A 56333-nucleotide genomic window follows, 5' to 3' on the forward strand; every position below is an offset into this window, starting at 1 on the left:
GAGCTGGAGGATTTCCTCTCGGATAGCGCCGCGGAGGAGACGCTCGATGCGGTGATCAACTGGGGGCGTTACGGCGAGATCTTTTCGTATAACGACCAGTCGGAGATATTCGGACTCGCGGACGTCGAAGCGTAGTCGCGTTCGCGGATACCCCAAACAGGCATGTCCAGCAAAAGCGTATCGTCATCGTCCCGTCTCTCCGGTCTTCTTTTTCTTCTCATCACCGCGGTTGGCTGGGCGATCAATTGGCCCGCGATGAAAGTGCTGCTGCGCGAGTGGCCGCCGCTATTTTCGCGCGGCGTCGCCGGTGTGGCGGCGGCGCTGCTGCTGTTCGCGCTGGTGATCGCGCGCGGCGAATCGATGCGTGTGCCCGTGCGAGCGCTGCCGCGGCTGTTGCTGGCGGCCGGCACCAACGTGCTCGCATGGATGGGGCTGTCGACGCTATCGATGGTGTGGCTGCCGGTCAACCAGGCGGCATTGCTCGTGTACACGATGCCGCTCTGGGCGATGCTGTTCGCGTGGCCGATGCAGGCGCGCCGTCCGTCGGCAGGCGGTTTTTGCGCGCTCGTGCTGGGTCTCGCGGGCGTCGCCGTGCTGCTCGGCGGCCACGGTTTTTCTCTCGATGCGAACCGGCTCGTGGGCATCATCTGTGCGCTGCTCGCCGCGGTCCTGTTCGCTTTCGGCACAGTGGCGAACCGCGAGCCGATGCCGATTGCGCCGCTCGCGCTGGTTGCATGGCAGGTGATGATCGGGTGCGCGCCAATGGTGCTGTTCGGGCTTGCGGTCGAACGCCCGCAGCTCGCCGCGCTTCACGCCGACGGCTGGGCGGTGTTGATCTACATGGCGCTGGTGCCGATGTGCGTGTGTTATCTCGCGTGGTTTGAAACGCTGCGCAGGCTGCCTGCGGAGATCGCATCGATCGGCATGCTGCTGGTGCCGGTGCTTGGCATCGTCGCCGCGGCGCTTTCGATCGGCGAACCGCTAGGTGCGCGCACCGCGCTGGCGATGGTGCTGACCTTGAGCGGCGTCGCGCTGGCGCTGCGGCAGCAACGGTGAAATCCGGCGGATGGACCGGCCGTCGTTGGCACGGCCGGTCCCCGCGCTTACCGTGCGGCCATCGTCGGATAGTCGGTATAGCCGACGTTGGTCCCACCATAAAAGGTCGCGGCAATGGGCTCGTTAAACGGCGCTTTGTGCCTGAACCGCTCGATAAAGTCGGGGTTCGCAAGCGCCCACTTGCCGATCGACACGATATCCGCGAGGCCGGATTCGACGTCGTTGCCGACGGTTTCCAACGTCCGTGGCGAGCGCAGTAGCATCAACGGCCCCGACCACGCGTTGCGAATGTCGTTGAGCAATGCATCGCTCTTTGGCGTGTAGTACACGTGCAGATACGCAAGCTTCAGTTTGTCGAGTTCGCTCGTCAGATAGCGATAAAGATCAAGATTTTCATCGCCTTCCTTCAGACCGCCGACGGGTTCTAGCGGTGAAATTCGCAGGCTGGTGCGTTCCGGACCGATCTCTTGCGCAACCGCCTGCACGACCTCGATCGCAAGGCGCGCCCGATTCTGATACGAGCCGCCGTACTCGTCGGTGCGCAGGTTCGCGTTGGCCGCGAAGAACTGATGCAGCAGATAGCCGTTCGCGCCATGAAGTTCGACGCCGTCGGCGCCCGCCTCGATCGCAAGCGCGGCTGCGCGGCGAATATCCTGCACCGTCGCCTTGACTTCGGCCGTGGTCAGCGCGCGTGGCGTCGGCATCGGCTGCATGCCGTTGGCCGTGTACATCTGCTCGCCGGTCGCGAGCGCGGAGGGTGCGACCGGTTGCCGATGATGCGGCGTATTGTCCGGGTGCGACATCCGGCCCACATGCATCAGCTGGATAAAGATGCGGCCGCCCGCGTCGTGAATCGCGGACGTGACCTTCCGCCAGCCTTTGACCTGCGCGTCGTTGTGAATGCCCGGCGTCGTCAGATAGCCCTGGCCGTCTTCGGAGGGCTGCACGCCTTCGGTGATCAGCAGGCCGAGCGACGCGCGCTGCGCGTAGTACTCGGCCGCGAACGGGCCGGGCGTGCCGTCCGGGTTCGCGCGGCTGCGCGTCATCGGCGCCATCGCAAAGCGGTGGGGAAGCGAAAGGTTGCCGATCTTGATGGGGTCCCACACGGTAGTCATGGTGATCGAATCCTTCAGGTAGGGAGGGCGTTGCTATTGCCGGCGTCGCAGCGCCGATGTCGAAGGTGCCGGTCTTGTGGCGAATGCGAAGGAGCAGCGGCTATCCCGGACCGCGGGGAACGGCCACTGATAGGGGCATCCGGCTTGGAACGATAGAGGAGGAAGGAGGGGCAACGTCGCGTAATGCGAAGCCAGCGCGAGAGAAGCGTAAAAGTTCATCGAACCGTGAGGCGGATGACAGAACGATGACAGATTAAAGTTATTCAGTCTCGTTGCGGCGGGCCGAACCGTCAGTCAGCGTTGAAAACTGGCGGCGTGTCGCGGCTCGCGTATCGGTGGAATGGAAAAAATTAACGTTCCTAAGTATTTTCAATTCGTCAGAATGATCGAATAAATCGGCATCGAGTCAACCAAGATGGCGCTAACCATTTAATCACGCACTCAAAACGCTTGACACGCGGGCGGCAACGCCGCCGTTGCGCAGCAGCGCTTTGTCAGATCGTCCCGAATAGCGCGCGTGCGCCGTCGCGCAAAGTTTGCGCGACCGTTTACAGCGCGCGCCAGTTCTTCGCGCGACGACGCGAGGTCGAGCAGGGGCAGTGGAAGAGCGTCCGGACGATCGGGCGCAGCGGCGTTTGAAGCGGGTTTGACGCCACGCCGGCGCGCCGCGTGACGGCGGATGCTTCAGCGACACGCGTTATTGTCCGAGCGGACGCGCACTGCCGGCCGCCGACATCAGCGCGATGGCGGCCGGATCCGGCATGCCGTTCGCGTCGATCGCCCCGGCGGTTGCCAGCGCATCGAGGTCGCTGTCGACGCCTGCTTGCCCGACGATAAACGGTGTCGTCAAAAATGCGGATACCGACAGCGTCACCGCGTAATGCTGCTGCAGATTCGCGCCGACCGCTGTTTGCGCGGCCAGGACATTGGTCTGGTTTGCGAGCGCCTGCTGAAACGTTGCGTTGGTCGAAAACCCTGTCAGCAGACCGTTCTCGGTCGTGCCGAGTTGCCCGGCGAGGTAGACGAGCATCAGGTCGGTTTCCGGCGTCGTATTGAATGTGCCGCTGGAAAACGCGACGGAATGCAGCGTCGTGGCGCCGGAGGTCACCGTCAGGACGCACGGCAGCGCGGCGTTAAGCGTGATGCTGTAGTTCCCGCCGCCGTCCGAGAGTGCGGTGGCCGCGCCTTGGGCGCAACCGGCACTGACCGTCGCGCTGGCCAGCGCATGGCCGGTCGCGGCGGTGCCGGTTAGCGTGACATTGGGCTGTGTATTGGTGCCGCCGCAACCATCGACGCCGAGGCAGAAGCTGCCGCCGCACGAAGTGAGCGTCGCAGCGCATGCCGCATAAAGTGCGGCGTGCGCCGGCCGAGCGAAACGTAAAGCCTTGGTGTTCATCGCAGCGAATCAGCGATTAAAGCGGCTCAGCGACCGGTGGCCCGCCGCCGATGCTGTCGATGCTTTTCGCGCTCGCGCAGCAATTGCGGCATCAACTCTTCAATGTACTGCTTCGCGTGACCGCGCGTAACGATCTGACGAAAGCGTTGCTGCGCATTCACATGCCCGACCAGCGCGCCATGCGCTTTCTTCAGCACGTGCAGATAGGCCATCAGGCTCGTGCCGTCGAGCACGGGCTCGGCGTCACGCGGGTCGGTGGGGGCGGTCTGCGTCATGTTCCGATCCTTTGCGGGCAGTCGGTCCGGCAGGTGGCGGTGAGAAGCGGCAGCAGGTCGTTCGCGCGGCGGTCGCGCTCGGTGAGCGGCGCAATGTCGAATAGCCGCTCGAGGGTCGCGAGTACCGAACTATGATCGTACACCGTGTGATCGACGACGCCCCTGGCGACCCACGGAGAGACGACAATCGCCGGCACGCGAACGCCGTAGACATCGAACCCGAAGCCTGACGCGTTCAGCTCCGCGGACGCACCGTCGTTCGGTGCAGGCGCGCTGCCCGGCCTGGCCGAGTCGTACAGACCGCCGTGTTCATCGTGCAGAATCACGAGCAGGCTGCTGTTCCAAAGCGGCGACTGGCGGATCGCGTTATAGACGCGCGCGGCGAGCTGATCGCCACGTGCGACACCGTCTTTCGGGTGCTGCGAGCTGCCGTCCTCGTACGTCTGGTGCACGATATCGCCGTAGTTCGGTTCGATAAACGTGTAGCGCGCGCTGTAGCCCTGCGCAAGATCGGCTTCGAAGTGCGACAGGTCATCGACGTCGAAGAAATGGATGTTCCGGATCGATGTGACTTGCGGTATGCGGCCGGACAGCGAGCCCGACTCGTCCTGATAGAAGAGATAATGGCCTTCGCCCAGTGCATCGAAGATCGAACCTTTCGGAAACGTGAAGCCGTCGACGGATTCCCATTCGAGCATTTCGGCATGCGTGGGTGTGTGATCGAGGCCCGCCGACGACGCGCCATGCAGGAAATAGCGATTCGGCCAGGTCGGCCCGGGCATCGACGAGCGCCAGCCGTCGCACAGCACGAATTCGGTCGCGAGCGTGTAGAGCATCGGCGCCTGGGTGCGCGTGTCGATGCCACGCATCACGTCGCCCACGTCCTGCTGGGGCGGCAGCGGCCCCTCGGTGAGCGAGGTCGCGTAGTTTGCGGCGAAACCCGAATTGTCGACCGGTGGAAAAGGCTGACCTTTCTGGAACTGCACGCCCGCGCCACATAGCTGCTCGACGGCGTCGGAGAATTCATGTCCCGGGTCAGTGGGCAGTTGTTCCGGTGCGTCGCCGCCGAATGGGTAAACCGTGTCGCCGTAGGTGTTCGTATTGGCGGGTGTGGCCGCGACGATGCCGGGGATGCCGGATAGCGCAAACAGGTGATCGAAGGACCGGTTCTCGAGCATCAGCACGAATACGTGCTGAATGCTCGCCGGTGCGGATAGGTCCGTTGCGTTGGCACTCATCGAGCGTTCTCCTGTGGTGGGAGCGCGTGCTAGTGTACTGTCCCGCGGATAATCGCGTAAAGCCGGACACACCGGTGGCTTTCAGCGTGGCGGCACATGGAGTGGAAGATGAAAAAACTGCTGATTATCGGCATTGGAGCGGGCGATCCGGAATATGTGACCGTTCAGGCCGTTAATGCGCTCAATCAGGTCGATGTGTTCTTCGTGATGGACAAAGGGCCGGCGAAGGAAAAACTGGTCGCGTTGCGAAAAGAAATCATCGAGCGCTATGTGCGGAATCGTGACTATCGCATCGTCGAGGTGTCGAGCCCGGAACGAAAAGTCGGCGAAGCGGACTACGTCGGAACGGTCGAAGATCTGAATCGCGACAAACAACAGATTGTCGAGCGGCTGATCGCGCAAGAGCTGGGTGACGACGAATGCGGCGCCTTTCTTGTGTGGGGTGATCCGTCGCTGTACGACAGCACGATGCGCATTATCGACGCGATTTCGCAAAGCGGCCGGCACGCATTCGACTATCGCGTGATTCCCGGCATCAGCAGCGTACAGGCGCTCGCGGCACAGCATCGCGTCGCGCTTAACGCGATCGGTCGCCCGTTCGAGGTCACGAACGGGCGCACGCTCGCAGAAGGCTTTCCGCATGGTGTCGACAGCATCGTCGTGATGCTCGATTCCAAAAATACGTTCCGTCAGGTATCGAACGAAGATCTCGACATCTACTGGGGAGCCTATGTCGGTACACCGGACGAAATTCTGATCGCAGGAAAACTTCGCGACGTGATGGACGATATTGAACGCGTACGTGCGCAAGCGCGGCGGCGGCATGGTTGGATCATGGATACGTATCTGCTGAAACGGCGAAGCGGAGGCACAGGCGTTTGAGCCAGGTGGCGTCGCGGATCAGCCGAACGGGCCGCTTGATGTTCGCAATCGCGTGCGTTGACTTGTAGCTCGATTGATTTATACCCACCGCTCGTTATCGCAATTCCGGTAGCGACGGTCTCACGTTGAATAGCCCTGCTTTATCAGGGCGTTTTTATTTTCGAAGTCATTTCACATCAACCGCATCCGGCGGGCATACCTGAAAATACGCGGCTTGACAAAGCCCGGAATCACCATCTATTTTTCCTCTGCCAACATTCATTACTGAATTTTTCACGAACAAATACGCATAAAAAAGATTTTGCATTTGATTATGTGGTTGGCATTCCTTAATTATGCGATTCGTTGTTGATGTATTGCAAACGTCAGGTTGTGGAAAGAATATTGTCGGCTTTATTCACTGTATCGTCAGCCGCTTTTCGCGCCTTTGAATTTGACGCGTGCTTCTGTCTTGCATTCGCGTGAGCGGCGAAGGCGGCCATCGAGTAGCGGTAGCACACTCAACACAGGGGCAGACATGAAACCAGACCGTAGCTCTTGCAGGGGCCGCTCGCGTGGTTTAGCGCGGCTAGCTTTACCGGGCGCATTGATTACCGGCGTCCTGATGCTGGCGGCATGTGGTGGCGGTGACGGCAGCCCTTCATCGGCAGCCGCGAGCGCGATGCAACAGGCGAACGCAAACCAGCAAACCGCTGCGCAGCCACAGGTGGCGAACCAGCCGTACAGCGACCCGATTCCATACTCGACGAATGCCAATGACGGTTTGCCTGCGGCACAGGTCGCCGAAAAGGCGGCGATCATGCATTACCAGTGGACATCCGGTAAAACGACGGTTAACTACACGACGACGACCGGCCACTTGACCGCTTCGGATGCACAAGGCAACCCCGAAGCGACCATGTCCTACGTTGCGTACACCGCGCCCTCGACGAATGGCACGCCGCGTCCCGTCACCTTTGTCTATAACGGCGGACCGGGTTCGTCGTCGATCTGGCTGCGTCTTGGTTCGTTTGCGCCCACGCGCGTCGCCACCCCCGACCCGCTTTTGACCAACTGGCCGAACTTCCCGCTGGTGAACAACACGGAGAGCCTGATCGACACCACCGATATGGTGTTTATCGACCCGCCCGGCACAGGACTTTCCGAGGCGATTCTGCCGAACACGAACAGCGTGTTCTGGGGCTGCGATCCGGATGTCAACGTGATGCGCGACTTTATCATCCGCTATCTGACGGCCAACAATCGCAGCGCTTCGCCGATTTATCTGTACGGCGAATCGTATGGCACGCCGCGCACCGATATGCTTGCGCTGGCGCTCGAATCGGCCGGCGTGCAGCTGACAGGTATCGTGCTGCAATCGTCGATCCTGAACTACTTCGCCGACGCGATCGAGGCGACCGCCATTACCGAGAATACGTTGGGGCTGCAACTCGACACCGATACGCTGGCGGGCTATTTCCCGGGGTATGCGGAGGTGGCCGCGTACTACAAGCAGGCGTCGCCCGCGCCGCTCGACCTGGGGCTGTATGCGTTGCAAACCGAGCTATTCGCCACGAGCCAGTACAACGTCTTCAGGAAATACGCGCAGTCCTGGACACTGAGCCAGCTCGGCATTCCCGATGCGCTTGGCACGCCGGTCTTCCCGTCGCAACTCACATTGCAGTTGTGGCGCTTTCCTTCAAGCCTGACGCTGCAGGCGCTGAATGGTTACTTCAACATAAACCCGTATAACACGTCGCTGATTCCGGGCACGACGATCGGCCGCTACGATGGACGTGTGTCGTTACCCGATTCCGATCCGCGCTTGCAAACCGACTCGGACCCGTCGGATATCCTGATCTCGCAACCGTTCACGACCGCACTCGCCACGCAGTTGCCCGACTATCTCGGCTATACCGCGCCGAATGCGACGTACGTGCCGCTGAACGACAACATCATCGACGTCTGGGACTTCTCGCATGACGGTCAGCCGCTGCCTGACACGTTGCCTGATCTGCTCGGCGCGCTCACGTTGAATCCACAACTGAAGGTGTTGTCCGAAAACGGCTACCACGATCTGGCCACGCCGTTTTTCACCACCGAGAAGCAGCTCGCGCGCCTGCAAACGGTGCCGCACCTGAATCCGAACCTGCAGGTCAACTTCTTCCCCGGCGGGCATATGATCTATCTGGACGATACCGCGCGCCCGAAGATGAAGGCGGATCTGGTCGACTACTATGGCGGCCAACCGATTCCGTCCGCACTGTCGCTTGGGACATTGCCCGCGCCGTGGCGTGACGAGAGCCCGGCAGGTACGCCGACCGCTACCGCGCAGGCGACGACGACGCAGTAACCTTTAAAGCATGCGAGCCCCCGGCCGCGAAACCGGGGGTGTCCTCCCAGCCATCTATTGTGAGGGATTCATGTCTACGATTGCTATGCTGCGGCGCGCTGCGTCGCTGATTGTTCCCGGTGTGATCGGCATGCTGAGCGTGGTGGTTTTCGACGCGCAAGCATGGGCGGCGCAGGCTGTTGCGCCGGTCACGCTGCCCAAAGGCGGCCATGGTGTGGATGGCCCGTTTTTCCCGAGTAATCGTCCGGGACCCATCGCGCCTTCCAGCGGCACGCAATTGCAACAACAGGCGCAGCAGCGTATCGAAGCGCGTCTCGGTGGGACTTCGGCGCTGGCCAACGGTGCCTCGATTACGCAGGCGCAAGCGCAGAGCAGTGGCCTTGGTTTCATTGCGAAACACTTCGCTCAGATCGATACCGCTCATACCGGCCGCGTAACAATGAACGACGTCAGGCAGTATTTGCAGCAACAACAAGGGCAGTGAAAGTAAGGTCCGTGAGTTTAACGGCTTGACGACTGCCGACCTTTGGTGGCGACGCCTGATGTGGCGCACGTGCCAACGGCGGCAGTTTCCGTCAACCGACGCCGAGCGCGGCCTTGGCTTTGTCCCAATACTCGATGCGCGCCTGCATCCCAATCGTCCCGCCATTGATGCGCTTCGTGATCGTCGTGAAATCTTCAGCCAGATCGCGGCCGGGTTTCGGATCGGCGAGTTCGTTGAGTTTGTTACTCCACCAGAACCACGCAGCTGAACGCGCCGCGCCTTCGGGCTCCTGCAACAGGTCCGGTTGCTTGAGCAGGTCCAGCTGCAGCCCTTGCGCGCAGCGTTCATAGTTTTCGCGGCCCGTCAGCTGGATGAGCCCGCGCCCACGGAAGCTCCAGCCATCTCCGCTAGCCTCGTTGCCGTTGCCGAGCCGGTCTGCGTAGATCAGGCTCGCGAGCTTTTCGGGGTTGCCCGCATATTGCTGTGCTTTCTCATCGCTGGGAAAACGCGCAGGCCAAACCTGGCGCAGTCGTTGCGCCGAGTAGTTCAGGTTCTCCGACAGATAGCGGAACTGCCCCGACTCGTGCAGCGTCTGCGCGAGAAATGCCGCCTGACGGTAAGGCGTGTCGATCGACCATTCGGCCATCGCGTGGTTGAGGGGATTAAGCCATTGCTGCGCATGCGCGTCCGGGTCGGGCACAGTGAGCAGGCGCTTCAATTGATCGAGCGTGATATCTGACATGGTAGGAATCCTGATGAACATGGCGTCCGGTTGGGACGCCATGATGAGCCGTGGGCGGGAATCAAAACGGTGCTGAGGCCACCGTCATCGATGGGTAGTCGATCCCGCCGCGGTTATGGGTTGGGGTTATTCGGGTCGGCCGGGTTGTTTGGGTTCGCCGGGTTCGCTGGGTTATTCGGATTCGCCGGATTCGCCGGGTTAGCCGGATTATTCGCCGGTGCGTTCGGCGTCGTGCCGATCGTCTTTGGCTGGATCGCGGTCTGCAAAATGTCCAGCACGCGAGCGAGCCCTTCTGGCATGCCCGAATCTTCGGCTAGCACCTGAACGTGGTATTTCGCCGAGTTGTCGGACGAACGGGTGTTTTCCTTGTGCGACGCGACGGACCCTTCGATGTGCACCGTCGCGCTAATGGGACCCCAGCCGATCTTCGCGTCCGCCGACAATTTGGCGGATGCATCGGTCGACTCCTTCGACGCAAACGACGACTTCACTTCCATGTCGAAGGTAATGTCCACTTTCGTGATCCCTAGCGCGGGGACTTTGACGATGGCGAGCAGCGGCACATCGAGTGTGACGTTCTCGTCAATGGTTTTGCTGGCGTCGGTCGGGTCCGCAATGGGACGTCTGAACGCGAAGTGGGCGATACGGGTATCACCGACGCCGTTGGGGTCGTTGGCGGGCGGCGGCAGAAACCCGACGTACTTGATGAAATCGGCGGTCGCGTTGGCGAGTTTGATCTGTGCATCGCAAGCTGCGGTCAGCGGACTGCCGATCAGGTCTGACATCGGCAAACCCTTGAATTGGGATGCCATTTCGATAAGTTCGGGCATGGAGGTTCCTTTAAGAGTGCGGTCCTGGGAATCGATGCCTTCACGTGATCGACATCCGGCATCGCGGGCGCGGTGGGGCGCCTGTCACGATATTAGGATCACTAAGAAAGACGGTTCGTGACAGTTCCTGTTGGCCCTATAGCGTATCTTTAGCGAGCGTCGCGCACATCGGACTCGGGCTTGCGACGCAGCCATCGGGTGATGCGGCGCAGGAACGCACGACCGGTCGATGCGGACGGCGCCTCGGATGGGACGTCGGGGGACAGGGCCAAAATCAGCTTCTGGTTCTGCGTCAAAAGTAAGGTCCAGCGCTTGCCGCGCGGAGCCAGCGCCGTGCGTTCGATCGGGGTGAAGCGCAAGGTGGTTGCGTCTGGACGCACATCGATATGCAGCCGTCGGTACACGGGGGAGTGGCCGATGCGCTTCCACCAGGCGGGCGGACGCAGCGCGAGTACAGTTTGCCGCGCGTTGCCGATACGACGCGTGACCGCGCAACAAGGCAAGCTGAAGGTTAACTCGCCGAGCCGGTAGTGGTACGTGCACTGCAACGCGTATTTCATTGCGCAGTCGAAATCCGGGGACGCGAGCGGATCGCGCGCGAGCGACGCGTTGACTTCGCGGAGCATGTCAGCGAGCGCCTGACACAATGCGTCGACAGTAAGCACCCGGTTGGTCACGGTAGTCAGGTCAGAAAAACGGGCTTGCGAACAAAGCCGATGTGATAGACCACATATTGAAGAACGACCTGGTGTTCACCGATGTTGTACAGCCCGAAGCTCTTCTCGAAGCCGAGAAGATAGCCGCGCGGCGTACCGCTCAGGCAGCGGTTAACCAGATCCATCGCTTCCTGCACTTCCGCTTCGGTGCGGATGTTCTGTGGGTTGTCGTTGCCAACGACGATGCGCTTGACGAAGCGCATCTCGCTCAGGTGGAAGCGCTCGGTCGTCACGTCCCGGGCTCCTCGGCCGACGGCTGGACCAGGTCGGTCATGCCCTGACCCTTGATGACGTCGTCGATCAGCCGCGCGAGCCCTTCCGTCTTTTCCGCAGCCAGCAGCTTGAGCTTGATATGCGCGATGCTGCGGCTCGCGCTTTTGGTTGCGCTGCTGGCGCTCACCATGAGCGTTGCTCTCTTTTTTGCGGGCGCGGCCTTGCCGGTTTGGGTCAGGATCGCGTCATTGTCGCTATCGCTTGCGCGATCCACTTCTTCGAAATCGCCGAGTTCCAGGTCCAGATCGACCTCTGCCTCACCGATCACAAGCGAACTGTGCGGCACGAGTGCCAGCAGCGGCAGCCGGTAATGCACCATATCGTCCGGCTTTGCAGTGCTGTGCGTGGCAGGCAGCTGGATGTCGATGGTGGTCGGCTGGCGGTCGTCGGTAAAGAACGTGGCGAAATTGGAAACCTGCTCTTTCTCGACCATATGCTGCGCCTGCATGATCGATTGCGCGATCGCTCGCACAATGTCTTCGAGACTGCTTGAAGTGGCCATAGCCGCTCCTCCTGGCGAGAGCACATGTCGGAAATGCGTCGGATCGTCCGCTTGAGGTCACCACGATAGCGGGCGTCGGATTGCCGATCCTGATCGTTTATGACGTGCATTCAGCATGCATCGCCTCTGCCATCCAGCCGCGCCGGCCGGCGTCATTGCCGACCTCTGCCGCAAACCCCATTTCCCGAATATGTAATTTGATTAATTGCTCCCGGTATCTCCGGCCAGGCAAATTGTATTTATCCGGAAAGGATATTGAACGTGAAATTAAGGATATCGAATGCTAATTTGAGGATATCAAACATTCACTTCAAAGGGAGGTGGGCAGTTTCGCAATCTAATTCGCCTATCGGTGGATGTCATAAATTGTCATGTTGCCGGTTTTACCGTCCGCGAACATAAGTGCGTGTGCCAACACAATCGGGGTAAATATGATGGCGTTGCTTTTGCTCGATGACGATGCGCGCAAGCGGAGCGAAGTCTTCGATTTATTCAGTAACGCGGGATACCAGGTTAGCTATGGTCACGCAGCCGATGCGTTGCGCGTGGATTCCGGCGGCGGCGCGCTGTGCAAGTCCGTCACTATCTGGGAGGTCGACGAGTCGCATCCGTTTCCGCTTTATATCGCGAGTCTGGCGCGCGGTGTCAATCCGCCGTGGCGCCTGTCATTGCATCAACATACGCTGGTGGCGCCGAATAGCAGTTGTACGAAGCTTACGAGCCTTGAGTTCTCACTGATCAAAGTATTTGCGTTGTCAGAGAAGGGCGAGGTCGTTACGAGAAAAAGAATTATCGATGAATTCGGTGAGCATTATCTGAGCTACGACCAGAACCGGCTCGATACGACGGTCATGCGCTTGCGCAAGAAAGTGCGTGACAGGCTCGGCCTCGCATTGCCGTTGAATACGGTGAGAGTGCGCGGTTTCAGCTTCGATGACTGGCTGATCCTCGATCATTAATGCGGCGGCATTGAATGTTTCCTTTGTTCATACGTTAGGACAACGTGCGATTCACGAGTCGGCGATAGAATGAGATCCCTCGCAGATTGAGATGTAATAAGCAATGGATCTCAATGACGTCGCCTTATTTGTACAAGTGATTCGTGCGGGCAGTCTTGCGGAAGCCGGCCGCCGGCTCGGCATCCCGGCTAGCACATGCAGCCGGCGCATCCAGCAGCTCGAGCGCGACCTCGGCGTGCGGCTGATGCAGCGTTCGACCCGGCGCCTCGCGCTGACCGCCGCGGGGCAGGACTTTTTCCGGCGATGCGCGGAACAGGTCGATGCGTTGGCGGAATCGGCGAGACAAATGCACGATGCCGGCGAGTCGGTCTGCGGGCGGATTCGCGTAGCGGCGCCGGCCGATTTCTTTCATTGGTTTCCGCTGGAACGGATTGCGCAGTTTCTGGGGAACTATCCCAATGTATCGCTCGAGTTCGAACTGAGCGACGGCTATACCGACATGCTCGGCGAGAACATCGACGTCGCCATTCGCACGGGGCCGGTCGATGAACCGACGCTTGTCGCGCGGCCGTTCGGCTCGACGCAGAAAGCGCTGGTCGCAAGCCGCTCGTATCTGGACATGCGCGGCATCCCTGCGGCGCCGGCCGATCTTTCGTCGCACGATTGCATCGTCTCGCCCGGTCACAATGGCGCGCGGGTTGTGTGGCGGCTCGACGGACCGAACGGCCGCGAGCAGATTCCTGTCAAGGGCCGCTTTCAGGTCAGCACATCGCGCGCGCAACTCGACGCTGCGCTGGCGGGGCTCGGCATCGCGTTCTTGCCGACCTTCATGGCGGAACGCTGCCTGAAGGCCGGCACGTTATGCGAAGTGCTGCCGGGCTACGCGTATCGGGATGTGCGCGTCTATTTTGCGTATCTGACTCGCAGACATATTCCGCGTGCCGTAAGCGCATTCGCCGAATTCGCGCAAACGATCATGATCGAGGAACAGATGATCGACGCTGTGCCATCGGTAGCGCGTCCTTTGGAAATGAAATCCACCGGCAACACGCTTTGACACGCAATGTTGGACTTACGTGTCGCGAAAGGGCTGAAATTTCGCATTTCAGCCGATTCCGGACAATTATGTAATCCGCAACGCACGCATCGTAAAATGTGTAGAATCCCGACTTGTTTTAATTCGAAGGCCATTTAATTGGGCATGTTTTCGCAATTAACGAAAATACCAATATATGAGAAATGATTTACGGAAAACTTGTAATCGGGATATTCAAAGGAACTGACCAGTTATAAGGTCGAATTGCGCGTCGGCATTGGATAAAAAACGCCACCCACCGTACGCGCTCAGGAGACGAAGATGAAAAAGAACGCGGCATTAGGCGTTATCGCCTTGCTGTGTGCATCGGCTGCGCACGCGCAGTCGTCGGTCACGCTGTATGGCCGGGTCGATGCCGGCATCGAATATATGAACGGCGTACCCGCCGGCCCCACCGCGAATGGCGCGGCGACGCACGAGACATCGCGATTTCGCGCGGAAAGCGGTGACTGGGGAACGAGTTTGTGGGGCCTCAAAGGAACGGAAGATCTCGGCGGCGGTTATGCGGCCGTATTCCATCTCGAAGGTGCGTTCAATACGATGACCGGCGCGGGCAGTAGCGACGGCCTATTCGATCGCTACGCAACCGTGGGCCTGTCGAGCCAGCGCTTCGGTACGCTGCTGCTTGGCCGCGAACTGTTTATCGCGAACGGGGTATGGGACTTCGATCCGTTCGGCCAGTCGAACTGGTCGTCGGCGTCGCTTGTGCGCGGACGAAACTGGCTGCACTCGAGCAATACCATTTCGTACCAGACGCCGAACCTCGCGGGGTTCGACGCGTTTGGGCAGTACGCGTTGTCGAACGCGACGAACTGGAACGGCAACGGTACGACACCGCAAGGACGTTGGGCGGGTCTGCAACTGACGTATACGTCCGCCCATGTGCAGGCGCGCGCCATTTACGACGAAATACGCGATGCGCAGAACGGGCTGCTGGATGATCCGTTCACCGCGTCCCGCGAGTACACGGCCGCGGTGAATGTGTTTTTCGGCGCGTTCAAGCTGCAGGCCGCGTATCAGGCGATCCGCACTTCGGGTGCGCCCGCGACCACCGGCGTTTCGCCGACCAGTCTCGACCACGAGTGGGGCGGTGTGACTTGGGAGATAACGCCGGCCGCCGCGGTGATCGCGGCGGTGTATCACGTCAATGCGAACAAGGGCGCGGGTAACGCGACGCTCTACACGGTGGGCGGCACGTACAACCTGTCGAAACGCACGTTGCTCGATTTCCAGATCGCAACCGTGCAGAACAGCAGCACGGCGAACTTCGCGCTAAACGCCAATAGCGCGGGCGACACCGTCGCGACGGACAATCCGCTCGTCGGGCATAGCCAGTCCGGTGTGTACGCGGGTATTCAGCACGCCTTCTGACGGGTTTCGACGATCGAGCGGGCGGCGTCAACCGTCGACGTCTCCCGCCGCATCTGCTATCGACCCCGGCGTGACACAAGCGGAGATCGCTGAGGCGCTGGGTGTCGCGGCGGCGAGCTGGCTCGCGCATCATCAGATGCTGATCAAGCAAGTCAAACATCCATACGGCAGCACGACGCGGTGTCAGGGATTACCCGGTTGACCGCGTTGCAGCGCTCGTTTAATTTCGTCTAAAGCCTGTCCGGACCGCCTGGTCCGGGCACGAGCCATGCGGCGTTGTATGCAAAGCGGTTCATTGCGCAATGCCGGTCAGTACGTGCGCAGTGTGCGCCCGGTCTACCTGGTCCCTAGACGCAGTTCAGTACGCATTCCGCCGCAGCATTCCAGCCGCATATCGGCCCATGACCCTCATCGGTAGTCCGGCCGCAGTCGGCAACTCACCCGCGCATCACACGGCCGGGTTCAGGAGGAGACGACGCGATGAAGGAAAAGGCCCGCTGGCTCGTGATTTTCTTCTGCTTCCTGGCGATCGCGGTCAACTATATCGATCGGGCGAACCTCGCGGTCGCCGCGCCGCACATCATGAAGGATCTCGGCATCGGGCCGGCGGGCATGGGTTTGCTGTTAAGCGGCTTTTTCTGGACGTATGCGGTGATGCAATTGCCGTTTGGCTGGTTCATCGACCGCATCGGCGCGCGTGTCGCGCTGCCGCTCGCAGTCGGGTGGTGGTCTGTGTTCACCGCGGCGACCGCGGTTGCCGGTGGCTTTACCGCGATGTTCGGCTGCCGGCTAATGCTCGGCGTCGGCGAGGCGGGCGCTTATCCGTCGTGCGCGAAACTCGTCAGCCAATGGTTCGCGCGCGAAGAGCGTGCGTTAGCAACCAGCATCTACGATAGCGGCTCGCGCACCGGCTCCGCGTTGTCGCTGCCGATCGTCGCAGCGATTATCGCCGCGCTCGGGTGGCAGGCGTCGTTCGTGATCACCGGTGTGCTGGGCATTGTGTGGGTCACTGGTTGGTTCGCGCTGTATCGCGAGCCGGCCGCGAATCCCGCATTCGAGCGGCGCAGACCGGCGACCGCGCAACCCGACGCGCGCTCGATCCGCTGGACCTCGCTGTTCCGCTATCGCACCGTGTGGGGCATGATGCTCGGGTTCTTTTGCCTGAACTTCGTCATCTATTTCTTTATCACGTGGTTTCCGAGCTATCTGGTCGAGGTGCGCGGCTTCTCGTTGAAGTCGCTTGGCACGCTCGGCACCTTGCCTGCGATCGCGTCCATTCCGGGCGGATGGTTCGGCGGATGGCTGTCCGATACGCTCGTCAGGCGCGGCTGGAGCGCCACCGCTGCGCGCAAGACGTGCATCGTCGGCGGGATGCTGCTGTCGTCGGTGATTACGCTCACGGCCGTGGTGCCGGGTATCTACGAAATGCTCGCGCTCTTTGCGCTTGCGTATGGCAGCCTCGCGGCTGCGGCGGCCAGTATCTGGTCGTTGCCGGCGGATGTCGCGCCAACGCCGCAGCATGTCGCATCGCTCGCAGGCATTCAGAACTTCGCATCGAATCTCGCGGGCATCGCACTGACGACATTCACCGGTGTGATGCTGCAGTTGACCAAAGGCTCGTTCACGATTCCTTTGGTGGTGGCGGGCGCATTTTGTGTGCTCGGCGCGGCGAGCTACCTGTTCGTGGTCGGCCGTGTCGAACCGTTGGACGGGAAACGCGACGACGCAATCGATGAACCCGCGTACGCACGCCACACGTGATGCGATAGCACGATGACGCGCGAACGTAGGCCCTGGTGCATGGCTCATTTCATTCTTCACGCTTGATCATGGCTAAACCTGAACTTACATCGTATGCCGAAGTCATGATCGGCGCGGACGCACTGCATGCGTTGGTCGTTGCGATCTGGCAGGCGGCGGGCAGCGCGCCGCGCGAGGCGACGCTGGTCGCCGATCACCTGGTCGAGGCGAACCGGGCGGGTCACGACTCGCATGGCGTCGGGATGATCCCGCGTTATATGCGTGCGTGCCGCGAAGGCGAGCTGAAGCTCAATACGCATGTGCAACTCGTGCGCGATGCCGGCGCGGTGCTGACGCTGGAAGGCGCGCGCGGGTTCGGGCAGGTTGTCGCGTTCGAAGCGATGGAACGCGGCATCGAGCGCGCGAAGCAGCTCGGGGTGTGCGCGGTCGGGCTGCGTAACGCACATCATATCGGGCGCATCGGGCATTGGGCCGAGCAGTGCGCACGCGCCGGGCTCGTGTCGTTTCACTTCGTCAATGTCGCGGGCGATCCGCTGGTCGCGCCATTTGGCGGTATCGACCGGCGCTTCGGCACAAATCCGTTTTGCGCGGCGTTCCCGCGTGAAGGGCGCGCGCCGCTGGTGCTGGATTTCGCGACCAGTGCGATCGCGGCAGGCAAGGTGCGGGTCGCCTTCAACAAGGGGATCGACACGCCGGCGGGCGCGTTGATCGATGTCGATGGCCGGCCGACACGCGACCCGGGCGCGTTGTTTAGTGAAGGCCAGCACGGCGCGCTGCTTGCATTCGGCGGCGATGTGGCTGGTCACAAGGGAGCGGGACTGGCTGCGATGTGCGAGATTTTCGCGGGTGCGCTAACGGGCGGATTCACGACGCACGCGGAAACGGTCATAACCAGCAACGCGATCGTCAACTGCATGATGTCGGTGATCGTCGACCCGGCTGCGTTTGACGCACCCGACAAAGATCAGGAAGCGGATGCATTCGTTGACTGGCTGAAGGCGGCGCGACGAGCCGAACGCACCGAGGAAATCCTGCTGCCCGGCGAGCGCGAAAACGCAACGCGCCGCGAGCGCGCCGAAAAGGGGATTCCGGTCGATATGACGAGCTGGGCGCAGATTATCGACGCGGCGCGCGCGGTGGGAATGACCGACGCCGCGATTGCGCAATACGAGGCTCGCTGACCTCGGCTCGTGTCAGGCCGCGCGCACGAGATCGGCACGCACGAACTCGACAAACCGCTTCACGACCGCATTGTCGCGACCGCTTTGCCATGCCAGTCCGATCTGCCAGCGTGCGCTCGCGCCACGCAACGGAATGATCCGCGCATCGCGCAGCAGGTACTGCGTGCGCGACGGCAAAAAGGCCGCGCCGACGCCCGCCGCCACCGCAGCCAGAATGGACTGGATATCGTCCGCCTGCTGGATGATCTTCGGCACGAATTGATGTTCGCTGCACCATTGATCGATCTGCGCGGCGAGCCCCGGACCCTGGCGGCGCGATAGCGCAATCAGACCCAGTTCGTTCAGCGCCTGCAAGTTCGACGGCAGGCGCTTCCACCGCACATGCTCCGGCACCGCGAGCGCAAGCCGCTCGTCGATCACGCGGAATGCGGACAGTCCGTGAGCGGCTGGCAGACGCAAAAACCCGACATCCAGTTGAGCGCCGAGTAGCCGCCGGGTCTGCTCAGCCGACGACAGATCGTTGAGCGTCACGCTGACGTCGGGATGCTGTTGTCGGAACTCGGCAATCAACCGAGGCGCGATGGTCAGCGTCGACAGGCCCAGGCCGATGCGCAGAAAGCCGCGCTTGCCGCTGCTTGCCTCGCGCGCACGCGCGAGCACGTCATCGACATCGCGTACTAACGCCTGCGCATCGGCCAGAAAGGTGTCGCCGAACACGGTCAGTTCGGCGCCGTGCCTGCCGCGCTCGAACAGTTTCGCGCCGACACTGTCTTCGAGCGCGGCGATCTGTTTGCTGAGCGCCGGCTGGCTCAGCGCGAGCGCATCCGCCGCGCGGCCGAAGTGCTTCATGCTGGCGACGGTTAGGAACGCGCGAAGCAGGCGGATTTCCATGCGCTGATTTCCATTCCAAATAGTGATTGAATCGATCGAAAGATTCATTTTACTTATTGATCGAGCGGCAGTTCAATGATTACATCATCAGCCGGGACTTGCACCATGAAGCCATCTTCCATTGCGCCGCTGCGTATCGCGGCCGTTCCATTTGCTTCGCGTCGAGGTGACACACGCGATAACGTGACGCGCATTGTCGCTGCGCTCGATCATGCTGCGCGCGCGGGCATCGCGCTCGCGGTTTTTCCCGAGGCGTGTCTCACCGGCATGGGCGGCGGTACGCGTTTGCGCCACGCCGATTGGCAGGCGATCGCCCAACCGCTCGACGGTCCTTTGATCGGCGAGGTCGCGCAGGCGGTCAAGCGAACCGGCGTCGCGGCCGGCGTCGGATGGATCGAGCGCGCCGCTGACGGACGCTTTTTCAATAGCTACGTCGTATGCATGCCGGGCGGCGCGCGTTTTTGCCATCGCAAGTTACATGCGGGCGGACATCGCATCGACGACGGAAGCCGGTTCACGGTGTTCGATACGCAATGGGGCGTGCGGGCTGCCATTCTGATTGGTGCGGATAACGGCCTGGTCGAAAATGCGCGAGTGATCGCGTTGATGGGCGCCACGCTGTTGCTTGCGCCTCATTGCAGCGCCCCTCGCAGCGCCCTGCGCGGCACACATGAGGCACGCGAGGCGAGCGGCGAACAGGGTGAGGGCACGGACTTCGGCGCGATCGAAGCGCTTCGTCGTGCGATGCCTGGGCGCGCGCTCGACAACGGCACGTTTATCGTGCTCGCCGCAGGCACGGATGACGACAGCGACGATGCCGGCGCACGTGGCGCCGCGCTGATCGTCGACCCGCGCGGCAACGTGCTTGCCGATTCCGGCGATCGTCCGCAGCCGTTCATTTCAGCCGATATCGACCGGTCACTGGCGCGTGCACGTGTCGTTCAGTTGTGGCGCGCATCGCGCCGTCCCGCGCTGTACCGGCCGTTGACGGCGTCCGCCACGCCTGAAGAGCTGGCCCCGCCCGAGCCGAAGGGCGTCACAGCGCGCGGCGCGGTGCCGATCAGTTTCGCGGTGGTGAAGAGACGCGTGAAACCGCAGTCCGGTAGCGAATCCTGATCACGATGCGGCACCGCGTCGCGCGCGATGCTTGCGCAATCACCTGACAAATCAGCGCGATATTGCGGGCCGCAAGCAGCGACGCCGCGGCGCTCCATCGCGCGCGCGAGGCGCGAAACTATCACTCCGTTAGCGGTGGCCTATCTTGCGGGCGATCCGTGTTCGCGCATTTGATGGAATTGGGTGAGTTGGGTAATATGGAGGGACTGACGCATTCAGCGGTTTGAGGCAAGGAGTACCAGGAAGCATGGAAGACAACGAACACATGGCGCCTCGCCAGGCGAGTGACGGGCATGAAGACGGCGCATCGCTTGCTACGCCCGAGTCCCGCGCCGCGCTGCAGCCACGTCGCAAGCCGTATTGGCACGCGGTCGATACAGGACGGCATCTCGGTTACTACAAAGGCGCGCGCTCGGCCAGCTGGCATGCGCGGCTGTTCGTCGGGGCGGGCCGCTACGAGGAAATTCTGCTCGGCAAGGCCGACGATAGCGCCGGCGCCGACGGGCTCATGGTCCTCAACTACACGCAAGCGGTGGCGCGTTCGCATGAATGGTGGTCCGGCAAGGGGCGCGGCGTGCTGGGCGGCGCGGCCGCCCGGCTTGGCCTCAGGAATCGGCCCAAAAGGCGCGTGCAGACCGACAGGCTCGACGAGGTCGCGCTGGCATGGGCGCGCGAGCGGCCGGACCTCGATCTGAGTCTGGTCGGCCTGTTCCTGCGCATCAAGCAGGCGCACTACATGCATGAGCGGCGCCTGACGGCGATTTCGCAGGCAGTGGGCGTCGATATCGGTGAACTGCATGTGCTGCTCGCGTTGCGCCGGGCTGGCGCGCCGTACGCGATGCGACCAACCGACCTGTTCAAGTCATTGCTGGTCACCTCGGGCGCGATGAGCAAACGCATCGACCGGATGGAGGGCATGAAGCTCGTCGCGCGCGTCGCGGATCACGAAGACCTGCGCTCTTCGAACATCGTGCTGACCGAAGCCGGTGTCGCGGCGGCCGACAAGGCGATCGTGCGCATCGCAGACGGACTCGCCGTGCTGCGCGCCGAGATCGGCATGAGCGACGCTCAGTTCAGCGAAGCGGACTCCTATATCAGGCGCATTCTGTCGGTGGGCGGCTGAGTTCGCAGGCGGCCCTGGGCACGTTGCAAGTCGATCCATCGCCTCGCGCTTGCTGGAACAGACTGTTATCTTGACTGTATATCTTCTCAGGAAGATACTTAGTTCGTCGTCACGACGTTTGAGAAGCCTCGATTCACCGAGCCCAGCGCATTGCGCGAGTGTGGAAGTCCCGGCTTGTCGGCGGCCGGCGGCTACCGTGCGGGGACGCGCAGCGTTGTCAGACTTCGGCCAACATCCTGCGAGCCGTGCGGTCCGGGAATTTTAGAAGTTCTGAGGAATATCGTCGAAATGATGCACAAAGCTTTTCGGGGACGCGGCGCAGGCTCCGGGCAGCGCAGCCCTTTCGATCGGCAGATAGGGATCGAAAGCATGGAGCAAACAGGTCAGTTAAACCCCTCATACGTGGCTTGTTCTGGCGCGGTAGCGTCGTCCAGACGTTCCGCGCAGATTTTTATCACGAATGTCGAAGCGGGCAGTGAAGGCCGCAATCTGGCAACGGCCGTAAGCAGGCGCCGTAGCGAGCGTTATCTGCGGCTGGAAATCGTTCGTCGTGGCCGGATGACGATCGAACAGAACGGAGAAACGCTCGGCTTCAGAGCCGGCGATATGCTGCTGCTGGATCCATCACGCAAATTCAGCCGTACGCTTCGGGAGTCCACCCACATCTCGGTACTGCATATCTCGAAGCGGGCACTTGAGGACCGCGGCATGTCCTATCGCTTCTTGCGCGCATGTCATCCGATTCATGAGACCGAGGATGTCGCCGCGCTGCGTGCTCTTCTGCTGACGTTTATCCACTATCTCGACAACGCGAGCGATGCATTGGTCGAACGGCTCGGCCATCATTTCCTCGACCTGATGGACGTGATGATCGAAAGCAGCGGGGCGCTGGACAGCGGCCGTGGCGCGAAGGCGATCGTGCCGCGCGCGACCCGGATCATCACGTGCCGTCTCGCCGATACGAACCTGAACATGGCGGGTATCGCGAATGAACTGAACGTGTCGATCAGTTCGTTGACGCGCGCGTTCCGGCAGCGTGGCCTGTCGCCGATGCGCTATGCGTATGAACTGCGTCTCGAGCACGCGGGCCGTCTGCTTGCGCAGACGCCGACTCTGGCGATTCAGGACGTCGCCTGCCGGTGCGGCTTCGCCAGTCCGGCGCACTTTAGCCGCCTCTTCAAGAAAAAGCACGGCATGACCCCGCGCGAGTACGCGAACCATCATGAGTCGCCGCAAGAATGCGAAGCCACCGAAGCCACCGAAGCCACCGAAGCCACCGCACCACGCGAAGCGTGACGAGATCGCCGCGCGGAGTGGGGCGGCATCCGCATCGGCACACCGCCAGAACTCACTGCATTCACACGTTATGCCTGCCGCTAACGGTTTTCGCGAAGTTCGGCGAACGCGGGCGCCGACACGTGCAGCACCTCGTAGCTGCGTGACGGTGCCGGCAATTCGGCTTGCGTTCGCGCCCAATAGTCGAATCGAACCAGCCGCCAGCTGAGCGGGTCGAGTCCCACCGCGCGCGCAAGCAAACCCGGCGTGCGCTCGACCGCGTCCGCGGCCATGTCGATTTCACGCTTGCGACGTTCGATAAGATCGGTTTCCGGATGCAAGGTCTCGTCTTCACGTGTAAGCGCGGCGATTGCCGTCGGGTCGGTCAGGTGGCCCGAGCGCGCATACGCGAGGCCTGGCCATGTTTCGACCGGCGGCGCGCCAAACGAGTCCTTGATTGCGCCGAACCCCGGGCCGGCGAGAAAGCCCCACATCGCGTCGGTCTGCGGCCACAGATACACCGGCGCGTACTGGCTGCTCTGCGCGCCGAACTTGCCGCGCTCGCGAATCAGGAAGCACTTGAGACCAAGCCCTTCGAGGGAATCGAACGACGCCCCCTTGCTGGCGACGCGCTGCCGGATCAGATCGATGTCGTAGTCCGCAGGCAGCGTGATCTGATATTGCATGATGAACATGAGTCGCTCCTCGCTTGTCAGGTTTGCGCGATATACGATGCAAGGCCATTGCCGAACGACCAATCGTCTTTCTCAGTGGGTGAAAGGATCACCTGCACGTCTTCGGGCCGCATGCCGGCGTCGGCCGACAGCCGTGTCGCAAGCGCACGATAGAGCGCCTGCTTGGTCGCCGTATCGCGCCAACGTCCCGCGACGATATGAATGAACACCACGTCGTCGGTCCGTTCGACGCCGAGATAGTGCGGATCGTAGATGATCTCACCCGGCTCACGCTGCTCGATGATCTGGAAGCGATCGCCCGGCGGCACGTTGTACGTGTCGACAAGGGACTGATGAATACCGTCGGCAATCGCGCGCAGCTGTTCAGCGGATCGCCCCTTAAGCAGTGAAATACGTACGAGTGGCATGGAATTCTCCGTTCGCGAATAGCAATAGGTTTGCGCACGCAAATGCCGAACAGCGCGTTTCAAGCGCATACAATGCAACGAGATCGCACCATGGCGATGCGTCACGCGTGACGCTCGCCGCGGCAATCGATGCGATGCGCGCACTTCATGGCGTTGAGCATAAGGAACAATACGCTTCCAGAAAATCGCAAACTTTCAAACTGTCACATCGGAAAAATCGAACTATGGCGGTCCGCACCAATCTCGACATGGATGTGTTGCGCACGTTCGTAATGGGCTTCGAACTCGGCAGTTTCGCGCGGGCAGCGGACCGGCTTGGCCGCTCGCAATCGGCGGTCAGCACGCAATTGCGTAAGCTCGAGGACCAGATCGGCACGCCGCTCGTGCAAAAGTCGGGTCGAGGGCTTGCGCTGACGACGGCCGGCGAATCACTGCTCAGCTATGCGAAACGCCTACTCGAGCTGAACGACGAAGCGGTGGAAACGATCCGCGGCGCTGACCTGGAAGGGTGGGTGCGGCTCGGCTTGCCGCAGGACTTTGCCGACACGTTCCTGCCGGCGGTGCTCGGACGTTTTGCGAGGGCGCATCCGAAAGTGCGCGTCGAAGTGCAGGTCGACGGTAGTGCGCGGCTAATCGAAAAGACGCTCAAAGGGGACCTCGACGTCGCGCTCGCATGGGGAAACAGCAACGGTACGCCGTATGCCGAATGGGTGGCGAACCTGTCGATTGCGTGGGTCGGGCTTCCGGAGTCCGGCAATATCCGCGGTCTCGGCGCAGACCCGTTGCCGCTGGTCGCGTTCGAACCGCCATGTTCGTTCCGCGCGGCGGGCATCGCCGCGCTCGATGAGGCCAGCATTCCGTGGCGGCTGGTCTTTACGAGCCCGAGCCTCTCCGGGCTCTGGGCGGCGACCGAAGCGGGGCTCGGCATCACGGTTCGCACGACGATCGCGATGCCCCGCACACTCGCGGTGCTCGATCCACTGGCCACGGGTTTGCCGGTGCTGCCGCCGATCCCGTTGTCGCTGCATCGAACCGAGCCGGAAGCACGGCCGGTCGTGCGCCGGCTGACCGAGATCGTGCTGGAGACGGTACTCGAAGAAATCAACTCGGTCTAAACCCGGGCGGCCCGCGTGTGCGGCGGTTATCATCTCGGCTTACTCGACCGCTGAGCCGATTGATTCGGCGACGTGTGCGGCGAAGCCCACTTTCCCCGGCGCGATATCGGAACGCAACGCCAGCGTTGGAATCACGTAATCGCCGCTGTTCTGCGGGCGAAACGGAATCGGCTCGACCGAGAAAAGCGTGTCGAGACGTTTGCCGAGCGCGTCGCACAGGGCTGCAAACGCCGCCTCGTCGATCCGGTCGGTCCGATAGGACACAAACGGTGGCAGTACGTCGAAGCCCGGGTAGTAGAGCGTGCCGTGCTGGATCGGAAACAGGATATCGTCGATCGGGCCATTGATGCCGCGTGGGCCGTAGTGCGATGCCCATCCGCCAGCGGTGACGATCAGCATTGCGCGCTTGCCGGCGAGCGTGCCTTCCCCATAGCGGTCACCCCAGCGGGCATCGGAGTGTTCGCCGACGCCATATGCAAAACCATACGCATAGACGCGCTCGACCCATCCTTTCATGATCGCCGGCATCGAGAACCACCATAGCGGGAATTGCAGGATCACCGCGTCGGCCCACAGAAGTTTGCGCTGTTCGAGTTCGATGTCTTCGCGTTGCAAGCCGTTTTCGAACGCGTGCGCGGAGTCGGCCGCCGGATTGAAACGCGCGTCGGCTGGCCGTGCCGGATAGTCCTGCGCATCGAGCGCGGATTTCCAGTGCATCGCATACAGGTCGGAGACCTGGACCTCGTGCCCCGCTTGTTCCAGCCGTTTGATCGCGAAGTTGCGTAGCGAGCCGTTCAAAGACCGGGGTTCGGGATGGGCATAGACGAGCAGGACATTCATGATGATGAAAACCTCGATAACTGGAATAAGCAGCAGCGTAGGTCTTCATCCGGTATATTTGAAATGAATTGTTGAAATTGCAGGTATTGGCGTGGTCAATACACTTAGAAGTCTCGACCTCAATCTGCTGGTCACCCTCGATGTGCTGCTGGCCGAGCACAACGTGACGCGTGCGGCGCAGCGGCTGAACCTGTCACAGCCGTCGGTCAGCATTCATCTCGCCCGGTTGAGGGAAGCACTCGGCGACCCGCTGCTGTTGCCCGGGCCGCGCGGCATGCGGCCGACCGCGCGGGCGCAGGCGCTGCGCGAGCCGCTGCGGGAAGCGCTCGAGTCGCTGGAGCGCGCGGTGGCGCCCGAGCGCGCATTCGATCCTGCCGAAGCCGATCACACATGGCGCGTGGCCGCGGCTGACTATGCGGAAATGACGATCGTGCTGCCCGCATTGAACGCATTACGCGAGGCGGCGCCACGCACGCGGCTCGCCGTGCTTCCGCTGATGCCGGGGCGCACCGCGCAGCAGGCGGAACAGGGCGACATCGATCTTGCTCTCCACACTTCCGGCGACTCGCCCCCGAGCCTGCGCCGGCGCCCGCTCTTCACGGAATGCTATGTGCTGGTCGGCCGCACGGGCCATCCGCGGCTGAAAAGGCGGCCGACGCTCGCGCAGTTCTGCAAGCTCGAGCACGTGATCGTGTCGCCGGGCGGCGGCGGTTTTCACGGCGTCACCGACGAAGCGCTCGCCGCACTCGGACTCGCGCGCCGGGTGGTGCTTTCGGTGCCGCATTTTCTCGTCGTCGAATCGGTTCTGGCGAGCAGCGATCTCGTTGCGATGCTGCCGTCACGCCTGGTTCGCGATTCCGCTGCGCTGCAGGTGGTCGCGCCGCCGCTCGACGTGCCCGGCTATGAGATGTCGATGCTATGGCATGAACGGGTTCACCGTGATCCCGCGCATCAGTGGCTGCGCGAGCAGATCGCGGCTTCGGTGTAGCGGATGCGCCGCGCCGGGTTGATGCCGCGCGCGGCAATATCCGCATCACATCACGTGGGCGTTACGTCAGCACCTGCCCGCCGTCGACCACCAGCATCTGGCCGGTGATCCATCCCGCGTATGGGCTCGCGAGGAATAGCACGACGTTTGCAATCTCGTCGGGCGTGCCGAGCCGGCCGAACGGAATGCTGCGCAAGATACCTTCGTACAGCTTCGGATCGGTGGTTTTGCGCTGCTCCCACGAGCCACCCGGAAATTCGATCGAACCTGGCGCGACCGCGTTGACCCGGATGCGCTCCGGTGCGAGCGCGAGCGCGTGAGACGCCGTATAGTGCGCGACCGCCGCCTTGATCGCCGCGTATGACGCGGTCCGGATGCTCGGATGCAGTGCCGCGATCGACGTGATGTTGACAATCGCGCCGCTGCCGGATTGCCGCAGAAACGGCAACGCCGCGTGCCCTGCGCGTACCGTGGCCATCAGGTCGACGTTGAAGCCCGCTTCCCAGCCCGCCTCGGTATCGCCGCCGCCGAATCCCGATGCATTGTTGACGAGTGTGTCGATGCCGCCGAGCGCTTTGCCTGCTGCTGCGATGTAGGCGCTAATCTGCTCGCCGACTGCCAGATCGCACGATGTGGTATGAACCGGATGGCCGTGCGCGCGCAATTCGGCGTCGATGGCTTGCAGGCTGTCCGGATTGCGTGCGCAAACGGACACCGCAGCGCCGGCTTGCGCGAACGCTAGCGCGATGCCGCGGCCAATGCCGCGTGAACCGCCCGCGATCACGACACGCTTGCCATTGAAATCGAAACTCATGAATGTGCCTCCGAGGCAATGATTGACATCGATGTCAGTATCGCCGCAATGGGCGGACCTCGCTGGCCGCGAATGCGATGCATTCTGAATGTTGCGCAGGACGCGGGGACGACGTAAATCGCGCTTGGCGGGCGGCGGACTTCACGTCTATATTTTCGATACTTACTGGATCTGACACGCCGGCCGTCGGCGAGCGCGGACGGCACCCTAATCGCATGACGAATCACGCGGGCTGAAGCAAAAAACTCGAAGCAGTTCAGGCAGCAACCAGAAGAGGGGATTCGCGATGCGCGTTCGACTCGCCGGGTTTGCGTGCGCCGGCGCTGCATGGGTTCTGGTCGCGCTGATGCCGGGCGCGTCGTATGCGCAGGCGGCGTCCGACGCTTTGTCGAGCAATACCGTGATCGGCGGCAACGTGAAGCGGCATGCCGACGCCGTGCTGGCGATCATGTCCTATACGACGGTGCCCGACGTGACCACCAGTTCATTGTCGGTCAACAACGGGGCCACCGGCGACCCCGGCTTCTGGCAGACGCAGTTGGGCGGCGGTTTCGCACTCAGCAAATCGTTTCCGCTGTATGTGGAAGGCACGCTCGCCTACAGCCGCTACGATCCGACTTTCATCGCGAGCGACGGCGCCGAGCAACGCGCGCTGCCGACCCGGTGGAACACCTTCAGCACGACGGTTGGCGTCGGATGGGATTTCCGTCTCACCGACGAACTGGTGTTACGGCCGATTGTCAACGGCACGCTTGGGCGCGTGGCGAGTGACCTGAGGGTCGGGCAGAGCGTGATCAATCACGTGACCGACAGCAACCTGCAATTTCTCAACGACGGCTATCTGAACGCATACGGCTACGGCGGTTCGCTGATGCTCGACTACGAGCACTACCGGGAATCTCACGAAATCGACGTGGAAGTGCGCGCGACCGATATCTACCTGCGCAGCTTCGGTGGCTCGGCGCAAGCCGTGGAGGGCTCCGCCACGGCGCAGCAGTTGAGCATATGGACCCGCTGGCGCGCCCCGACCGGGTGGCATGCGTTGGACCGGCCGGTTCGCTATGTGCTGGAAGCGGCCTACTCGCATTACTTCGGCGATAGTGCCGGCGTGCTGGGCTTTAACGATCTCGTTTCGCTGGGTGTCGGACTCGAGCTCGACAGCGGCCAGTATCCGATCATCATTACGCGCACACGCGCGGTCGTCCGATATGTGTTTGGGCACAATGTGCAGGGCGTGTCGCTCGGCCTCGCGGTCAGCTTCTAGGCCGCGCGTGGGCGGCCGTGTCGATTGCCGCGGCGGCGCGGCGCGGGGATGCTCAGCGGTCCGCGCCGCTTACTCGCCTATCCCTCACCCATCAATGCCCGCACATGCGCGCGCGTGCCGTTGGCCAGCCCTTCCATGCTATAGCCGCCTTCGAGGATCGACACCACGCGCCCCTCGCAGGTCGCATCGGCGATTTTCACGAGTTCGCGTGTGACCCAATGGAAATCGTCATCATCGAGGCCGAGCCCGGCGAGCGGATCGAGCCGGTGCGCGTCGAACCCTGCCGAGATGATGATCAGCTCAGGGCTAAAGTCGCGTACCTGCGGCAGCATCGCGGCCGAGAGGCGTGAGCGGAACAGCGCCGAGTCGCAGCCCGGCGGCAACGGCACATTGACGATGTTATGCGCGACGCCCGTCTCGGACGCCGCCCCGGTGCCGGGATAAAGCGGTGATTGATGGCTCGACGCATAGAAGAGCTCGGGCCGATGGAAAAACGCGGCCTGCGTGCCATTGCCGTGATGCACGTCGAAGTCGACCACCGCGATGCGCTCGAGCTTGTGGATTTCGTACGCGTAAGCAGCGGCAATCGCCGCCTGATTGAAGATGCAAAAGCCCATCGCGCGCGACGGTTCCGCGTGGTGTCCGCATGGACGCGTCGCGCAGAACACATTGCGCGCGTCGCCATTGAGCACCGCATCGACGCCCGCGCATGCCGCGCCGACGCAGCGCATCACCGCTTCCCATGAACCTGGCGACATCACAGTGTCGCCGGCATCGAGCGGCACGTAACCCTGTTTCGGCGCGAGGTCCGCGACTTCATCGATAAAGTCGCGGCTGTGCACGAGTTCGACCTGTTCGAGCGTGCCGAGCGGCGCGTCGCGCCACGCGAGCCCGGCGAACTCCGGCGCGCGCAGCGTGCGCAGCACGGTCTTCAGCCGCTCCGGCGACTCGGGGTGGCCCGGGCCGGGTTGATGGTTCAGACAGGCGTCGTGCGTGTAGATAAGGGTCGGGGACATGGACGGACACCGCCAGCAGTCAATCCGACAGTGTAGGGCCGCGCGCGGTATCAAGCATAATCAAACAAAGTTTGGCAGGTTATAGGCTTCCGTTTATGGACGCATGCGTCGCGCTCGCAGGCGTTGCGACGGCCGGGCCGGCAAACGTCGCGGCTCGCGCACCATCGACGACGGTCAAGCGCAGCGGCGCGGTCCGTGTCGTGGTGGGTGGCAGGTCCACCTCGAGCCGCGCGTGGCGCCCGTGCTCGGACAACTGTACGCGTGGCGCGGCGGGCAGGCCCGCGCCTGCGCCTTCAACGAATAGATCCGGTGACTGAAATGCGGAAGCGGCACTGTGCAACTCAATGCTCAGGCGGGGGCGCCCTGTGCGGGTTGCTTCGATGCTGCTGCGCGTCACGCGGATGCCCGCTTGCGCAGGCGTTCCGGGCACCGTGCGCAGCGCGGTGGCAAGCGCCTGCGCTTCGCTCGACGGCGCGCCGGGGCCTTCACGCAGGTCGACGCTGAGCGCCGCATGCTCCGGCACGCAGACGTTCGCGCAAGTCGCATAGTCGAGCATTAGCGCGATGCGAGTCGCCTGATGCGGCTGTGTCAGCCGGATTTTCACCGGCAGAATGAAGTCGCCCGTGTAGATGCTGTTTTGCAGCCCGTCGATCACGAGCCTCGACGGCGCGGGCCACGACACCGATGCGCTCGCGACGTTGTGCGACGCGGACCAGTCGAATCTCGGCGCGATGCCGGTATCGCCGGGCGTGCGCCAGTATCCATGCCATCCGGCCGGATAGCGAAACTCGACGCCCACGTCGAGCGTATCGCCGTGCACGCTATCCGTCGCGGTGATCACGCGCACTTCGGCGCGCGCGTCGCCGCGCCAGTCAGAAGCCGCGGCGCGGGCCGCGAGTGGTGCCACGGCAAGCAGCACGGCCATCGCGAACCTGGGACCGATACGAGCGAGTTGAAACATCACGGGCTCCGTTGTCGCCAACCGTCACTGGCTGTCCGACACGCGCGCCGCGCCGACGATCCGTCCGTTCGGCGCCTCGAGCAGCACGGCGGCCTTTTCGCCTGCCGGCACGGGCGAGTTGAACTCGGCGGCCTTGCCGGACCATTGCCCAATGGGCTCGAACGAGCGGACGATGTTCGATTCCTTCAGCGTGCGCCCGCCGTTCTCACCGCGGCCGACTGCGGTCACGTGCTGCACGTCGTAGCCCACCAGCACGACGCGTGCGCTGCCGGCGCCGCTACCGACCGACACGGTGATCGCATTGCCGGTGCGGACACCGGTTACCATCGCGGCCGTCGCGCCGGCGTCCTTCGCTTCGCGAATCGCGACTTCGCCCGACGAGCGGTCTGAACCGACAAATCCGACCGCGCCGTCGACGACCATTTCGGGCGTATAGGACCCGTCGCCGAAGCGGCGCGCGTAGTCGGCCTGCCGCTGCGTGGCGAGGTCGAGCGAATACGGATCCTGCCAGCCGAGGTTGTTCCAGTAAGTCACGTGAAACGCCAATGGCAGCACATCGTCACGTTGTTCGCTTAACTCGGACAGGTACGCGTCCGCGGGTGGACACGACGAGCAGCCTTCGGACGTGAAGAGCTCGACCACGACCGGCCGCGACGTCGAGGTCGCCGCAGCGGCGGGCAATGCGGCAAGAAGGGCGGCGTAAGCGAGCAGACGACGGAACATGATCGGTCTCCGGAAAGGGATGAATCAAGTGTTGGTCGTTGCACGCGCGCGAGAATGACAGGCCGGCGCGACACAATCGGTTCGCGCCGGTCGTGCGCGGTGGCGCAATCGTGCTGGGGCGCGGCATGGCCCGATGCCGCGCCCGCTGTGCTGCGGGCTACGACGCTACCTAGCGTACGGTAAAGACCGAAATACCACCATTCGGGAACGCACCGCTACCGGCCTGGAACGGCACATAGACCTGGCCCGACGGGCCGTCGACGGCAACCGAGTGCGCGCCGGTGCCGACCGCGATCTGCGCGACGATCGCGCGGCTCGTACCGTCGATCACCGCCATCTGCGGCGTGAAGCCCGACGCCGCCGCGATGCCGTTGGCGGTCCAGTGCCGCGCGGGCAGGAAGTAGCGGTTCGACGTCGCGTCGTAAGCAATCTGATCGACGCCGCCGAACGGCAGTTTCGCGAGGACCGTGCCGTTCGTGCGGTCAAGGATCAGCGTGATCAGCGGGTTGCCTGCGGCCGGATCGCATCCGACCATCACGTCTTCGTTCGGACCGAGCGCGAGGCCGGCCGGCGAGCAGTTGCCGAGCGGAAAGCTTTTGGTGATCGCCGGGTGCCCGGCGAGCACCGTACTCGCCGGGATCACGTCGAGTTCGCCGTCCGGATTGGCGGTGGTCCCGTCGTTGTTGATCAGGAAGCTCTGGGTGCCCGCGTCGTACTGGCAGGCCTCGAGCCCCGACGAGCCCGGGAATGACAGTTGCGTGGCGACGGTCTGCGTGTCCGTGTTAATGAAGCTGATGAACGGCGGAGAATCGCCCGGGTTGGCCATCAGCACCAGATGATCGGTCGCATCGAAGCAGCCTTCGTCCACGCGATTGCCGGACGTGGTGAGCGTGATGGTCTGGGTCAGTGTCTGCGCAGTCGTGTCAAGAATCTTGACCGCGTTCACGTCGCCGACATACAGCGTGCTCGTGCCGGGCAGACCCACCAGGCCGTCCGGGCCCGAATTCTCGGTGCTCGCGCCGATGCCGGTGAAGTTGCCCGGAATCTGCGCGATCAACTGGTTGTTGCTGGTGTCGACCACATCGACCGCCTTGTTGTTCCGGTCGGCGAGGAAGTAGCGGCCGTGATCCGCGAAACTGATATCGAAGCTGAAAGCAGGGCTGGCCGCATTGGGCACCGCAATATTCGTCACGAGATGGGGGCCGCTCGAATTATTAGTGGGTGTCGGATTGCTGTTGTTGTTGTCCGACCCGCATGCCGCCAGCAGACATGCGCTGATTGAGCAAACGGCAACAAGCAGGATCTGCCGAGGGTTCCGTCTTTTCATCCTTGTCTCCAGAGTCTTTTGCGAACCGTTGATCAAAACGGTGGGGAATGGTGTTCGGGTATTACGGATTTGCAATTCATATATTTAACTCATCAGTAATCCTCATTGGCTGGGAAATCACAAATTGACCACATGAGTCTTCGTTTTCAACGGGCGCGCGCAGCCAGTCGCCTGGGCGACCAGGCGACTGCGCGTGTGATGGTTTGAAGACGATGTGGGACCTGGCTCGCCGGGGGAAGGCTGACCGCGTATCGTGTCGGCCGGCGAACGGTATTGCCGGTCGAACAATGCGCGGAGTTGGCTTAAGAGCGACTTAAGGTCGGCGTGGCCAGTAAGTTGCGTGAACCTGATTTGAAAGGAATGCGGGTATCGGGCAAGCGGAAGATGTGTAAATAATTTGGATGCCGAATCAACTTGCACATGAAGTGAAAGCGCTCCGTGTACACGTCAGTTTGTGAATCCGGTTCATGCCGTCTTTCTCACGTAGCCGGCGAAGGCTGGCGTCGCGCACAGCACCCGCAAGCGAAGATTTGTTTGACCTTTCGTTCGCTATGTTCTAGACGTACTCTGATAAGACCGCATGAATCGCACGGTGCGGGCCCAGCCATTCAATCGCATGACTCATTTTGCGAACGTTTGCCGATTCGACCGGAAATCAGGTGTCCGGTCTTACGCAGGAGAGGTCGAATGAGTCGGATGAACAGCGGCGCCGCCGCGTCGCGGACGGCCGCGCATCATCGCTGGCTGCAGCGGATGCCGGGGCTCGCGACGATGCGCGCGTACCAGCGCAGCTGGTTGCGCAGCGATCTCGTCGCCGGGCTCGTGCTCACGTCAGTACTCGTGCCGGCCGGCATGGGTTACGCGGAAGCGGCGCATTTGCCGCCGATTATCGGCCTGTACGCGACGGTCACCTGCACGCTCGCCTATGCGCTTTTCGGACCGAGCCGGTTTCTCGTGCTGGGCCCCGATTCGGCACTGGGCGCGCTGATCGCGTCGATTGTGCTGCCGATTGCCGGGCCGCAGCCCGAGCGGCTGATCCTGATGGCCGGCATGCTGGCCGTTCTGTCGGGCGTCCTGTGCGTGCTCGTGGGGCTGTTCCGGCTCGGATTCGTCACCGATCTTTTATCGAAACCGATTCGCGAAGGCTATCTGAACGGCGTCGCACTGACTGTCGTGATCGGGCAGGCGCCGAAGCTGCTCGGTTTTGGCGTCGACGGCAGCAGTCTGACCGAAGAAGCGGTCGGCTTGATGCGTGGCGTGCTGGACGGCAAGGTCAACGAGGTCGCGTGTGCGCTCGGTGTCGCGAGTCTGATCGTCATCTTCGGCTGCAAACGATGGGTGCCGCGCATTCCAGGCATTCTCGTCGCGGTGGTCGGCGCCGCGCTGGCCGTCGCGGTGTTCGAACTGGACCGAACCGCGCATGTGCCGATTGTCGGCGCGCTCCCGCGCGGGTTGCCGCATCTGTCGCTGCCATGGGTATCGCTGCAACAGGTGGTCGATCTCCTGCCCGGCGCGATCGCGGTGGCGCTGATTTCGCTGGCCGATATCAGCGTGCTGTCGCGTGTGTTTGCCGGCCGCACCGGTCAGCAGGTGGATCGCGACCAGGAACTGGTGGCGCTGGGTGCGGCGAATATCGTCGCTGGCCTGTTTCAGGGGTTTCCTGTGACCAGCAGTTCATCGCGCACCGCGGTCGCCGAATCGTCGGGAGCACGTTCGCAGTTGACCGGCGTGATTGCCGCACTGTGCGTGGCCGCCTTGTTGGTGTTCGCGCCAACCTTGTTGCGCACGTTGCCCACGGCCGCGCTTGCCGCGGTGGTGATCGCGGCGGCCGTCGGGCTGTTCGAAATCCGCGAGATGGCCGTGTTGCTGCGCTTGCGGCCGAGCGAGTTTCTGCAATCGATGGCCTGCTTCGCCGGCGTCGCGCTGGTCGGCGTCATTCAAGGCATCTTTATCGCCATCGGGCTTGCGCTGCTCGCGTTCGTCTGGCGCGCGTGGCGGCCGTACGATGCGGTGCTCGGGCGTGTCGAAGGACGCAAGGGCTATCACGATGTGTCGCGGCACCCGGAAGCCCGCCACATTCCGGGGCTGCTGCTGTTTCGCTGGGACGCGCCGCTCTTTTTCGCGAACGCGGAGATCTTTCGCGATCACGTCGGGCGCGCGATCGCATTGGCCAGCACGCCGACGCGGTGGGTGGTCGTCGCGGCCGAGCCGATCACCGACGTCGACGTGACCGCGGCCGGCATTCTGCGGGACCTCCACGCGCAACTGAAGGAAGCGCACATCGAACTGTACTTCGCGGAGATGAAAGGACCCGTGAAGGATCTGATGATCCGCTATGGCGTGTCGGCCGGGATGATTGCCGAGCGTGCGTTCCCGACTGTCGGCGTCGCGGTCAACGCGTATCTCGAACAGCATAGCGATGTCGAGTGGCACGACTGGGACGATTGAACGGCGGACTCGCGACGGCGCGGTGCACTGCGCGCCCGCGCCACGCGGCCCGGGCGTGGGCCTCGGTTTGCCTCGAGCTTCCCTCGAATCTGCCGCGGGTTTGCCCTTATGACATTCGCGTATAAACGTATCCCTTTTGTTTCGTTGACGCGCAGCAACACGCGGCCGTAGATTCACGGTTTTCTTTCGACGGAGTGTCTTTCGTGTCCACGCCCGCTATTGCTGCGGAGTCCGCGAATCGATCCGCCCGGCTTCAGCAGGATTTCGACATCGTTGCGTTCGATGCGCCGCTCGGCGCCGAGGTGATCGGTCTCGACCTGTCCCAACCGCTTGCCGACGACGACTTCGCGCGCATTCACCGCGCGCACCTCGATTATCACGTGCTGGTGTTTCGCGACCAGCGCATCACGCCGGACGAGCATGTCGCGTTTAGCCGCCGCTTCGGCCCGCTGCAAAAGCACGTGTTGCACCAGTTTGCGCTGCCCGGCCACCCGGAGATGCTGATCGTCTCGAACATCGTCGAGAACGGCAAGCCGATCGGACTGGGCGATGCAGGCCATTTCTGGCATTCGGACCTGTCGTACAAGGAAAAGCCGAGCCTCGGGTCGCTGCTGCATGCGCAGGAGTTGCCGGCCGAAGGCGGCGATACGCTGTTCGCGAACATGCACCTTGCCTATGACGCGCTGCCCGCGCATCTGCGCAACACGGTCGCGGGCTTGCGTGCCGAGCATACGTACCTCGCGCGCTACGCGGAATTGCAGGCGCGCAGTCCGTGGCGCCCGAACCTGACCGCGGCGCAGATCGCCGAAGTGAAGCCGGTTGTGCACCCGGTGGTCCGCACGCATCCGGAGACGGGCCGCAAGGCCATTTTCGTCAGCGAGCATTTCACGACGCGTATCGTCGGACTGCCGGAGGACGAAAGCCGCGCGTTGCTTGACGAACTGTTCGCGCACAGCGTGCGTGCGCAATTCGTGTATCGCCATCAATGGCGCGATCACGACATGGTGTTCTGGGACAACCGCTCGCTGATGCATCTTGCGGCAGGCACGCCTGACCATCTGCGGCGCAAGTTGTATCGGACAACGATTGAAGGGGATGCGCCGTTCTGAGCGGCGCTATTGCGCGGGGTTGTCATTGTCACGGTAAAAAAAGGTCCCGGCATTGGGTAACGCCGGGACCCATCCCATGTCCAGCACGGACTGGAACACAGAGGAGACGGGATCATTCTATCCATGCGTGCCGCGTGGCCAAACGAAGTGTTTCGTATAACGTTATTTTGGTTTTGATGCTCATCCGAATTGCTGATGAGTTATGCCAACCTTTGGCGTGGCTTCTTCATGGTAGGTATTGGTCAAACGCCGTTTCTTTGTGTCTATGCTTAAGTTGATAAATTCTTCGCCACATCCAAGAGGGAAAAAGCGCGACCTCTCGCGGTTCCAGTCATTTACCATCTCGCCCACGTTTGTCGTGGTCTGCACTGACATTGCTTGCTGCGCCAGATTCGTTTGGCGCCAGTGATTCGACAAATTCGATTGTCTCCAATATCGCTGTTATTCTCCCAAGTTCGCTATGTCCTCCCGGATCTGCCAGTCGCTGAACTGGAGTATTCCCACAGAGTGCGTGAGTTCGGTGTACCAAGCAGAAAAAGAACCTGCGTAGGCGGTGCTGTTCTGCGCCGGTCGTCTCATCGACGGTCAGGCCTATGCCCTTCCAATTCTTGCCCTGGATGCGAATGGTTTGAAGATGAGCCCCAGGATCGAACGGTGTTAGTTCCATTTCATTTGATCTGGGCCACGGGTTATATTCGAGCCATTGTCCGTTAACCCGCTTTGCACCCAGTATAAGACCTATTTTATCCTCAGTTGCATCTATGCAAAACAACGTAAAACCCTCTGAGAGACCAGTTGGTTTTTGTGAATATTTATCGGGATAAGTATATATCGCTGCTGGTGGGGACGACCATTTGTTCACGTAAAACTTGCCGTCGAACATATGGTCAGAAATTCGAAAATCACACGTACCCACAGAGTAACGAAAGATTTTTACTGTTGAGCGCGAAGCAAAAGATTCGCTCGCGTACGTTGCGAACACACTTATCAGGATGATAATGAAGACGGCCAATAGAACAGTGTGCTTTATGCATGATAAGGCTTGAGCTCTCATCTTAATTATTCCGAGACGAGTTTATCCAATTCAGTCAAATCGGTTGATGCCATCAAGACGCTTGCATAAGCGTGGAACCTCGCCTCGATACCGTATATGGTCGAGAACGATGTAGACGGATGTCCTACATTGACTGTAGCTGCGACTTTTGCGAACGACTCGCAACTGTAGTAGGGAACGTAGGTTGAGCCAGCGAATCTGGTCTGTGGCCGCAAGACCGGGTATGCGTCAGCGTACCGTGCTGCTCCGGACCAAACCCAATATGCGCCCGCACTGGATGCAGCATCCTTAACGTCACGGCCCACTGCCTCCCGCATAGCCTTAAGATTCTCGGGAAGAGCAGCCTCCATTGCGATCAGGGGCTCATTGTTGTGCGCAGTCTCCGCTGCAAGCCTTGCCAGATGCAATCTGTCAACGAGTTCCTGGTCGATACGCCGCCCGCTAAAGCGCCAATACTCCACGTAGTTTTCCGGCCACGTGAGTTGCAGGAAACCTCGGCCGATCCATGGGCTGTAACGCGGTGGGGGACTACTCGTCCTTTCAACCAGGCTCGAAAACCACTGCGTCTCCTGCATGGCGTTGCCAAGAAACGCTGCGCGGCGTAGTGGAGTGGTCACTCCGAATTTGTGCATTGCCCTGTTCAACTCAGGAGCAAAATTGGCAGCCATCCCACGCGATGGCAGAACTCTTTCCGCAGTCCATCGACCCTTGCCGAGCGAGCGAAGCGCGATCGATGGAAACATCGCCAGAAGTTCCTCTGCGCTCAACCACCCACATTTCCTGAAATGCCGGATAAACTCAAGCGGATGGAAAAACCAAAGCTTTTGTCCCGATGGTAAGCCCGTTGCGTTCCAGAACTGAAACGACGTCAGCAGATCCATGAACTGCTTATAGCCCGTTTCGTTTCCGTGATAAAACTCTCCTTCGTCTTTCAGCTTCCGATATCGCTGCTCGTTATGCGAACTGTCCCATTCGCTCGGCGCCTCACAGACGAAGCCACGCAACTGCCTGCGCACGCGGTCATTGCCCCGTATATAGCGCATGGCATTATCTTCGCTCTTGCGTTCCCCGCCTTTCGCAGTCTCGTATCGCGCGTGATGATCGGTCGTATCGCTGACAAGTTTCTTCAGTTCGTCGATGTCGCACAGTCCATCCGCACTGAACGGACTATCGCCTTCACTGATCTTCCGCCACCCCATGAAGAAAGGAAAATCCGCATCCGACAGTTTGACCACGTCGTCCTTGCTGACATCGATATAGCCTTGCGCGCCGGGCGCATAGGGAACCCGCATCCACGTCGCGCGAGCATCGCCAGCATCAAGCGTCTCGGGCTTCGCGAGGATGCGCCCGAAGCGCAGCAGTTCATACCCGTCGCTCGGACAGGCCGGATACAGCGCGGCCGCTCGCCGGTACATGTCGTATTCGTAGTCCTTTTCGACGACCGGCTTCTCCGTGAGTAAGGTGCGCTTCCCGTCGGCTGCCATACTCCACGCATTGGTGTACCTGCTGCCTTTGTGGAAGTACGTCTCGACGATCAGCTCCTGCGTGTTACGCCCGGTCTGCAACGCATCAAACGGAATACCATGCAGCCTTTGGTGCGCGTCAATGCCGGGCGGGAGCGACACGAACGTCCGGTTAGCGGGGATCATGTAGTAGCTATGCCCCCAGCAGTCCACACCGGTGGCCGTGTCCGTACTTGTATCGCCCAGGCGGGTCTGACCGAAGTAGGCATCGAAGTCGGACTTTGTCATGAAAATCTCGAAGTGCAGATGCCGCATGCCCTGACACTCACCCATCCAGCCCAGCACGTCCTTGCGATTCACCCTGCGGCCGTCGCCTGGCTGCGCAGGCGGCACCGCGGAACCGTCTCCGGCGGTCGGCATACGCAAAAACTCCGGCAGATGCTTCGCATCCGCGCTGACAGACTGATAGCTGGCCAGATCCAGTAGATGCATGTAGAGCGAGTAAAACGTCAGCGTCCGGCCGTCGCCCGTCTCGGTCGTATGTCGAAGCAGCACGAACCCGGCATGACTGTCCCGCTCACCACGACCGCCGCCGTCGTACGCGTGCTGACAAACGCGATACGCCACTACGACACCGTCCGCAATTGCATGGACTTTCTCGTTCTGCATGGCTGGCATCAGGTGCACGCCGCAATGCCATCTGCGATCAAACGCGATCGGGTAAATGCCATGGGCCTGCTCGTAGGTGTCCACGACATCCATCATCGGGTCCACGACGGTCGGGTCGGCCGGGCGCAGGCCAGTGGAGGGAAGAAACGGCGGGCTGATAATCATCTCGATGTTGTCGGGTTGCTATACGCGGGCATCGGCGTTGACATGCGGTGACTGTCATGCCGAAGGAACGTTAGCAAACCAAAACATCTGGATAATGTCTATGAGATTTATCCCAATTTGATTGGGGTTGATATTTCGACGGTGAAATTCTGACGGTACAGAGAATCCGCGTGGCGCGCTGGCCTCACCGTCTACCCCGAACGGTGGCACGCACAGCGCGCGCGATGTCTCCAGCCTGCGCTTATTTCTTCGGCTTGCGCACGGCCCGCACCTTGCCGCTCATGCCGCCGCCGCAGTAGAACAGGTCCGCGCCATTCGACTCGAGCCCCGACACACCGATGCCAGCCGGCATCTCGAGCTTTTCGAGCACTTCTCCGGTTTGCGAATCGATATGCCGCAATTCGCTCTCGTCGCCTTCCCAGGTGCCGTGCCAGAGTTCCGAATCGACCCAGGTGACGCCGGTGACGAAGCGATTGGATTCGATGGTGCGCAAAATCGCGCCGGTCTGCGGATCGATCTGGTGGATCTTGCGCTCCCGGTATACGCCGACCCACAGCGTGCCTTCGGCCCACGCGAGCCCTGAGTCGCCACCCGCGCCGGGCGCTGGAATCGTCGCGAGCACGCGGCCGGTGTCCGGGTCGATCTTCTGGATGCGGCTATCGGCAATCTGAAACAGGTGCTGGCCGTCGAACGCGGTGCCGGCGTCCGCGGCAACGTCGATCGAGCGCAGCGTGTGGCCGGTCGCCGGATCGAACGCCTTCAGCGTATCGCCCGCCGCCATCCACACGCGCTGACCGTCGTACGTGACGCCCCCCACCTTGTCGACGCCCGGAAACGGACCGTACTCGTGAACCACTTCGGCGGCTGATCGTTTCATGTTTCCTCCTTTGACTTGTGCTGCTGGTTTGTCCAGCGGGTCGAAACGGAAATGGATGCGCGATGCACGCATCCTAGCCGTTCGACAGCCACGCGGGGGAGTAACAAGGCCGTCGTGAATCGTGAGCCGTGAACCGCAAACCGCAAGTCCGGAGCCGTCGCGGCGTCGCGGCGGCCCGGACTACGCGTGACGAGCGCGCATCCAGCAATTCAATACCGCGCATACCACGAGCAGCGTGCCGGTCACAAAGAACACCTGATGCAAACCCACGTGCGCGCCGATCTGTCCACCGACGAGCGGGCCGATCACCTGTCCGGAGAACTGCGCCGATTGCAGATAGCCGAGTGTCTTGCCGGAATGATTGTCGTCGACCAGCTGGCGGACCATCTTCGCGATCGACGGCAACAGGCCCGCGATCGTCATCCCCATCAGGCCGCGCAGCAGCGCGAGCTGCCACCATTGCGTGACGAACGCCTGCGGCAGCATGATCAGCCCGGTCACCGCGAGGCAGCCGATGATCACATTCCAGCTGCCGATGCGATCGGCAAGCGCGCCTAGCCGCGGCGCGGTCAACATGCTGCCGAACGCGGACGCAGCCATGATGATGCCGGCCATGCGCGCGAGATGTTCGTGCGGCACGCCCAACTGCGCGACATACACCGTAATGATCGGCTCGATCGACATATTGGCGAACAGCACCATCATCGCGGTGACGAGCAGCGCCGCGATGATCGCGCGATGCGCATTCGGATTGGGGTTGTCTGCTGCGGCCGCGCGGGGCTTCGTATCCGTGTACGGGTCGAAATCTTCGCGCACGAACAGCACTGTCGCCGCGGCGGCGATGGCGATCATCGCGCCGCCGACGAAGAACGTGCCGCGAATCCCGACCAGATCGGGCAAAAAGCCACCGACCAGCGGCCCGATCAGATTGCCCGACAGCGCACCGGTGGAGAGCACGCCGAGCGCCCAGCCGGCGCGCTCGCGCGGCGCCTGCGTGCCGATCATGACGATCGAAGCCGACGCATAGCCGCCGATCAGCCCGGCCGCAAGGCGCAGCGCAACCAACTCGGCGACGCTGTGCGCAAGGCCGATCAGCGACATCACGACCGCCATACCGATGGCGGCGCGCACAAGCATCGGTTTGCGACCGTAGCGATCGGCAAGCCGCCCCCAGATCGGCGCGGTGATCGCGGTGCCGAAAAAGGTCGCGCCGAACGCGACGCCGGACCACTGCACCACGTCGGCCGGCGACTTCACGCCGAGCTGGGCGACATACAACGGCAGGAACGGCAGCAGCATGCTCAGACTGACCAGCGTGGTGAACGACCCGAACACGCAGATGGCCAGGTTGCGTTTCCAGTACGACTGGTTGCGCATGACGTAACTGCCGGGATCGAGCGGCACTGCGGTCGCCGGTTTCAAGCTGTTGGCGGAAAGAGCCATGGAACCCTCGCGTTGGTCGGTCCGCGTTTTGTCAGGACGCGAAACATCACGGAATGCTGGCCACGCGCTTCGGTGAACCTGTGCGCACGGACGACCCACGTAGGATAGGCGTAAACCCGTATCTTAAAAAATGAATTGATGTGATGTGGAGTATCTTGAATTGTGATGAATGAGTCGAGCGGTCGCAGAGTAAGGCCGGTGACAGCAAATTGACTCGATTCTCGAGACTGAAACCGCGAACATCGTGCAGGACGTCTCGCATACCAACAGCATTCACAAGGTTTATCTCACGGCGATAACAGGTGTCGATGCGCTCAGGCACGGTGACGTGCTTCTAATTTCCGAGGGCGGCCGGCGTCACAACCGCTGTGATCTATGCAACGAAACCGGTCGGGAAAGTGGTTGGCGAGTTCGATATCGATGAAGTGATCTCTGCGTCGCCCAACAAGCTGTGGTCAAGTACCAAGGAGTTTGCCGGCATAACGAAACAGCGCTTCAACGAGTATTTTGACGGGCGCGAGGTCGCACATGCGATCAAAGTGAAGGATGCGCGACGCTACGAAGAGCCGCCCGAGCTGCCGTCAGTCCTCGAAAGCGGGGTCGCGCCTCAGTCCTTCTGCTACTTGTCCTAGACGCACGGCTGGCCTGCTGTTCGGATTCAGGGCGGCAGGCGCGCCCACATCGCGGCCGGCCGCTTCGCTCATTCCACCACGCAATCTCTAGTCATCCGGCAACGCCGCCGGTAACAGCAACATCGCCGAAAACCCCGGCACCCCTGGCGTCATCCAGCGCCGCGCCCGCCCGTGCCCGAATGACTGCACCTTGTCCGCCTGCGCCAGCGACTCGAGCGCCCGCTGCACGGTGCGCTGGCTCGCGCCCAGCGCGAGCGCGAGCGCGGAGCTCGACCACGCTTCGCCATCCGACAGCAACGCAAGCATCGCCGCATGTTCGCCTTCCACGGGCTGCGCCAGCACGAAGACCTCGCGCGGCCCGCGTGGCACCAGCACAAACCCGCGCCCGGTCGCGTTCACGCCGGCGAGCGTTCGCAGCATCGAACGCAATCGGCCAAGCTCGACGCGCAGCCGCGCGCGGTGCGTGTCGTCGGCGTGTTTCGTGCGGAATGCGCGCGCAATCAGCGTGTCGCGCGGCACGTCGGCCGGCCACGCCTCGGCGAGCGCGCGTGCCAGCGTCAACAACACCGGACGCCGCGCGAGCGACACCACCGTATGCGCGTCGCGCACCACGTAGCGGCATGCGTCGACGACCAGCGCCGACGATTCCAGCAGCGCTTGCACGTCATCGAGCAACAACAGCCGTTCCTTGCCTTGCGCAATGCGCCGTGCCGCGGGCGCGTTCAGCAGCCGCGCCGCGCTTTCGACCTCCGCGCTCAGCGCGGCAATGCCCGCCTCACGGGCGGCGCGTTCCGCGCGGGCCAGCGCCGCGCGCGCGGGCTGACTCTGCAGCCGCCGCATCGCGATACCGGCGACCACCAGTTCGTGCGCGGCGCTCAGTGCCGGCGGCAGCGGCGTCGGGTCGAGCCCGGCGAGCGAGCGCTCCGCATCGTCGAGGCGCCCGATCAGCAGCAGCCGTCGCACCGCGAGATAGTGCGCGTGCGCGGCATTCACGCGGTCCCCGTGCGCTTCGAGCGTGACGCGTGCCGCATCGAGCGCCTTCGCGGGCCAGCCGAGATCGCGCGATGCGAGCGCAATCTCCGCCTCCGCGACCACGCAGCGTGCGCGTGCGACCGCTTCTTTCGCGCCGAAAGCCCGTGCCGCGCTGCGCACCAGCACCTTCGCGCGAGCCAGCTCGCCGAGCTGGGCCATCGCGATGCCGCGCAGCGCCAGCGCGGGCGCGTCGTCGCGCAACGCGACGCGATTGAGCGCGCCGAGCGGATCGCCCGCGGCCAGCGCGCGCGCGGCGGACGTGATCAACGAATCCATCTATGCGAATCCCGACACACTTGTCACTCCCATCATTCGAGCCGTGCGGACTAATCTGGCTTCACGACAGCGGCAATACGCTGGTTCGGTTACCCGACATCTGACGAAGGATACCTAAAGGAGGGACGAAACATGACGACCCATTCGACTGGAACACGCGATCAGTGGCTTGCCGCGCGGCTCGAACTGCTCGATGCGGAGAAGGAACACACGCGGCGCGGCGACGAACTCGCTCAGCGCCGCCAGGCGCTGCCGTGGGTGCGCATCGACAAGACCTACCGGTTCGACACCGACGCGGGTCGCGTGACGCTGCCGGAACTCTTCGGCGGGCGCTCGCAGCTGATCGTCTACCACTTCATGTACGGGCCCGACTACAAGGCCGGCTGCCCGTCGTGCTCGGCCATTGCCGACGGATTCGACGGGATTGCGGTCCACCTTGCGCATCATGATGTGACACTGATGGCGGTATCGCGGGCGCCGCTTGCGAAACTGCACGGTTACAGGCAGAGGATGGGCTGGTCATTCCCGTGGGCCTCGTCGCTCGACAGCGACTTCAATTTCGACTTCAACGTGTCCTTTACCGAGCAGCAGCAGCGCGAAGGAACAGTCGAATACAACTACGCACGCGGCGCCCACGCGATGGATATGACGCCAGCGCCGGCGCCCGTCGCGGAGTTCGCCGCGCGCTGCGGCACCGATGCCTTGACCTATGCGCAAGACCGGCCGGGCCTGAGCACGTTCGTGCTCGAAGCGGGTGCCGTCTATCACACGTACTCGACCTATGCGCGCGGACTGGATGGCGTATGGAGCATGTACCAGTGGCTCGACCGCGCGCCGCGCGGGCGCAACGAGGCGGGCGTCTGGTGGCGTCGGCATGACGAGTACGACCCGTCGTGGCAACCCGCAACGGCGCAGGGATGAATCATGAATGTTGTCCGCACAACCGATGCGCGGCCGCACCCGGTGCATAGATCGCGTCGCATGTCCGCGCCGGTTTCCCGGCGCGTGTTCTTCGGTCTTTCGGTGGTGCTGTTCGTGGCGAGCGCCGGGTTGACGGCGATCGTATGCCTGTCGATGTCGGCGGCCGGCGAAATGCCGATGCCCGGCGGCGGGTCGATGTCGATGGTGTGGTCGCGGATGTGCGGACAGACGTGGCCGCGTGCTGCCGCGTCGTTCGTCGGCATGTGGCTCGTGATGATGGTCGCGATGATGCTGCCGTCGCTCGCGCCGGTGCTGTGGCGCTATCACGAGATCATTGGCCGGCTGGGCAACGCGCGTGCCGGGCGGCTCACCGCTTGGGTCAGCGTCGGTTACTTCTTCGTCTGGGCGTTGCTGGGCGTCGCCGTGTTTCCGTCGGGCGCGGCGCTCGCCGCGCTCGACATGCAGTGGCCCGCGTTTGCGCGCAGCGTCGCTGCCGTACCCGGCGCGGTCGTGCTGCTTGCCGGCATGCTGCAGTTCAGTGCGTGGAAAGCGCAGCATCTCGCGTGCTGCCGCGACGCGTGGCGTCGCGCATCCCATTGCACATCGGGCTGCGTTGACGTGTTGCAGGCCAATGTGCGCGTGGCCTGGCGATCGGGCGTGCGCCAGGGTCTGCATTGTGTGTGCTGTTGCGCGGGCCCGACGGCCGTGCTGCTCGCCGTCGGGGTGATGGATCTGCGTGTGATGGCGGCTGTGACAATTGCCGTGACCGCTGAACGCGTTGCGGCGAACGGCGTGCATGTCGCACGCATGATCGGCGCGCTGGCGATCGGCGCCGGATTGCTGATGCTTGCACGCGCCGTCGTCACCGGAGCCGCAGCGGGATGATTCGTTACGGTCCTGAGCGCATGCGCGTCGCGTCGCTTTGCGTCAATACCGCCACCATCCAGGCCCCCACGGGCCCCAATCCCACGCCGCTTGCTCATTCATTTGCGCGGTCATCTGCTGCTCCCGCGCGAGGTCGGCCTGGAATTGCTGTCGCCGGTAGGTATCCCATGCCGTCTGGTCGCCGATGTAAAGACATCCGCATGCATAAGGGTCCGCGTACAGGAATACCACGCGCGAACCTTGCGTCTTCTGCACGACGCGATTGGGCGGCAGCGTTTGCAATTCCAGTCGGCGCTCGGGCGTATTGGCCGGCAGAATCGTGAAGCCCGCCGCGGCCAGCATGTCGTCCTTTTCGCTCGCGCGTTCCTGAGGCGACGCGCATGCCGCAAGCACGCCGCAACAGAAGAGCGCGATGGTCATCCTGACGGGGTTCAACATGATGTCCTCCGGGCGTCACATACCGCGTTACTGGACGTTGAAGCGGAACGACACGCGCTCATGCCCGTTGCCGGCCACGTTGACGGCACGATGCTGTTCATCGGTCCGATAGCGCGCGTAAACGGTATAGCTTCCCGGAGGCAGTTTCACCAGCATGTAGGGGCCGCGCGAATCGGCATGCATCACTTCGTTACCCTTCGAATCGGCGATTCGCACGTGCACGTCCGCGAGATAGTCGGCGGTCGGCCCGAAGAAGCCCATCGAAAGCGGCCACTGGCTTTCATCGTGACGCAACGCTTCCGCTTCGTCATGGCCGATGCCGCCCGACACGAAGCTGATGTCGCCCTGAGTCTCCACCGGCGGCAATCCGGGGCTTTGCGCGAACGCATGGCCCGATACGGTGAGCACGAGTGTTGCGACAAGCGCGGTGGCGGTCGAATAGCGAACAGTCTTCAGCCTCATGTTGCACTCCTTGAGATAGCACGTTCACGTCCGGCCGGCGCGGTGTAACGTCGATCGGCGTGCAGTGTCTCAGATCGTGATAGCTAACGTCTTCTGAATACGCACGAACTGTATTCCGACACCCCACCGCGTATTGCCCAAGCGGCCAAGCGTGTTCTGCTGGCGCGCGCAGCGCCAGTGGGAGCGGGCTGTGACACCTGCGATCGTGGCATTGCACCGTACCTCGAGTCGAACCTGCCAATCCGATTCGCATCGAGCGCTGTCGAAAGCGCGCGCTTCATTGATGATAGGAGATTGGTGCGGCGCGTTCCGCACCAATCCACGTCGAGCGTTCGACGGTGTCACGACGGCGATTTTGCCGCTGTCATAAAATCAAGGTCCGCCGCGCTTCCCCGTTCGACCTGCTCGCGCCGCTGTCATGATGCGGTGCATTACGGAGTCAGCCGATGAACACTGCAGTTGCAAACGATACGGTCAGCCACCGCGAAATCTGGCTGATCCGTCATGGCGAAACCGAGTGGAGCCTCAACGGCAAGCACACCGGGCGCACTGACATTCCGCTTACCGAACGCGGACGCGAACAGGCGCGCGCACTCGTGCCCTTGCTGGGCGCCGTGCACTTCGACGCGGTGTGGTCAAGCCCGCGTGCGCGCGCGCTCGACACATGCCGGCTCGCGGGACTCGGCGAGCGCGTCGAAGTGGAGCCCGAACTGCGCGAGTGGGACTACGGCATCTACGAAGGACGCACGACCCAGGAGATTCGCGACAGCGTGCCCGACTGGGCCGTCTGGCATTCGCCGATTCCGCAAGGAGAAAGCGCGGAGCAGGTCCAGGCCCGTGCGACGGCGCTGATCGAACGTTTGCTCGCGATGCCGGGACGCACCGCGCTCTTTTCGCATTCGCATTTCTTGCGGTCGCTGGCCGGATGCTGGGTCGCGAATGCCGTCAAATTCGGCGCGCATCTGTATCTCGACACCGCGTCAGTCAGCATTCTCGGATTCGAGCGCGATACCCGCGCGATACGGCAGTGGAACCGCTTGCCGTCTACGGCTGACTGACCCGCACGCGCTTCACTTCCCCGCTGTTGTTCCGCCGCTTCGCCGCACTTCGATTCGTCAGGCCACGTGACCGCATTCGCGGTGCGCGTGGTGTCGGCGCAAGCGCGTGTTCGATGCCGGCCGGCTCCGCTTTTCCAGCATAAATATGTCGCCCGATGTCATCGCGGCCCGTGGCGCCCGCGTGCGCGCGCGCTTGCGGCGGTGACATATGCCGACATAGTTTGTCGGTGGTTTTTCACCGCTGCGCTTAATAGAGTGCCTGCGTGGGACGCGACGGCGCGCATACAACGATTCAGCCAGCCGACGCGAGATTCCCGGCCCTGAACCTGTCGCTCTCTGATCATCATGGCTCACACGCTCAAGCTCACCTATATCGTCTCGCTGGTCTTCGTCAGCATTTCGCTTGTCGAAGCCTTCGTGCTGAACCGGCGAAGCCGCCGCCGCGGCGGCGAACCGTTCGACTGGAATGAAATGCGGCTGTCGCTGATCGACCTGGTCGGCCGCAAGCTGATCGACTTCGTGCCGCTGTCGCTGACCGCGCCGCTGTTCGCGTTCGCGTGGCGCCACCGTATTCACACGGTCGCGATGCACACGGTGCCGACGCTGATCGTCGTGTTTCTCGCGCAGGAGTTCTGCTACTACTGGTATCACCGCACCTCGCACCGGATGCGTCTGATGTGGGCGACGCACGCCGTGCATCATTCGCCGAACCAGTTGACGCTCGGCACCGCCTACCGGCTCGGCTGGACCACCAAGCTGTCCGGCAGTGCGTTGTTCTTCGCGCCGATGGTCTGGCTCGGCGTGCGTCCGGAGATCGTGATGATGACGCTGGCGATCAACCTCTGGTATCAGTTCTGGATTCACAACACGTGGACGCCGAAGCTCGGCTGGCTCGAATATGTGATCAATACGCCGTCCGCGCACCGCGTGCATCATGCATCGAACCTCGACTATCTCGATGCGAACTACGGTGGCACGCTGATCCTCTTCGACCGGTTGTTCGGCACCTACGTCGCCGAGCGCAGCGATCTGCCGTGCCGTTATGGCCTCGTCACGCCGACCCGCACACGCAATCCGTTGGTCGTCGAATTCGAGCATTGGGTGACGCTGGTGCGCGACGTCGTGCACGCGAAGAGCGCGCGGATTGCGCTGAACCATATCTTCCGTCCGCCGGGCTGGCTGCCCGACGGCAAAGGCGAGACCACCGAGGACATGCGGCGCCGCGCGGCCGCACAGGATGCGGTCGAGAGACGCGCCCGGGCGCTGGTGCGCGCCACGGAGATCCTATGGATGGCTGCCGCCGGACATACTCTGGAACACCCCATCGCGGCGAATCCACGCATGGACCAGCGCGGCGCCGAGATGACCGAGAATCAGCAGGAAGAACGCGTAGCCGAGCAGTCCGTGCAAGCGCCGCAACTGACCATAGACGACGATGTCGTGCGTCAGGATCGGCGGCAACACGAACCCCTTCCACATGGTGACCGGATAGCCGCCCGCGGACTGCATCGCCCAGCCGATCAGCGGCATTGCGATCATCAGCGCATAGAGCACGTAGTGTGACGCTTTCGCCGCGACCGCCTGAATCCCCGGCAGGTCAGCGGGCAGGGGCGGCGGGCGATGCGTGATCCGTATCGCGAAGCGGATCAGCGCAAGGATCAGGATCGCGATGCCAATCGGCCGGTGCCACGCGAGCAGTATCGGGTAGCGCACGCTCACGGTCGATACCATGCCGACGCCGATATACAGCATCGCGAGAATCAGCAGCGCCATCAGCCAATGCAGAATGCGCGCCGGCAAGACGAAGTGTTCGTGCGACGTAGTGTGCGGCGCGTTCATTGAGATTCTCCGTTGTGCTGCAGTTCGATCGTGATCGCATCGGGACGCGGGCCTTCCGCCGCGCGCCGCTGGAAAGACACCGAATAAGCCGCTGAGCGCGCCGGCAGCAGCGGGTCCTCGGAGCGGGCCACGCCTCGCGGCAGAATCAGCGGGTCGTAGTTGTAGTCGCGGCAGTGACCGTCTTCTTCGGTCGCGATCTGATCGAACACAAGCGTGCCCGCATCGATGCGCTGATGGTCGGGACTCCATTCGACAGTCGCGTTGTTGGTCACGTCGCCCTCATTGGCCGGCACGAGGATCATGTGCCACTTCACCGGACCATCGTGAATGCGCTGCAGCAAATCGTTGAACAGGAAGTTCGGCCCCAGCGCGGCTGCCTTGCTCTTGTCGAGCGCCATAAACGGCTGCTCCGGCTCAAACTGCCAGCGCACGTAACGCACCGTGCCGGTCGCGTCGGTGAAGCGGAACGCATTGATGCTGTGGTACGTGCCGTTTGCGAAGCTGGACGGCATCGGCGTTTTGGCCAGGTAATCGAGGAAACGCTGGGTCTCCGGGTGCGTCGACAAAAACGCTTTCATCTTGTCCGGATCAGGCTGGTGCGTCGCCGGGTCCGGCTTCGATGCAATCTGTAGCGCGATAAAGTCCGCCGGGTTCGACACGATGAAAATCGGTGTCTGGTCGAGCGCCATCCGCCATTCGTCGCCGTCGGGCAACTGGAAGCGCATACCGAGCCCGTGGAAAATCTGATCGGCGTCGTTGCTGTCCGGCATCGAACTGCCCGTATTGAAGCGGCCGATCACGGGCACGGAGCCTGTTGTGAACAATGCCGCGCGCGACAGCGCCGTACCCGCGCCGTTTGAATCGAAGTGACCGCTTACGCAAATACCCTTCGAATGCGCACGCCGGAAGCCCGGATGGATCGTTCCGGCGTTGTATTGAAGGATGTTGACGAGTGTCGAGCCGCTGATACGGTTCGGCGTGAACCAGCCGCCGGCCCATGCGAACAGCAGCAACAGCACGAGAACAATCAGCGCAATGGCCGCGAGCGCGGGCAACGGGTTGCGTGAAGGACCGGGAGACGTCATCGGGCGACCTCCGTGAGGCGGACGGGTGGGGGCGGGCAGAAGAGCCCGGCGCTAGCGTGTCACGAAGGGCGCCACGCCGGATTGCGTGTGAGTATGCTGCCCTAAAATTTTTAGCATGTTCGAGTTAGCACGGCCAATTTTCTTTTTGTGGGGGAACGTGTTTGTGCAGATGCGCATCGGCGCCGGCTCCCCGAATGAGCCGGCGCCCGCGTCCAAACGGCCGGGCGCCGGTCTATTCTGTTTTCGGTGCGCGCCCCATCGCGGGATAAGGTGGGCCGGGCGCGTACCTGGCGTGTGCCTGGTGCGTACCCGTTTGCAGCCGGCGGCTACGCGTAGCCGCCGTTGACGCGGATGATTTGTGCGTTCACCCACGCGCCGTCCGGACCCGCGAGGAACGACACCGCGGAGGCGATTTCGTCGGGTGTGCCGATCCGTTCGAGCGGCGCGAGCTTCGCGAGGTGGGTGATCTGCTCGTCGGCCTTGCCGCTCAGGAAGAGCTCGGTGCCCACCGGTCCGGGCGCGATCGCATTGACGGTGATCGCGCGCCCGCGCAGTTCGTTGGCGAGCACCGGCACCATCGCTTCGACGGCGGCCTTGCTGGCGATATACGGACCGTAGCCGCGAAACGACTTCGCGATCACGCTCGAGGACAGCACGATGATCCGTCCGCCGTCGTTCAACTGGGCGGCCGCTTGTGACATCACGATGAACGCGCCGCGCAGGTTGGTTGTGATGGTTTTGTCGAAGGTTTTGATGAGATCGACGTCCATCTTCGCCATCGGCATGATGCCGGCGCTATTCACCACGACGTCGAAGCGGCCGAATGCGTGGGCCGTCTCGACGAACAGGCGCTTGACGTCCCGCGGCTCGCTGACGTCGCCCTGGATGGCGATCGCGTTGCCGCCGACCGCTTTGATCGCGCTCACCGTTTCGACGGCTCTGGCCGCGTTGCCGGCGTAATTGATCGCGACGGCGAAGCCGTCCGCCGCGAGGCGCATCGCGATCGCCTGGCCGATGCCGCGTGAGCCGCCGGTGACAATCGCGGCCTGCTGGTGGGTGTGCATGAGCTGCTCCTGGGATGTTATGGGCGCGGTGCCTGTGAGATAAGCATTGTCGTCATTTAACCAGCCGCGATAAATGGTGATAAATTGGGAATTCAATTCAATGGCACTCAATAATCGGACGGTAATCACCGGACAGAATTCCGAAAACGTGATAAATAGCGTGTCCGTAGCACCCTTCATTCAATTTGCCTGAATAAAGACGGCCATGGATCGACTCGATGCGTTGCAGTTGTTCACCCGGATCGTTGAAGTGCAAAGCTTCAGCCGGGCGGCGGACATGCTCGACATTCCGCGTGCGACGGCCACCTATGCGATCAAGGAACTCGAGGCGCGGCTGGGCACCCGGTTGCTCGAGCGGACCACGCGCCAGGTGCGGCCGACGCTCGATGGGCAGGCGTTCTATGAACGCTGCGTGCAGGTGCTCAGCGAACTGGACGATGCGGAAGCGTCGCTGCGCCATGTCGCGTCGAATCCGCGCGGCGTGCTGCGCGTCGATATGCATGGCACGCACGCGACACGCATCGTGTTAGCGCGAATCGATGAGTTTCGCCACCGCTATCCGAATGTCGAACTGGTCGTCAGCAGCGGCGACCGGCTGGTCGATCTGGTGCGCGAGGGCGTCGATTGCGTGATCCGCGCCGGCAATCCGCGCGATTCGAGCCTCGTCGCGCGGCGCCTCGCTTCGATGCCGCAGGTCATCTGTGCGAGCGGCGACTATCTGGCTCGGCATGGCACGCCGGAACATCCGGATGAACTCGCCGATCATCAGGCCGTGCGTTTCTTCGCAAGCGGCGCGGCGGCCGACTATCCGTTCGAACTCGTCGTCGACGGTGCGATTCGCGAGTACGCGGTCGGGGGCTGGATGTCGGTGAACGACGCGGAGAATAACGTCGTTTGCGCGCTGCGCGGCTGCGGGCTGATTCAGGTGCCGCGCTTTCACGTCGAGGACGAGTTGCGCGATGGGCGCCTCGTCGAAGTCCTCGCGCGATGGGCGAGCCCCGAGATGGTCGTGTCCGCGCTGTATCCGTACCGGCGGCAGTTATCGCCGCGCGTGCGCGTGTTCGTCGACTGGCTGTGCGAGCTCTATGAAGAGAGATTCGGCGCGCGTTGACAGCGAAGGGCGATGTGGTGTGAGACCAGGCAAGCCTCAGTTTGAGGTCGATCGCTGCGCCGCGTATCGCGTCTGTCGCGCATAGGCTTTATGCTTCCGGGTCTGCCAGATGAAGCGGCGCTGCCGAAACCGCTGTGCAGGTCACGACAGGATAACTACAGGGTAACCACAGGTCATACAAGGATGAGAAAGCCTATCGATGGACTGGCCGCGACGTTGATGGTTGTGTTGTGCGTCGCGTGGGGCTTGCAACAGGTCGCGATCAAGGCGGTTGTTGCTGACGTGTCGCCGGTTCTGCAAGCGGCGCTGCGCTCCGGTGCCGCGGCGCTGCTGGTGTGGCTCTTCAGTCACCTGGTCGCGCGTGAGCGGTGGCTGCCCGGTATCGCGCTGCGCTCGGGCCTCGTGGCGGGCATTCTGTTTGCACTCGAATTCCTGTTTATTGCTGAAGGTCTGCGCCGCACGAATGCATCGCATATGGCGGTGCTGATCTATACCGCGCCGATGTTCGCGGCGATCGGGCTGCATCTGCGGATTCCTGATGAAAGGCTCACGCTGCTGCAATGGATGGGCATTGGCCTCGCATTTTTCGGCGTTGCCGTGACCTTTCTCGCGCCCGCGATCGGTGGCGCCGATGCGAACCCGGTTTCTCCCGACTCGCTGCTCGGCGACCTGCTGGGTTTGTGCGCCGGAGCCGCGTGGGGATTGACGACGGTTGCGATCCGCGTGAGCCGCCTGAGCGAAGCGCCACCGTCGCAGACGCTGTTCTGTCAGCTCGCGGTCGCGTTTATTGCGCTGTTGCCGTTTTCGTTTGCGACAGGCGAGACCCATTTCCACGGAACGCCGCTTGCATGGGCGAGCCTCGCGTTCCAGGCCATCGTGATCTCGTTCGTGAGCTATCTCACCTGGTTCTGGCTATTGCGGCGCTACCTGGCGGCGAAGCTCGGCGTGCTGTCGTTCATGACGCCGCTGTTCGGCGTCGCGTTCGGCATTGTGCTGCTGCATGAGCGTGTGTCAATCGCGTTCGCGGTGGGCTCCGCGTTCGTGCTGACGGGGTTGCTGGTCGTCAACGGGCAAGGGTGGCTGCGTCAGGTTTTCGCGCGGGCTGCGCGCAGCGCGGGCACTTCCTGAACAATCAGGACGGGTTTTGCCGCATCAGTTGCCGCATCAGTTGCTGCATCAGTTGCTGCATCAAGCGCCGCGCCGGTTTCGCGTGCGCGTCACGTCGCCATCGATCACCGCATTCGGTGCGACGTACGCAGTCGGATGAATCTGTGGCATAGCGGCTCCTTCGAAGCGTGCCGTGAACGGGTTGGCCGGCAGGCGGCCAAACAGCATGATTCAGTCCTGCTTTCGAAGACATTTCATTGCCATCATACAAGCGGTGAGCATGCGGCGACTGGCATTGAGTCGGCTTGACAGGCACTGCAAACAGATCAACCATTGTCCGACAACACGATTCGCTGTTCGCAACCTGGACACCCTTGCACAACATGCATAGGGAGAACGATCAAGGAGACGCAATGCCGGCCCCCGCTAAAAGCGCCGATGCGATGACGCCTTATCAGCTTCCGAATCCACGCGAAGCACTACGCGAGATCGTTGTGAGTTCCGCCATTCCGCAGGATGAACGGCTGTGGGTGCCGCAAGCCGAAAACGTCTGGTTTCGTCCGCTGTGCCTGAACGTATCGTCCGGCTACTGGATGAACCTGCTGCGCGTGCGCAAATCCGGCGTGCTGAGCCGCCATCGTCATCCGCAGGCCGTGCACGGTTTTGTGCTTAAGGGCCGCTGGCTCTATCTCGAGCATGACTGGATCGCCAACGAAGGCAGCTATGTATTCGAGCCGCCCGGCGAAACCCATACGCTCTATGTGCCCGACGACGTCGACGAGATGATCACGTACTTTCAGGTGAACGGCGTGATGTACTACTGCGACCCGCATGGCAACTACACGGGCTACGAAGATGTGTTTACCAAGCTCGATATGTGCCGCGCACACTATCAGAAGGTCGGGCTCGGCGCGGAGTATGTCGACCAGTTCGTCAGGTGACCTGGCGTAACTTATCAATAAAGACCCGCAAAAAGAAGGGGGGAGACGCCCGATGCAACCGAAGACTCCACGTCTTAGGCGCATTCAATGGATTGCGCTGGCTTTTCTGACGCTTGCCGGTATTGTTAATTATCTCGATCGCAGCACGCTATCGATTGCCAATCATTCGGTTAGCACGGAGTTGGGGCTATCGGCTTCGCAAATGGGCCTGCTGCTGTCGGCGTTTTCATTTGCCTATGCGTTTTCGCAGTTGCCGGTCGGCGCGCTGCTCGACCGCTTCGGGGCGCGGCTGATGCTCGGTCTCGGCATGTTCGTCTGGTCCTGCGCGCAATTATGCGGCGGGTTCGTGCAGACGCTGCCGCAATTTCTCGCGGCGCGCATCGCGCTAGGCATCGGTGAGGCGCCGCAATTCCCGGCTGGCGCCAAAGTGGTCAGTGAATGGTACGCGCTGCGTGAGCGCGGCCGGCCCACGGGTATCTTCACGACCTCGTCGACAATCGGCCCCGCGCTCGCGCCGCCGATTCTCACCGTGCTGCTGCTCGTATCCGGCTGGCGCTGGATGTTTATCGTGATGGGTGTACTCGGCATCGCGGTCGCGATCGGCTGGTATCTGATCTATCGCAATCGCGCGGACCTCACGCTCGAACCGCACGAAGTGCGGCATCTGACCGAAGAGGAACCGCTCGCGCGCGCCGAGCGCAAGATGACCTTTGCCGAGTGGCGCGGCCTGTTCGGGCACGCAACCACGTGGGGCATGATCTTCGGCTTCATGGGTGTGATCTACATGGTGTGGCTGTATCTGACCTGGCTGCCCGCGTATCTCGAACATGAGCGGCATCTGAGCATCGCGAAGACCGGCTGGATCGTGTCGATTCCGTATCTGTTCGGCACGCTCGGCATGCTGTCGAGCGGATTTATCGCCGATGGGCTGATGGCACGCGGCATGGCGCGCATGCGCAGCCGCAAATGGCCGATCTGCAGCGGACTGATCGGCGCGGCGGTGTTCACCGTGCCTGCGGCGTATACACCGAACCTGACGCTCGCGATGATCTATCTTTCCGCGGCGATGTACTTCGTCAATCTCGCGAGCGGCGCCGCATGGGCGCTGGTCAGCGTCGCGGCGCCGCGGCATCTGGTGGCGTCGCTTGGCAGCATCCAGAACTTCGGCGGCTATTTCGGCGGGTCGTTCGCGCCGTTTATCACGGGTGTGGTCGTCGACCAGACGCATTCGTTCGTCAACGCGTTTCTGATCAGCGCGGGCGTATCGTTCGCGGCGGCGCTCGTCTATATGTTTGCCGTGCGTGTGCCGATTGCCGATACGGTCGAACCTGGCGCGGCCGCGCCAACCCGGATCACACAGCCATGACTGCATCATTTGCGATTACGTTTCGAGCGGATCTGTTTGCCGGTAAGACGGTGGTTGTGACCGGCGGCACACAGGGCATCGGCGCGGGCGTCGCGCGCGAGTTCGCGGCGCTCGGCGCGCGCGT

Annotated in this window: 57 protein-coding genes and 1 pseudogene (1 of these 58 running past the window's edge); 29 read left to right on the plus strand and 29 right to left on the minus strand. The window is 62.4% G+C overall.

Annotated elements, in window-relative coordinates; translation table 11 throughout:
* The coding region (locus tag HV796_RS28495; protein ID WP_175230044.1) for an AAA-associated domain-containing protein at nucleotides 1–135 on the plus strand (135 nt) is incomplete at its 5' end.
* Between the two features lie 27 nt (nucleotides 136–162).
* Nucleotides 163–1056 (plus strand): DMT family transporter, encoded by an 894-nt coding sequence (locus tag HV796_RS28500; protein WP_175230046.1) that lies wholly within the window; start codon nucleotides 163–165, stop codon nucleotides 1054–1056.
* A gap of 47 nt (nucleotides 1057–1103) precedes the next feature.
* Here HV796_RS28500 and HV796_RS28505 read toward each other — a convergent pair whose 3' ends face one another.
* The 4 genes from HV796_RS28505 to HV796_RS28520 form a co-directional block, all read right to left on the minus strand.
* A complete protein-coding gene (locus tag HV796_RS28505) occupies nucleotides 1104–2171 on the minus strand; it encodes an alkene reductase (RefSeq protein WP_175230049.1) in 1068 nt (355 codons plus the stop codon).
* A gap of 697 nt (nucleotides 2172–2868) precedes the next feature.
* Nucleotides 2869–3567, minus strand: a complete 699-nt coding sequence (locus tag HV796_RS28510) for a hypothetical protein (protein ID WP_175230052.1) — start codon at nucleotides 3565–3567, stop codon at nucleotides 2869–2871.
* Nucleotides 3568–3593: 26 nt separating this feature from the next.
* Nucleotides 3594–3842 carry a hypothetical protein gene (locus HV796_RS28515; protein ID WP_175230054.1) on the minus strand — a complete coding sequence of 83 codons (249 nt, stop codon included), beginning with the start codon at nucleotides 3840–3842 and terminating at the stop codon, nucleotides 3594–3596.
* Nucleotides 3839–5080, minus strand: coding sequence for an alkaline phosphatase family protein (locus tag HV796_RS28520; RefSeq protein WP_175230057.1), 1242 nt, complete (start codon nucleotides 5078–5080; stop codon nucleotides 3839–3841). Before HV796_RS28520 ends, HV796_RS28515 begins: the two co-directional genes overlap by 4 nt.
* A gap of 108 nt (nucleotides 5081–5188) precedes the next feature.
* Between HV796_RS28520 and cobF the strand changes: the two genes are divergently transcribed.
* From cobF to HV796_RS28535, 3 genes are all read left to right on the plus strand, one after another.
* Complete coding sequence (gene cobF / locus HV796_RS28525) at nucleotides 5189–5962, plus strand: precorrin-6A synthase (deacetylating) (protein WP_175230059.1); 774 nt, start codon at nucleotides 5189–5191, stop codon at nucleotides 5960–5962.
* A gap of 517 nt (nucleotides 5963–6479) precedes the next feature.
* Nucleotides 6480–8294: a S10 family serine carboxypeptidase-like protein gene (locus tag HV796_RS28530; protein ID WP_175230062.1), complete on the plus strand. Its 1815-nt coding sequence runs from the start codon at nucleotides 6480–6482 to the stop codon at nucleotides 8292–8294.
* Nucleotides 8295–8364: 70 nt separating this feature from the next.
* Entirely contained in the window at nucleotides 8365–8778 is a 414-nt protein-coding gene (locus HV796_RS28535; RefSeq protein ID WP_175230065.1) for a 2-oxoglutarate dehydrogenase, read from the plus strand.
* 91 nt (nucleotides 8779–8869) lie between these two features.
* Here HV796_RS28535 and HV796_RS28540 read toward each other — a convergent pair whose 3' ends face one another.
* From HV796_RS28540 to HV796_RS28560, 5 genes are all read right to left on the minus strand, one after another.
* On the minus strand, nucleotides 8870–9520 hold the full coding sequence (locus tag HV796_RS28540) for a glycoside hydrolase family 19 protein (RefSeq protein WP_175230068.1): 651 nt from the start codon (nucleotides 9518–9520) through the stop codon (nucleotides 8870–8872).
* Between the two features lie 113 nt (nucleotides 9521–9633).
* Nucleotides 9634–10350, minus strand: a complete 717-nt coding sequence (locus tag HV796_RS28545; RefSeq protein WP_175230072.1) for a DUF2589 domain-containing protein — start codon at nucleotides 10348–10350, stop codon at nucleotides 9634–9636.
* 149 nt (nucleotides 10351–10499) lie between these two features.
* A complete protein-coding gene (locus HV796_RS28550; protein WP_175230075.1) occupies nucleotides 10500–10910 on the minus strand; it encodes a hypothetical protein in 411 nt (136 codons plus the stop codon).
* Nucleotides 10911–11032: 122 nt separating this feature from the next.
* The gene (locus tag HV796_RS28555) at nucleotides 11033–11299 is read right to left on the minus strand and encodes a hypothetical protein (RefSeq protein ID WP_217478024.1); all 267 of its coding nucleotides are present in this window, start codon (nucleotides 11297–11299) and stop codon (nucleotides 11033–11035) included.
* Nucleotides 11296–11841, minus strand: coding sequence for a DUF2589 domain-containing protein (locus tag HV796_RS28560; protein ID WP_175230078.1), 546 nt, complete (start codon nucleotides 11839–11841; stop codon nucleotides 11296–11298). Before HV796_RS28560 ends, HV796_RS28555 begins: the two co-directional genes overlap by 4 nt.
* Before the next feature lie 431 nt (nucleotides 11842–12272).
* On the opposite strand from HV796_RS28560, the gene HV796_RS28565 reads away from it, so the two are divergent.
* From HV796_RS28565 to HV796_RS28585, 6 genes are all read left to right on the plus strand, one after another.
* Nucleotides 12273–12800: a winged helix-turn-helix domain-containing protein gene (locus tag HV796_RS28565; protein ID WP_175230081.1), complete on the plus strand. Its 528-nt coding sequence runs from the start codon at nucleotides 12273–12275 to the stop codon at nucleotides 12798–12800.
* Nucleotides 12801–12903: 103 nt separating this feature from the next.
* On the plus strand, nucleotides 12904–13857 hold the full coding sequence (locus HV796_RS28570) for a LysR family transcriptional regulator (RefSeq protein ID WP_175230085.1): 954 nt from the start codon (nucleotides 12904–12906) through the stop codon (nucleotides 13855–13857).
* A gap of 300 nt (nucleotides 13858–14157) precedes the next feature.
* Nucleotides 14158–15267: a porin gene (locus HV796_RS28575; protein WP_175230087.1), complete on the plus strand. Its 1110-nt coding sequence runs from the start codon at nucleotides 14158–14160 to the stop codon at nucleotides 15265–15267.
* Between the two features lie 70 nt (nucleotides 15268–15337).
* A complete protein-coding gene (locus HV796_RS45490; protein WP_281369872.1) occupies nucleotides 15338–15469 on the plus strand; it encodes a hypothetical protein in 132 nt (43 codons plus the stop codon).
* A 278-nt stretch (nucleotides 15470–15747) separates the two neighbouring features.
* A complete protein-coding gene (locus HV796_RS28580) occupies nucleotides 15748–17028 on the plus strand; it encodes an MFS transporter (protein ID WP_175230090.1) in 1281 nt (426 codons plus the stop codon).
* A 68-nt stretch (nucleotides 17029–17096) separates the two neighbouring features.
* The gene (locus tag HV796_RS28585; protein WP_246356093.1) at nucleotides 17097–18209 is read left to right on the plus strand and encodes a malate/lactate/ureidoglycolate dehydrogenase; all 1113 of its coding nucleotides are present in this window, start codon (nucleotides 17097–17099) and stop codon (nucleotides 18207–18209) included.
* Between the two features lie 12 nt (nucleotides 18210–18221).
* Here HV796_RS28585 and HV796_RS28590 read toward each other — a convergent pair whose 3' ends face one another.
* On the minus strand, nucleotides 18222–19100 hold the full coding sequence (locus HV796_RS28590; RefSeq protein WP_175230093.1) for a LysR family transcriptional regulator: 879 nt from the start codon (nucleotides 19098–19100) through the stop codon (nucleotides 18222–18224).
* Nucleotides 19101–19205: 105 nt separating this feature from the next.
* On the opposite strand from HV796_RS28590, the gene HV796_RS28595 reads away from it, so the two are divergent.
* From HV796_RS28595 to HV796_RS28605, 3 genes are all read left to right on the plus strand, one after another.
* Nucleotides 19206–20216, plus strand: coding sequence for a nitrilase-related carbon-nitrogen hydrolase (locus HV796_RS28595; protein WP_175230096.1), 1011 nt, complete (start codon nucleotides 19206–19208; stop codon nucleotides 20214–20216).
* A gap of 247 nt (nucleotides 20217–20463) precedes the next feature.
* Complete coding sequence (locus HV796_RS28600; RefSeq protein WP_175230099.1) at nucleotides 20464–21339, plus strand: MarR family winged helix-turn-helix transcriptional regulator; 876 nt, start codon at nucleotides 20464–20466, stop codon at nucleotides 21337–21339.
* A 369-nt stretch (nucleotides 21340–21708) separates the two neighbouring features.
* The gene (locus HV796_RS28605) at nucleotides 21709–22635 is read left to right on the plus strand and encodes a helix-turn-helix transcriptional regulator (RefSeq protein ID WP_175230102.1); all 927 of its coding nucleotides are present in this window, start codon (nucleotides 21709–21711) and stop codon (nucleotides 22633–22635) included.
* Between the two features lie 80 nt (nucleotides 22636–22715).
* On the opposite strand, the gene HV796_RS28610 is transcribed toward HV796_RS28605, so the two are convergent.
* Together HV796_RS28610 and HV796_RS28615 are read right to left on the minus strand one after the other, a co-directional pair.
* Nucleotides 22716–23309, minus strand: a complete 594-nt coding sequence (locus HV796_RS28610) for a DUF4865 family protein (protein ID WP_175230105.1) — start codon at nucleotides 23307–23309, stop codon at nucleotides 22716–22718.
* A gap of 17 nt (nucleotides 23310–23326) precedes the next feature.
* A complete protein-coding gene (locus HV796_RS28615; RefSeq protein WP_175230108.1) occupies nucleotides 23327–23716 on the minus strand; it encodes a tautomerase family protein in 390 nt (129 codons plus the stop codon).
* 224 nt (nucleotides 23717–23940) lie between these two features.
* Here HV796_RS28615 and HV796_RS28620 point away from each other — a divergent pair, with 224 nt between their 5' ends.
* Nucleotides 23941–24831, plus strand: coding sequence for a LysR substrate-binding domain-containing protein (locus HV796_RS28620; protein ID WP_175230111.1), 891 nt, complete (start codon nucleotides 23941–23943; stop codon nucleotides 24829–24831).
* A gap of 39 nt (nucleotides 24832–24870) precedes the next feature.
* Here HV796_RS28620 and HV796_RS28625 read toward each other — a convergent pair whose 3' ends face one another.
* Complete coding sequence (locus HV796_RS28625; protein ID WP_175230114.1) at nucleotides 24871–25671, minus strand: NAD(P)H-dependent oxidoreductase; 801 nt, start codon at nucleotides 25669–25671, stop codon at nucleotides 24871–24873.
* Between the two features lie 76 nt (nucleotides 25672–25747).
* Here HV796_RS28625 and HV796_RS28630 point away from each other — a divergent pair, with 76 nt between their 5' ends.
* A complete protein-coding gene (locus HV796_RS28630) occupies nucleotides 25748–26659 on the plus strand; it encodes a LysR family transcriptional regulator (protein ID WP_175230248.1) in 912 nt (303 codons plus the stop codon).
* A 61-nt stretch (nucleotides 26660–26720) separates the two neighbouring features.
* Here HV796_RS28630 and HV796_RS28635 read toward each other — a convergent pair whose 3' ends face one another.
* Nucleotides 26721–27473 carry an SDR family NAD(P)-dependent oxidoreductase gene (locus HV796_RS28635; RefSeq protein WP_175230117.1) on the minus strand — a complete coding sequence of 251 codons (753 nt, stop codon included), beginning with the start codon at nucleotides 27471–27473 and terminating at the stop codon, nucleotides 26721–26723.
* 346 nt (nucleotides 27474–27819) lie between these two features.
* On the opposite strand from HV796_RS28635, the gene HV796_RS28640 reads away from it, so the two are divergent.
* Nucleotides 27820–28737: a hypothetical protein gene (locus HV796_RS28640; RefSeq protein WP_246356095.1), complete on the plus strand. Its 918-nt coding sequence runs from the start codon at nucleotides 27820–27822 to the stop codon at nucleotides 28735–28737.
* Between the two features lie 77 nt (nucleotides 28738–28814).
* On the opposite strand, the gene HV796_RS28645 is transcribed toward HV796_RS28640, so the two are convergent.
* From HV796_RS28645 to HV796_RS28660, 4 genes are all read right to left on the minus strand, one after another.
* Nucleotides 28815–29753 (minus strand): histone deacetylase family protein, encoded by a 939-nt coding sequence (locus HV796_RS28645; RefSeq protein ID WP_175230123.1) that lies wholly within the window; start codon nucleotides 29751–29753, stop codon nucleotides 28815–28817.
* A 79-nt stretch (nucleotides 29754–29832) separates the two neighbouring features.
* Nucleotides 29833–30714, minus strand: a complete 882-nt coding sequence (locus HV796_RS28650) for a protein-disulfide reductase DsbD domain-containing protein (protein WP_175230126.1) — start codon at nucleotides 30712–30714, stop codon at nucleotides 29833–29835.
* A gap of 24 nt (nucleotides 30715–30738) precedes the next feature.
* The gene (locus tag HV796_RS28655) at nucleotides 30739–31437 is read right to left on the minus strand and encodes a DUF1223 domain-containing protein (protein ID WP_175230129.1); all 699 of its coding nucleotides are present in this window, start codon (nucleotides 31435–31437) and stop codon (nucleotides 30739–30741) included.
* A gap of 169 nt (nucleotides 31438–31606) precedes the next feature.
* On the minus strand, nucleotides 31607–32764 hold the full coding sequence (locus HV796_RS28660; protein WP_175230132.1) for a YncE family protein: 1158 nt from the start codon (nucleotides 32762–32764) through the stop codon (nucleotides 31607–31609).
* Between the two features lie 687 nt (nucleotides 32765–33451).
* On the opposite strand from HV796_RS28660, the gene HV796_RS28665 reads away from it, so the two are divergent.
* A complete protein-coding gene (locus HV796_RS28665) occupies nucleotides 33452–35212 on the plus strand; it encodes a SulP family inorganic anion transporter (protein WP_175230135.1) in 1761 nt (586 codons plus the stop codon).
* A 203-nt stretch (nucleotides 35213–35415) separates the two neighbouring features.
* Nucleotides 35416–36321, plus strand: coding sequence for a TauD/TfdA dioxygenase family protein (locus HV796_RS28670; RefSeq protein ID WP_175230138.1), 906 nt, complete (start codon nucleotides 35416–35418; stop codon nucleotides 36319–36321).
* Nucleotides 36322–36652: 331 nt separating this feature from the next.
* Here the strand turns inward: HV796_RS28670 and HV796_RS28675 are convergent, their stop codons facing one another.
* From HV796_RS28675 to HV796_RS28690, 4 genes are all read right to left on the minus strand, one after another.
* Nucleotides 36653–37375 (minus strand): hypothetical protein, encoded by a 723-nt coding sequence (locus HV796_RS28675; RefSeq protein ID WP_175230141.1) that lies wholly within the window; start codon nucleotides 37373–37375, stop codon nucleotides 36653–36655.
* Between the two features lie 5 nt (nucleotides 37376–37380).
* Nucleotides 37381–39672, minus strand: a complete 2292-nt coding sequence (locus tag HV796_RS28680; RefSeq protein ID WP_175230144.1) for a M23 family metallopeptidase — start codon at nucleotides 39670–39672, stop codon at nucleotides 37381–37383.
* A 241-nt stretch (nucleotides 39673–39913) separates the two neighbouring features.
* Nucleotides 39914–40549, minus strand: coding sequence for an NHL repeat-containing protein (locus tag HV796_RS28685; protein ID WP_175230148.1), 636 nt, complete (start codon nucleotides 40547–40549; stop codon nucleotides 39914–39916).
* 180 nt (nucleotides 40550–40729) lie between these two features.
* The gene (locus HV796_RS28690; protein WP_175230151.1) at nucleotides 40730–41992 is read right to left on the minus strand and encodes an MFS transporter; all 1263 of its coding nucleotides are present in this window, start codon (nucleotides 41990–41992) and stop codon (nucleotides 40730–40732) included.
* Between the two features lie 368 nt (nucleotides 41993–42360).
* On the opposite strand from HV796_RS28690, the gene HV796_RS28695 reads away from it, so the two are divergent.
* On the plus strand, nucleotides 42361–42624 hold the full coding sequence (locus HV796_RS28695) for an ASCH domain-containing protein (protein ID WP_175230154.1): 264 nt from the start codon (nucleotides 42361–42363) through the stop codon (nucleotides 42622–42624).
* An 87-nt stretch (nucleotides 42625–42711) separates the two neighbouring features.
* Here the strand turns inward: HV796_RS28695 and HV796_RS28700 are convergent, their stop codons facing one another.
* On the minus strand, nucleotides 42712–43932 hold the full coding sequence (locus HV796_RS28700) for a helix-turn-helix domain-containing protein (protein WP_175230159.1): 1221 nt from the start codon (nucleotides 43930–43932) through the stop codon (nucleotides 42712–42714).
* Between the two features lie 132 nt (nucleotides 43933–44064).
* Between HV796_RS28700 and HV796_RS28705 the strand changes: the two genes are divergently transcribed.
* Complete coding sequence (locus HV796_RS28705; protein ID WP_175230162.1) at nucleotides 44065–44853, plus strand: DUF899 domain-containing protein; 789 nt, start codon at nucleotides 44065–44067, stop codon at nucleotides 44851–44853.
* Between the two features lie 3 nt (nucleotides 44854–44856).
* Complete coding sequence (locus tag HV796_RS28710) at nucleotides 44857–45738, plus strand: DUF2182 domain-containing protein (RefSeq protein WP_175230165.1); 882 nt, start codon at nucleotides 44857–44859, stop codon at nucleotides 45736–45738.
* 42 nt (nucleotides 45739–45780) lie between these two features.
* Here HV796_RS28710 and HV796_RS28715 read toward each other — a convergent pair whose 3' ends face one another.
* Both HV796_RS28715 and HV796_RS28720 read right to left on the minus strand, forming a co-directional pair.
* A complete protein-coding gene (locus HV796_RS28715; RefSeq protein ID WP_175230168.1) occupies nucleotides 45781–46176 on the minus strand; it encodes a hypothetical protein in 396 nt (131 codons plus the stop codon).
* A gap of 27 nt (nucleotides 46177–46203) precedes the next feature.
* On the minus strand, nucleotides 46204–46638 hold the full coding sequence (locus tag HV796_RS28720; RefSeq protein ID WP_175230172.1) for a peptidase associated/transthyretin-like domain-containing protein: 435 nt from the start codon (nucleotides 46636–46638) through the stop codon (nucleotides 46204–46206).
* Nucleotides 46639–47084: 446 nt separating this feature from the next.
* On the opposite strand from HV796_RS28720, the gene HV796_RS28725 reads away from it, so the two are divergent.
* Together HV796_RS28725 and HV796_RS28730 are read left to right on the plus strand one after the other, a co-directional pair.
* Nucleotides 47085–47696 (plus strand): histidine phosphatase family protein, encoded by a 612-nt coding sequence (locus tag HV796_RS28725; protein ID WP_175230175.1) that lies wholly within the window; start codon nucleotides 47085–47087, stop codon nucleotides 47694–47696.
* Between the two features lie 345 nt (nucleotides 47697–48041).
* Nucleotides 48042–48923 (plus strand): annotated as a pseudogene (locus HV796_RS28730) (sterol desaturase family protein); the annotation flags it as partial.
* A gap of 57 nt (nucleotides 48924–48980) precedes the next feature.
* Here the strand turns inward: HV796_RS28730 and HV796_RS28735 are convergent.
* From HV796_RS28735 to HV796_RS28745, 3 genes are all read right to left on the minus strand, one after another.
* Entirely contained in the window at nucleotides 48981–49535 is a 555-nt protein-coding gene (locus tag HV796_RS28735; protein WP_175230178.1) for a cytochrome b, read from the minus strand.
* Entirely contained in the window at nucleotides 49532–50620 is a 1089-nt protein-coding gene (locus tag HV796_RS28740) for a catalase family peroxidase (protein ID WP_175230181.1), read from the minus strand. The genes HV796_RS28735 and HV796_RS28740 overlap by 4 nt, the downstream gene beginning before the upstream one ends.
* 326 nt (nucleotides 50621–50946) lie before the next feature.
* Nucleotides 50947–51684: an SDR family oxidoreductase gene (locus HV796_RS28745; protein ID WP_175230184.1), complete on the minus strand. Its 738-nt coding sequence runs from the start codon at nucleotides 51682–51684 to the stop codon at nucleotides 50947–50949.
* Nucleotides 51685–51889: 205 nt separating this feature from the next.
* Between HV796_RS28745 and HV796_RS28750 the strand changes: the two genes are divergently transcribed.
* Both HV796_RS28750 and HV796_RS28755 read left to right on the plus strand, forming a co-directional pair.
* The gene (locus HV796_RS28750) at nucleotides 51890–52795 is read left to right on the plus strand and encodes a LysR family transcriptional regulator (RefSeq protein WP_175230187.1); all 906 of its coding nucleotides are present in this window, start codon (nucleotides 51890–51892) and stop codon (nucleotides 52793–52795) included.
* Between the two features lie 183 nt (nucleotides 52796–52978).
* Nucleotides 52979–53923 (plus strand): DMT family transporter, encoded by a 945-nt coding sequence (locus tag HV796_RS28755; RefSeq protein WP_175230190.1) that lies wholly within the window; start codon nucleotides 52979–52981, stop codon nucleotides 53921–53923.
* 60 nt (nucleotides 53924–53983) lie between these two features.
* On the opposite strand, the gene HV796_RS28760 is transcribed toward HV796_RS28755, so the two are convergent.
* Nucleotides 53984–54130, minus strand: coding sequence for a hypothetical protein (locus HV796_RS28760; protein ID WP_175230192.1), 147 nt, complete (start codon nucleotides 54128–54130; stop codon nucleotides 53984–53986).
* A gap of 185 nt (nucleotides 54131–54315) precedes the next feature.
* Here HV796_RS28760 and HV796_RS28765 point away from each other — a divergent pair, with 185 nt between their 5' ends.
* The 3 genes in view from HV796_RS28765 to HV796_RS28775 are tightly spaced (at most 52 nt apart) and all read left to right on the plus strand, a layout consistent with a single transcriptional unit that may run on beyond the window.
* Nucleotides 54316–54843, plus strand: a complete 528-nt coding sequence (locus HV796_RS28765) for a 2,4'-dihydroxyacetophenone dioxygenase family protein (protein WP_175230195.1) — start codon at nucleotides 54316–54318, stop codon at nucleotides 54841–54843.
* 52 nt (nucleotides 54844–54895) lie between these two features.
* Complete coding sequence (locus HV796_RS28770) at nucleotides 54896–56209, plus strand: MFS transporter (protein WP_175230198.1); 1314 nt, start codon at nucleotides 54896–54898, stop codon at nucleotides 56207–56209.
* Between the two features lie 14 nt (nucleotides 56210–56223).
* On the plus strand, nucleotides 56224–56333 hold the 5' end (the start) of the coding sequence (locus HV796_RS28775) for an SDR family NAD(P)-dependent oxidoreductase (RefSeq protein ID WP_175230251.1). 622 nt of this gene lie beyond the right edge of the window; the window shows 110 of its 732 coding nt (coding positions 1–110); it begins with the start codon at nucleotides 56224–56226; the stop codon falls past the right edge of the window.

The sequence above is a fragment of the Paraburkholderia humisilvae genome, from assembly GCF_902859855.1.
Classification (GTDB): domain Bacteria; phylum Pseudomonadota; class Gammaproteobacteria; order Burkholderiales; family Burkholderiaceae; genus Paraburkholderia; species Paraburkholderia humisilvae.

Coding starts and splice junctions, on each gene's coding strand:
- HV796_RS28500 (WP_175230046.1), top strand. CDS start 163: ATGTCCAGCAAAAGCGTATCGTCATCGTCCCGTCTCTCCGGTCTTCTT.
- HV796_RS28505 (WP_175230049.1), bottom strand. CDS start 2,171: ATGACTACCGTGTGGGACCCCATCAAGATCGGCAACCTTTCGCTTCCC.
- HV796_RS28510 (WP_175230052.1), bottom strand. CDS start 3,567: ATGAACACCAAGGCTTTACGTTTCGCTCGGCCGGCGCACGCCGCACTT.
- HV796_RS28515 (WP_175230054.1), bottom strand. CDS start 3,842: ATGACGCAGACCGCCCCCACCGACCCGCGTGACGCCGAGCCCGTGCTC.
- HV796_RS28520 (WP_175230057.1), bottom strand. CDS start 5,080: ATGAGTGCCAACGCAACGGACCTATCCGCACCGGCGAGCATTCAGCAC.
- cobF (WP_175230059.1), top strand. CDS start 5,189: ATGAAAAAACTGCTGATTATCGGCATTGGAGCGGGCGATCCGGAATAT.
- HV796_RS28530 (WP_175230062.1), top strand. CDS start 6,480: ATGAAACCAGACCGTAGCTCTTGCAGGGGCCGCTCGCGTGGTTTAGCG.
- HV796_RS28535 (WP_175230065.1), top strand. CDS start 8,365: ATGTCTACGATTGCTATGCTGCGGCGCGCTGCGTCGCTGATTGTTCCC.
- HV796_RS28540 (WP_175230068.1), bottom strand. CDS start 9,520: ATGTCAGATATCACGCTCGATCAATTGAAGCGCCTGCTCACTGTGCCC.
- HV796_RS28545 (WP_175230072.1), bottom strand. CDS start 10,350: ATGCCCGAACTTATCGAAATGGCATCCCAATTCAAGGGTTTGCCGATG.
- HV796_RS28550 (WP_175230075.1), bottom strand. CDS start 10,910: ATGAAATACGCGTTGCAGTGCACGTACCACTACCGGCTCGGCGAGTTA.
- HV796_RS28560 (WP_175230078.1), bottom strand. CDS start 11,841: ATGGCCACTTCAAGCAGTCTCGAAGACATTGTGCGAGCGATCGCGCAA.
- HV796_RS28565 (WP_175230081.1), top strand. CDS start 12,273: ATGATGGCGTTGCTTTTGCTCGATGACGATGCGCGCAAGCGGAGCGAA.
- HV796_RS28570 (WP_175230085.1), top strand. CDS start 12,904: ATGGATCTCAATGACGTCGCCTTATTTGTACAAGTGATTCGTGCGGGC.
- HV796_RS28575 (WP_175230087.1), top strand. CDS start 14,158: ATGAAAAAGAACGCGGCATTAGGCGTTATCGCCTTGCTGTGTGCATCG.
- HV796_RS28580 (WP_175230090.1), top strand. CDS start 15,748: ATGAAGGAAAAGGCCCGCTGGCTCGTGATTTTCTTCTGCTTCCTGGCG.
- HV796_RS28585 (WP_246356093.1), top strand. CDS start 17,097: ATGGCTAAACCTGAACTTACATCGTATGCCGAAGTCATGATCGGCGCG.
- HV796_RS28590 (WP_175230093.1), bottom strand. CDS start 19,100: ATGGAAATCCGCCTGCTTCGCGCGTTCCTAACCGTCGCCAGCATGAAG.
- HV796_RS28595 (WP_175230096.1), top strand. CDS start 19,206: ATGAAGCCATCTTCCATTGCGCCGCTGCGTATCGCGGCCGTTCCATTT.
- HV796_RS28600 (WP_175230099.1), top strand. CDS start 20,464: ATGGAAGACAACGAACACATGGCGCCTCGCCAGGCGAGTGACGGGCAT.
- HV796_RS28605 (WP_175230102.1), top strand. CDS start 21,709: ATGGAGCAAACAGGTCAGTTAAACCCCTCATACGTGGCTTGTTCTGGC.
- HV796_RS28610 (WP_175230105.1), bottom strand. CDS start 23,309: ATGTTCATCATGCAATATCAGATCACGCTGCCTGCGGACTACGACATC.
- HV796_RS28615 (WP_175230108.1), bottom strand. CDS start 23,716: ATGCCACTCGTACGTATTTCACTGCTTAAGGGGCGATCCGCTGAACAG.
- HV796_RS28620 (WP_175230111.1), top strand. CDS start 23,941: ATGGCGGTCCGCACCAATCTCGACATGGATGTGTTGCGCACGTTCGTA.
- HV796_RS28625 (WP_175230114.1), bottom strand. CDS start 25,671: ATGAATGTCCTGCTCGTCTATGCCCATCCCGAACCCCGGTCTTTGAAC.
- HV796_RS28635 (WP_175230117.1), bottom strand. CDS start 27,473: ATGAGTTTCGATTTCAATGGCAAGCGTGTCGTGATCGCGGGCGGTTCA.
- HV796_RS28640 (WP_246356095.1), top strand. CDS start 27,820: ATGCCGGGCGCGTCGTATGCGCAGGCGGCGTCCGACGCTTTGTCGAGC.
- HV796_RS28645 (WP_175230123.1), bottom strand. CDS start 29,753: ATGTCCCCGACCCTTATCTACACGCACGACGCCTGTCTGAACCATCAA.
- HV796_RS28650 (WP_175230126.1), bottom strand. CDS start 30,714: ATGTTTCAACTCGCTCGTATCGGTCCCAGGTTCGCGATGGCCGTGCTG.
- HV796_RS28655 (WP_175230129.1), bottom strand. CDS start 31,437: ATGTTCCGTCGTCTGCTCGCTTACGCCGCCCTTCTTGCCGCATTGCCC.
- HV796_RS28660 (WP_175230132.1), bottom strand. CDS start 32,764: ATGAAAAGACGGAACCCTCGGCAGATCCTGCTTGTTGCCGTTTGCTCA.
- HV796_RS28665 (WP_175230135.1), top strand. CDS start 33,452: ATGAGTCGGATGAACAGCGGCGCCGCCGCGTCGCGGACGGCCGCGCAT.
- HV796_RS28675 (WP_175230141.1), bottom strand. CDS start 37,375: ATGAGAGCTCAAGCCTTATCATGCATAAAGCACACTGTTCTATTGGCC.
- HV796_RS28680 (WP_175230144.1), bottom strand. CDS start 39,672: ATGATTATCAGCCCGCCGTTTCTTCCCTCCACTGGCCTGCGCCCGGCC.
- HV796_RS28685 (WP_175230148.1), bottom strand. CDS start 40,549: ATGAAACGATCAGCCGCCGAAGTGGTTCACGAGTACGGTCCGTTTCCG.
- HV796_RS28690 (WP_175230151.1), bottom strand. CDS start 41,992: ATGGCTCTTTCCGCCAACAGCTTGAAACCGGCGACCGCAGTGCCGCTC.
- HV796_RS28700 (WP_175230159.1), bottom strand. CDS start 43,932: ATGGATTCGTTGATCACGTCCGCCGCGCGCGCGCTGGCCGCGGGCGAT.
- HV796_RS28705 (WP_175230162.1), top strand. CDS start 44,065: ATGACGACCCATTCGACTGGAACACGCGATCAGTGGCTTGCCGCGCGG.
- HV796_RS28710 (WP_175230165.1), top strand. CDS start 44,857: ATGAATGTTGTCCGCACAACCGATGCGCGGCCGCACCCGGTGCATAGA.
- HV796_RS28715 (WP_175230168.1), bottom strand. CDS start 46,176: ATGTTGAACCCCGTCAGGATGACCATCGCGCTCTTCTGTTGCGGCGTG.
- HV796_RS28720 (WP_175230172.1), bottom strand. CDS start 46,638: ATGAGGCTGAAGACTGTTCGCTATTCGACCGCCACCGCGCTTGTCGCA.
- HV796_RS28725 (WP_175230175.1), top strand. CDS start 47,085: ATGAACACTGCAGTTGCAAACGATACGGTCAGCCACCGCGAAATCTGG.
- HV796_RS28735 (WP_175230178.1), bottom strand. CDS start 49,535: ATGAACGCGCCGCACACTACGTCGCACGAACACTTCGTCTTGCCGGCG.
- HV796_RS28740 (WP_175230181.1), bottom strand. CDS start 50,620: ATGACGTCTCCCGGTCCTTCACGCAACCCGTTGCCCGCGCTCGCGGCC.
- HV796_RS28745 (WP_175230184.1), bottom strand. CDS start 51,684: ATGCACACCCACCAGCAGGCCGCGATTGTCACCGGCGGCTCACGCGGC.
- HV796_RS28750 (WP_175230187.1), top strand. CDS start 51,890: ATGGATCGACTCGATGCGTTGCAGTTGTTCACCCGGATCGTTGAAGTG.
- HV796_RS28755 (WP_175230190.1), top strand. CDS start 52,979: ATGAGAAAGCCTATCGATGGACTGGCCGCGACGTTGATGGTTGTGTTG.
- HV796_RS28760 (WP_175230192.1), bottom strand. CDS start 54,130: ATGCTGTTTGGCCGCCTGCCGGCCAACCCGTTCACGGCACGCTTCGAA.
- HV796_RS28765 (WP_175230195.1), top strand. CDS start 54,316: ATGCCGGCCCCCGCTAAAAGCGCCGATGCGATGACGCCTTATCAGCTT.
- HV796_RS28770 (WP_175230198.1), top strand. CDS start 54,896: ATGCAACCGAAGACTCCACGTCTTAGGCGCATTCAATGGATTGCGCTG.